Genomic DNA, 57671 nt, shown 5'->3' with positions numbered 1-57671 from the left:
AGCCTTGATCGCCACACCGCTGACTTTGCCGCTGCTGGCCTGGCAGGAGCCGGCGGCACTGCTGCCCATGAGCGCACTCACGGGACTGATCGTCTGGCGCCATCGGGGCAATCTACGCGACCTGTTTGCCGGGCGCGAACGGCATTTTTAAATACCGGGCATGAGCGGCTCATACCGCACATCGTCATAGCGCCGACAATTGCTCCATCGGCCAACGCGCCTGCACGCTGATCGCCAGGCTTTCGTGCTGACCGGCCTGCAAACGCTGGCAGCCGGCAAAGGCAATCATCGCGCCGTTGTCGGTGCAAAACTCCGGACGGGCATAAAAAACATCGCCCTTCATGTCGCCGAGCATCTTCTCCAGTGAAGTACGTAGTGCCTTGTTGGCGCTGACGCCGCCAGCGATCACCAGACGCTTCATACCGGCCTGTTTCAGGGCCCGCTTGCACTTGATGGTCAAAGTCTCCACCACGGCCTGCTGGAACGCCAGCGAGATGTCGCAACGGGCTTGCTCGCTGTCGTCCCCGGCGCTGACGCTCTGCTGCCAGGTGTTCAGGGCGAAGGTTTTCAAGCCACTGAAGCTGAAAGCCAGGCCCGGACGGTCGCACATCGGACGCGGGAAAGTGAAGCGCCCTGCAACCCCTTGCTCCGCCAGCCGAGCGATTTCCGGGCCACCCGGATAATTGAGCCCCATCATCTTCGCGGTCTTGTCAAAAGCTTCACCGGCGGCATCGTCGAGGGTCTCACCCAAGAGCGTGTATTGACCGATCCCGTCAACCTGAACCAGTTGCGTATGACCACCAGACACCAACAAAGCGACGAACGGGAATTCCGGTGGTTGCGACTCCAGCATCGGCGCCAGCAGGTGACCTTCCATGTGGTGCACACCCAGCGCCGGAATACCCCAGGCGAAGGCCAGCGCCTGAGCGCAGGAGGCGCCCACCAGCAAGGCACCGACCAGGCCAGGACCCGCGGTATAAGCGATGGCGTCGATCTCGGTCGGCACACAGTCAGCTTCGGCCAACACCTGACGAATCAAGGGCAGCATGCGTTTGACGTGGTCACGCGAGGCCAGCTCCGGCACGACCCCGCCATAAGCGCGGTGCAGGTCGATCTGGCTGAACAGCGCGTCGGCCAGCAGGCCGCGTTCACTGTCATATAATGCGACACCGGTTTCGTCGCAGGAGGTTTCTAATCCCAGTACTAGCATGGGTTTGCGCCTTGTTTAGGCTGAATTCGAAGGCGCGCATAATAGTCGCCATGGGATGCCCCGACTAGCGGTTTTCGATCAGAGGCTTTGCATTCCGGTCGATGAGGAGTTAACATCCGCAACCCTTAAAAACCGACGTCTTCAAGTGCTCTTTTGCCACGAGGATGTTGACCCCGGTAATGAATGAAGGTAGCTCTGGATGCCAGCCGTCAAAGTAAAAGAGAACGAACCCTTCGACGTAGCTCTGCGTCGTTTCAAGCGCTCCTGCGAAAAAGCCGGTGTACTGGCTGAAGTTCGTAGCCGCGAATTCTACGAGAAGCCTACTTCTGAGCGTAAGCGTAAAGCAGCAGCCGCTGTTAAGCGTCACGCCAAGAAAGTTCAGCGCGAACAGCGCCGCGCGGTTCGTCTGTACTAATACACAGACGTTCGTAGCAAGCTTCTGCCAAGCCCGGCCCTCAGCCGGGCTAATGGCATTTGCGGACAACGCTTGATGCTTCACCGTCGAAGCCGCACACGCGACCGAGACAAATCTGCTTCACAGCGTCAGACCTGGCTCTTTTGCCAGCGGTGCACGTCTTTTCTGACGAGCCTTCCAAGGCTACTGACGAGCACACCCACTGATTCCTCTCACGACGATCAGCCCAAGGCACCTTCTTGCGTGCCAGCTTATGAGCTATCCGAGGCCATCGACTGGCCGCAGCCGGATTCAGCGCAACACTTTCAAATAGTCGAATACTGATTGGTACTAACGTCAGTGGATTTTCGGCAGATACACTTCCCGACAGCGATTACGCAGACGACCCTGGTCGAGCCGCACATTTTGCGCGCCTCAAACAACGACCCGCGCTCAGTTGCTCTTCGTTTCGGATTCATTGCAGCGCAGATGACGAGAACGCCATGGCCGGGCTAATTCCCCAGAGCTTCATTGACGACCTTCTGAACCGCACCGACATCGTCGATGTGGTCAGCTCGCGCCTGCAAATGAAAAAGGCCGGCAAGAATTACACCGCCTGCTGCCCGTTCCACAAAGAGAAAACCCCTTCCTTCAGCGTCAGCCCCGACAAGCAGTTCTATTATTGCTTTGGCTGCGGCGCTGGCGGCAACGCCCTCGGCTTCATGATGGACCACGACAATCTGGATTTCGTCCAGGCTGTCGAAGAACTGGCCAAAGCCGCCGGCATGGAAATCCCCCGCGAAGAAAGCGGACGGCCGCACAAACCGCGGCAGCCGACCGATTCGCCGCTCTACCCGCTACTCACCGCCGCTGCCGACTTTTACCGCCAGGCACTGAAAAGCCATCCATCGCGAAAAGCAGCTGTGGATTACTTGAAAGGTCGCGGACTGACCGGCGAAATCGCCCGAGACTTCGGCCTCGGCTTTGCCCCGCCCGGCTGGGACAATCTGTTCAAGCATTTGAGCAGCGACACCCTGCAACAGAAAGCCATGATCGATGCCGGCCTGCTGATCGAGAACGCCGAAACCGGCAAACGCTATGACCGCTTCCGCGATCGCGTGATGTTCCCGATCCGCGACAGTCGCGGGCGAATCATCGCTTTCGGTGGCCGGGTATTGGGCGACGACAAGCCGAAATACCTGAACTCACCGGAAACCCCGGTATTCCATAAGGGCCAGGAACTCTACGGCCTTTATGAAGCACGCAAGAACAACCGCAACCTCGACGAAATCATCGTCGTCGAAGGCTACATGGATGTTATCGCCCTCGCCCAGCAAGGCCTGCGCAATGCTGTCGCGACCCTGGGCACCGCCACCAGCGAAGAGCACTTGAAGCGCCTGTTTCGCGTCGTGCCCAACGTACTGTTCTGTTTCGACGGCGACCAGGCAGGTCGAAATGCCGCCTGGCGGGCACTGGAGGCAGCACTGCCGAGCCTGCAGGACGGGCGACGCGCACGCTTTCTGTTCCTCCCCGAAGGCGAAGACCCGGACACGCTGGTCCGCTCCGAAGGCACTGATGCTTTCCGCGCACGGATCAACCAGCATGCCCAACCATTGGCGGATTATTTTTTTCAACAGCTGACCGAGGAATCGGACCCGCGCTCGCTCGAAGGCAAAGCCCACATGGCCACCCTCGCCGCGCCGCTGATCGATAAAGTCCCCGGGGCGAACCTGCGCATCCTGATGCGTCAGCGCCTGACCGAAATTACCGGGCTTAGCGGTGAGGCCGTGAGCCAACTGGTGCAAAGCGCACCCCAGGAAGCGCCGCCGGCGTACGACCCGGGCATCGATTACGACGCCATGCCGGATTACAGCGACTACCATCAGCCGCAGGCACAAGAGATGTATGCGCCGCAGCAGGAATGGACGCCGAAGAAACCCGGCGCCGGCGGCAAAAAATGGGACAAAAAACCGTGGGACAAAAACGGCAAACGCAGCGGTGATCACGATCAACCCCGCGCGCCACGGGTGCCCGCCGCTGTAGAGCCGCCGACTCTGGCTGCCTTGCGCACACTATTGCATCACCCGCAATTGGCCGAGAAAGTCGAGGATGCCGGGCACTTTGCTGCCGAGGATCACACCAACACGCAATTACTGGTGGCCCTTCTCGAAGCCGTACAGAAGAATCCCAAGCTAAACTCATTTCAGTTGATTGCACGCTGGCACGGTACGGAGCAAGGACGTTTGCTCAAGGCGCTGGCGGAAAAGGAATGGCTGATTGACGGAGATAACCTTGAACAACAGTTTTTCGACACCATTACTAGCTTGTCAGCCCGCCAACGCGAGCGAAACCTGGAACAACTTCTCAGGAAAGCACGTCAAAGTGAACTGAGTGCCGAAGAGAAAAATCAACTGCGCGACCTATTAAGTCGCAATGTTTCCGCATCAAGCCCGACCTCAACTGGCGCGTGAGGTCATAGCTCAGGTATAATCCTCGGCTTGTTTTTTGCCCGCCAAGACCTTCAGTGGATAGGGTGTTATGTCCGGAAAAGCGCAACAGCAGTCTCGTATCAAAGAGTTGATCACACTTGGTCGTGAGCAGGGCTACCTGACTTACGCGGAGGTCAACGACCACCTGCCGGAGGATATTTCAGATCCGGAACAGGTGGAAGACATCATCCGCATGATCAATGACATGGGGATCAACGTATTCGAGGTTGCGCCAGATAAGGATTCCCTTATGCTGGCCGACGCCGATACCGACGAAGCCGCAGCCGAAGAGGCAGCAGCAGCGTTGGCAGCGGTCGAGACCGACATTGGTCGCACTACCGACCCAGTGCGCATGTACATGCGTGAAATGGGTACGGTAGAGCTCCTCACACGTGAAGGCGAAATTGAAATCGCCAAGCGTATTGAAGAGGGCATCCGCGAAGTGATGGGCGCAATTGCGCACTTCCCTGGCACGGTTGACCACATTCTGTCCGAATACACTCGCGTCACCACCGAAGGTGGCCGCCTGTCCGACGTCCTGAGCGGTTATATCGACCCGGACGACGGCATTGCGCCGCCTGCTGCAGAAGTGCCGCCGCCTGTCGACCCGAAAGCCGCGAAAGCGGACGACGAAACCGACGACGACGAGGCTGAAGCCAGCACCGACGACGAAGAAGAAGCCGAAAGCGGTCCGGATCCGGTCATCGCAGCTCAGCGCTTTGGCGCTGTCTCCGATCAGATGGAAATCACCCGCAAGGCGCTGAAAAAGCACGGTCGTGGCAACAAGCTGGCAATTGCCGAGCTGGTGCTTCTGGCTGAGCTGTTCATGCCGATCAAACTGGTTCCGAAGCAATTCGAAGGCCTGGTCGAGCGTGTTCGCAGTGCCCTGGATCGTCTGCGTCAGCAAGAGCGCGCGATCATGCAACTTTGCGTTCGTGATGCCCGCATGCCGCGTGCCGACTTCCTGCGCCAGTTCCCGGGCAACGAAGTTGACGAAAGCTGGACCGACGCACTGGCCAAAGGCAAAAGCAAATACGCTGAAGCCATTGGTCGCCTGCAACCGGACATCATTCGTTGCCAGCAGAAGCTGACCGCGCTGCAAACCGAAACCGGTTTGACGATCGCCGAGATCAAGGACATCAACCGTCGCATGTCGATCGGTGAGGCCAAGGCCCGCCGCGCGAAGAAAGAGATGGTCGAAGCGAACTTGCGTCTGGTGATCTCCATCGCCAAGAAGTACACCAACCGTGGTCTGCAATTCCTCGATCTGATCCAGGAAGGCAACATCGGCTTGATGAAAGCGGTAGACAAATTCGAATACCGCCGCGGCTACAAGTTCTCGACTTATGCCACCTGGTGGATCCGTCAGGCGATCACTCGCTCGATCGCCGACCAGGCCCGCACCATCCGTATTCCGGTGCACATGATCGAGACGATCAACAAGCTCAACCGCATTTCCCGCCAGATGTTGCAGGAAATGGGTCGCGAACCGACTCCGGAAGAGCTGGGCGAACGCATGGAAATGCCTGAGGACAAGATCCGCAAGGTATTGAAGATCGCTAAAGAGCCGATCTCCATGGAAACCCCGATCGGTGATGACGAAGACTCCCATTTGGGTGACTTCATCGAAGACTCGACCATGCAGTCGCCAATCGATGTCGCCACTGTTGAGAGCCTTAAAGAAGCGACTCGCGAAGTTCTGTCCGGCCTCACTGCACGTGAAGCCAAGGTTCTGCGCATGCGCTTCGGTATCGACATGAATACCGACCACACCCTCGAGGAGGTTGGTAAGCAGTTCGACGTGACCCGTGAACGGATTCGTCAGATCGAAGCCAAGGCGCTGCGCAAGCTGCGCCACCCGACGAGAAGCGAGCATTTGCGCTCCTTCCTCGACGAGTAATAACAAAACCCCCGGCCCAGGCCGGGGGTTTTGCTTTTATACAGATTAAATCCCCCGCACCTCCCCCCCTCCGAATTGCCCGTCTACACTCGAAACATTCCCCGAGCCATAACGAGACCGTTATGCCCAGACTGCCGACCGTGCTTTTTTTGCTGTCGCTGTTGACCTGGACCGCAACGGCTGGCGCGCTGACTCTGACCGACGAAGAACGACGCTGGCTGACGGCTCATCCGGACCTGCGCCTGGGTGTCGATGCGTCATGGCCACCCTTCGAGTTTCGCGACGATCAGGGGCGCTATCAGGGTCTTGCGGCAGACTATATCGACCTGATCCGTCAACGCCTGGCCATCAAGCTCACGCCCATCGAGCCCGTCAGCTGGTCCGTCGTCCTGGAGCAGGCCAAACACGCCAGGCTGGACCTGTTGCCCGGCATCATGTCGACCCCGGAGCGCCAGGCTTACCTGTCATTCACCCGCCCCTATCTGGACTTTCCGATTGTCATCCTGGCCCATGTCGGAGGCCCCCAGCCACGCAAACTCGAAGACTTGTACGGTCTGAAAGTTGCCGTGGTGGAAAACTACGCACCCCACGAGCTGTTGCGCACCCACAACCCCGATCTCAATCTGGTAGCGATGCCCAACGTCAGCTCAGCGCTGCAAGCGCTGGCTACCGATGAAGTGGATGCGGTGGTCGGTGATCTCGCCTCCAGCGTCTGGAGCCTGCGTCAGCTCAAGCTCGACGGGCTCTACGTCAGCGGTGAAACCCCCTATCGTTATCAATTGGCGATGGGCGTGCCTCGGGACAACAAGATACTGGTCGGCATTCTGGATAAAGTCCTGGCGGACATGACCCCGGACGAAATCAATGAGATTCAGGAGCACTGGGTCGGCAACGTCCTCGATCATCGGACATTCTGGAACGATCTGCTGGTTTATGGTCTGCCGGGATTGCTGTTGCTGATCATCGTGCTGGCGATGGTTATCCGGATCAACCGCCGGCTGAGTTCAGAAATTGCCCGCCGGGTCGACCTGGAACAAGAACTGCGCAGCAGCGAATACCATTACCGCGGGTTGGTGGAAAGCCTTTCGGCCATCGCCTGGGAAGCGCGGATCAGCGATTTCACCTACAGCTATGTGTCGCCCCATGCCGAGGATCTGCTTGGTTACCCCTTGTCTCATTGGCTGATTCCGGGCTTCTGGCGCAACATTATCCACCCGGCCGACCTGACCCGCGCCCAGACCTTTTGCGATCACGAAGTACTGGCCGGGCGCGATCACAGCCTCGATTACCGGGTCATCACCGCCGATGGCCGCTGCATTTGGGTGCGCGATATCGTCAGCCTGATCGAGCACGGCCATGAACCGCTGATGCGCGGGCTGATGATCGACATCAGCGACGCCAAGCGCACCGAAGAAGCGTTGCGCCTGTCGGAACAGAAGTTCGCCTCGGTGTTCCAGCAATGCCCGGACATTCTGGTCATCGCGCGTCTCTCCGACGGCTGCCTGCTGGAGGTCAATGAGGCATTCGAAGAACAGATCGGCCTCAAGGCCGAAGACGTCATCGGCCAGACGGCCACCGACCTGAACATCTGGGGCGTACCCGGCGTCGGGCCCGGGTTGCTGCAACGGTTGCAGGCCGGCAGCATCCGTAACCTGGAGATGCCCTTTCGCCGCAACAATGGCCAAGTGTTTACCGGCCTGATCTCCGCTGAGCCATTCGACCTCGATACAACCCCTGCGCTGGTAGTGGTCGTGCGGGACATCAGCCAGCTCAAGGAAACCCAGAAACAGCTGCAAACCTCCGAAGAGAAATTCGCCAAGGCATTCCATGCCTCACCCGACGGCTTGCTATTGTCCCGGCAGAGCGACGGTTTGCTGATTGAGGTCAACGAGGGTTTCAGTCGCATTACCGGTTTCAACAGCGCGATGTCCGTGGATCGCTCCGCCCTCGAGCTGGGAATCTGGGTCAATCTCAACGAACGCAAACAGATGCTCGATCTGCTGCACCGGGACGGTTTCGTCCGCGACTTCAGTTGCCATATACGCCGCAGCGACGGACAGATCCGCCTCTGCGAGGTGTCCAGCCGTCCGCTACCGATAGGCGATGAAGATTGCATGCTGACCATCGCCCGGGACATCACCGAGCGACACCTGATGCAGGAGAAACTGCAACAGGCCGCCACGGTATTCGAGAGCACCGCCGAAGGTGTATTGATCACCGACACTCAACAGCACATCAGCGCGGTCAACCGTGCGTTTACCGAAATCACCGGCTACAGCGAGAGCGAAGCATTGGGTCACACCCCTCGCCTGCTCGCCTCGGGCCTGCACGACAGCGCGTTTTATGCTGCCATGTGGCATCAACTGACTGCCGAAGGCCATTGGCAGGGCGAAATTTCCAACCGGCGCAAGAATGGCGAGCTCTATCCGAGCTGGCTGACCATCAGTGCGGTGCGCAACCGGGACAGATTCGTCACCCACTTTGTCGCGGTGTTCGCGGACATTTCCAGCCTCAAACACGCCCAGGCCAAGCTCGATTACCAGGCGCACCACGATCCGCTGACCGGCCTGCCAAATCGCACGCTGTTCGAGAGCCGATTGCTGACCGCGCTCAACAACCAACAGGAAAACGGCGGCCAGGGCGCGGTGCTGTTCCTGGACCTGGACCGTTTTAAACACATCAACGACAGCCTGGGTCATCCGGTCGGCGACCTGCTGCTCAAGGGCATTGCCGTGCGCCTCAAGGAGCAGTTGCGCGACATCGACACCGTTGCGCGCCTGGGTGGCGACGAATTCATCATCCTGCTACCCGGGCTGCAGCAAGCCAGTGACGCCGACAACATCGCGACCAAATTGCTCAATTGCTTTGGCGCACCGTTCCAGGCTGGCGAGCATGAGTTTTTTATCAGCGCCAGTATCGGCTCCAGCCTGTATCCCAAGGATGGCTGCGACGTCGCCACGCTGGTCAAGAATGCCGATGCCGCGATGTACCGCTCAAAGGCCAAGGGTCGCAATCGGGTCGAAAGCTACACCCGCGACCTCACCGCTCAAGCCAGTGAACGAGTGGCACTGGAACATGAACTGCGACGCGCTATCGAGCGCAACGAATTGCACCTCCATTACCAACCGAAGATCAGCCTGGTCGATCATCGCCTGGTCGGCGCAGAAGCGCTCATTCGCTGGCGTCACCCGACCTTCGGCGATGTGCCGCCGGAGCACTTCATTCCGCTGGCCGAAGAAAACGGCATGATCCTGCAAATCGGCGATTGGGTTCTCGAAACCGCCTGCCGGCAGATGTTCGAGTGGAATCAGGTTTACGAACCCGTCGGCCCGCTGTCGGTCAACCTCGCGGGCGCTCAATTGCGCCAGCCGAACCTGCTCGGCCGGATCGAACAATTGCTCAAAGACAACCGCCTCAAACCCGATTTCCTGCAACTGGAAATCACTGAAAACTTCATCATGAGCCAGGCCGAAGAGGCGCTGGCAGTGCTGCATCAACTCAAACACCTGGGTGTGCAACTGGCGATCGACGACTTCGGCACCGGTTATTCGTCCCTGAGTTACCTCAAACGCCTGCCGTTGGACATTCTCAAAATCGACCAGTCTTTCGTCCGCGGCCTGCCGGACGATCCCCACGACGCAGCCATTGTTCGCGCCATCATTGCCTTGGGCCGCAGCATGCAGTTCACCATCATTGCCGAGGGCGTGGAAACCCTCGCACAGCAGCAATTCCTCGCGGCCGAAGGCTGTGAACAGATCCAGGGCTACATCGTCAGCCTGCCCTTGCCACCGGAAGAATTTGCCGCGACGTTTCTTCGTATAGCCATTTCAGACTTTTCGGATAGCACAGCGGAGAAACCGTCGCTATAATCCGCGGCCTACTGAGGGCCTATAGCTCAGTTGGTTAGAGCAGGGGACTCATAATCCCTTGGTCCACGGTTCAAATCCGTGTGGGCCCACCAAACAAGAAAGCCGCGCAATGCGCGGCTTTTTCGTGTCTGTTGGAATACTCAATCGCGACGAGCGCCTGCCGAAACATTACTCAGTTGGCGAAATTCTCGATCCTGATCTGGCCCTCAGGAAAGGTCGCGATAATTTCCAGTTCGCCGCCCATGGCGCGAATGTAGTTTCGCAAGGTGCTGATATACATGTCTGTGCGCCGCTCCATTCTGGAGATCGCTGCCTGGTTGACGTGCAGCGTCTTGGCCAGCGTTTCCTGACTCAGCTCCTGTGCCTTACGCAGCTCGTGCAGAGGCATTTCTTTCAGGTGCTGCTGGAACAACCGCTCTGCGTTAGCGCGAGACTCCGGTGTCATGCGAGCTTGAAGTTCAGCAAATTTTTTAGCCATCGTTGCGGCCCTCTTTACGCAATGTTTCCAAATGGTCGTCATACAATGTTTCGGCCTGCGGGACATGCTCGTCATACCAACGGTTTCGACCGGTTTTATCCCCTCCGATTAAAAGTAACGCGCATCGACGTGGATCAAACGCATAGCGCACACGATAAGGCCGACCCGCATGCTGGACCCGCAACTCTCGCAGATTGCCCAGTCGTGAGCCTTTAATATCGCTGCTATGCGGGTAACGCAGGCCCGGCCCGAAAAACCCCGGCAGATCGACGCTGGCTGAAACCGAGGCTTGCTCCTTTGCATCCAACCCCTCCCACCAACCTTCAAATTCATCGGTGTATTCAATCTCCCAGCCCATACCAATATGCCACCCAAGGAATATGACCTCAAGGGAATAACTCTAGGCTTTTATGGCCGTGCGACCACCTTGGTTGCCAATGAATTTGTTAACGGTGGTTTCTGGTTGGATCTGGGTGTTCGGGGCTTCCAATCCTCATAAGCGCAGATCACCTTCAACTTTTAGAAGCAACAGTTAACGAAGGAATAGCCTGCACCGGCCGCAGCCGTTCAAGCATCTCCCCCGTCAACACGACCTCATACGTATCCGCCGCCCTACCCCACTGCTCCACCATGACCATGCCGTCGACCAGCACGCGTCCCAATTCGGTAATCGTATCGGCCAATTCCTCTACGATCGTTTGAGTCCGAAACCACACACGATCAGTGATCTCTTTCAGCTCGGCCGTGATGCGGTCAGACGACGGATCCGTATCGGGGTAGGCGATATTGCGCAGCAAGTGCCGTAACTCCCTTATTTTTGCGTAATCCTGTTCCGCCCCAAGCTCTCCTTTGAGGATGGCTGTCGCTTTCGACTTTTCAACGCGTTTATCGGGCGAATGCTTTGAAACTAATGCCTGCCCCATAGCGCCAGCAAAGAGGACCATCATCCGCGCTTCCAAATGTTCCCTCATGGCTTCCATCGACGAAATCGACCGCGCCAAGCTAATGGACGCCCCGCCTTGATGCCTTAAGTCCATGGTCACTGTCAGGGTCACGCCACCCGTTTCAAACCCCAAGGCTCGGGCAATCACGTAATGAGCCATTTCGTGATTGGCAATCTGCGACGCACGTTCCCGCACAGCGGGCGGCATTTTGTTTGTCATTTCCATTGCCTCGCATCCCCCTCGATTTCGCATTCGACTACGACTTACTGTTGGTGTCCATCCTGTCGATCGCGCCTTGTTCAAGCCAAAGAAAAACCCGAGAGGTAGAAAACGGTATGAACGGTACTGAGGCGAGATCAAACATCCGCGATACGAGATGTGCCTGTAACATGCCAACCCATTGATCTGTACCGCTGGAGACGACCTTTGCCTGACACTCGCCCACCCGTTCTTGACGAAATCGACCGTCAATTGATTGCAGCCCTGCAGATCAATGCCCGCGAGAGCGTAGCCATGCTCGCCCGCCAACTGGGCATCGCCCGCACCACCGTCACTTCGCGGCTGGCGCGGCTGGAAAAGGCCAAGGTGATCACCGGTTACGGCGTGCGTTTGGGTCAACGTGTCGTGGATGGCGGCTTGCAGGCGTACGTCGGGATCACGGTACAACCACGCTCGGGCAAGGAAGTGTTGCGACGTCTCAGCGCGATGGCTCAGGTGCAGCAGTTGTGCGCGGTCAGTGGCGAATTTGATTACGTGGCGTGGTTGCGCACCGATTCACCTGAGCAGCTGGATCAGTTGCTGGATCAGATCGGCAGTGTGGATGGGGTGGAGAAGACGACTACGTCGATCATCTTGAGTAGCAAGATTGATCGGGGGCAGCCGGTTTGAGTTTTTGCCGATAGCTCTTTGGTGTCTGGGAGGGCCTCGTCGCGAGCAAGCTCGGCCCTACATTGACGATATGTTGCAATCAATCGTCATTCTGATCAAATAATTAGCAAAACGACGACACATTGCGTCTTATTAACGTGTTCTACGCTCTCTAGAATGGCTGCCATCTTTTCCTATACTCAGACGCGCATGCCGCGTCCGGTCGCCAGCAAGGTCAGCCATGAACAAGAACAATCGCCATCCTGCAGACGGTAAAAAACCAGTCACCATTTTCGGTCCGGACTTTCCCTTCGCCTTCGACGACTGGATCGAGCACCCGGCCGGTTTGGGCAGCATTCCTGCGTACAACCATGGCGCTGAGGTAGCGATTGTCGGTGCCGGCATCGCGGGTCTGGTGGCAGCGTACGAATTAATGAAACTGGGCCTGAAACCGGTCGTCTACGAAGCCTCGAAAATGGGCGGTCGTCTGCGCTCCCAGGCATTCAACGGCGCTGAAGGCATCATCGCCGAGCTCGGCGGCATGCGGTTCCCGGTGTCGTCCACCGCGTTTTATCACTACGTCGACAAGCTCGGCCTTGAAACCAAACCTTTCCCGAACCCGCTGACACCTGCCTCGGGCAGCACGGTGATCGACCTCGAAGGTCAGACTCATTACGCACAGAAACTGGCGGATCTTCCTGCACTGTTCCAGGAAGTCGCCGACGCCTGGGCCGATGCGCTGGAGGCCGGTTCGCAGTTCTCTGACATTCAGCAAGCGATCCGCGACCGTGATGTACCGCGCCTCAAAGAGCTGTGGAACACCCTCGTCCCGCTGTGGGACGACCGCACGTTCTATGACTTCGTGGCCACTTCCGAAGCCTTCGCCAAACTCTCGTTCCATCACCGCGAAGTGTTTGGTCAGGTCGGTTTCGGTACTGGCGGCTGGGACTCGGACTTCCCGAACTCGATGCTGGAAATCTTCCGCGTGGTCATGACCAACTGCGACGATCACCAGCACTTGGTGGTCGGCGGCGTTGAACAAGTGCCGCAGGGCATTTGGCGTCATGTGCCGGAGCGATGCGTACACTGGCCCGAGGGCACCAGCCTTAGTTCGTTGCACAGGGGCGCTCCACGCTCCGGTGTGAAGAAAATCGCCCACGCAGCGAACGGCCGTTTTACGGTCACCGACAACTACGGCGACACCCGCGAATACGCCGCGGTGTTGACCACTTGCCAGAGCTGGCTGCTGACCACCCAGATCGAATGCGACGAAACCCTGTTCTCGCAAAAGATGTGGATGGCCCTCGACCGCACCCGCTACATGCAATCGTCGAAAACCTTCGTGATGGTCGACCGGCCATTCTGGAAGGACAAGGATCCGGAAACCGGCCGCGACCTGATGAGCATGACCCTCACCGATCGCCTGACCCGCGGCACTTACCTGTTCGACAACGGCGACGACAAGCCCGGCGTGATTTGCCTGTCGTACTCGTGGATGAGCGACGCGCTGAAAATGCTCCCGCACCCGGTGGAAAAGCGCGTGAAACTGGCGCTGGATGCATTGAAGAAGATCTACCCGAAAGTCGACATCGCCGCGCGAATCATTGGCGATCCGATCACCGTGTCCTGGGAGGCCGACCCGCACTTCCTCGGTGCTTTCAAAGGCGCCTTGCCCGGCCACTATCGCTACAACCAGCGTATGTACGCGCACTTCATGCAGGCCGACATGCCGGCCGAGCAACGCGGCATCTTCATCGCCGGCGACGATGTTTCGTGGACGCCAGCGTGGGTCGAAGGCGCGGTGCAGACCTCGCTCAATGCGGTGTGGGGCATCATGAAACACTTCGGCGGTGAAACTCACGCCGAGAACCCGGGTCCAGGAGATGTGTTCAACGAGATCGGCCCGATCGCCCTGCCCGAGTAAGAGGAATCCGAAATGCGCGTAGCCCTTTACCAATGTCCACCGCTGCCCCTGGATGTCGCAGGCAATCTGCAACGTCTGCATCAATTGGCGCTGGAAGCCAAGGGCGCGGATTTGCTGGTGCTACCGGAGATGTTTTTGACCGGTTACAACATCGGCCTCGACGCGGTCAGCGTGCTGGCGGAGGTGTACAACGGTGAGTCGGCGCAGCAGATCGCGCGCATCGCCAAGACGGCCGGGATCGCCATTTTGTATGGCTATCCCGAGCGCACCGAAGACGGTCAGATCTACAACGCCGTGCAGTTGATCGACGCCAATGGCGAGCGCCTGTGCAACTACCGCAAGACTCACCTGTTCGGCGACCTCGATCACTCGATGTTCAGCGCCGGGCCGGATGAGTTTCCGCTGGTTGAACTCAATGGCTGGAAGCTCGGTTTCCTGATCTGCTACGACCTGGAGTTCCCGGAAAACGCTCGACGCTTGGCCTTGGCCGGCGCCGAGCTGATTCTGGTGCCGACGGCGAACATGATTCCCTACGACTTCATTGCCGACGTCACCGTCCGCGCCCGGGCTTTCGAAAACCAGTGCTATGTGGCTTACGCCAACTATTGCGGCAACGAAGGCGAGATCCAGTATTGCGGCCAGAGCAGCATTGCCGCACCGGATGGCAATCGCATCGCCCAGGCGGGCCTTGATGAAGCGCTGATAGTCGGCGAGCTGGATCGGCAGTTGATGGTCGATTCCCGCGCCGCCAATCGCTATTTCCTCGATCGCCGTCCCGAACTTTACGACGACCTTAACAAGCGCTGAGGCTCTGTAATCCGCTAGCATTAGCGCTTCTCTGCTCTGGAAGTGCTCATGCCTGCGCTGAATCACCCTCACCTTCACACTGAAACCCTGGCCAACGGTCTGCGGGTGACGCTGCGTCATGTTCCCAATTTGAAGCGCAGTGCTGCGGCGTTGCGCGTCGGGGCGGGCAGCCATGACGTGCCGCTGGCCTGGCCCGGACTGGCGCACTTTCTCGAACACCTGCTGTTTCTCGGTACAGAGCGTTTCCCTGCGAACCAAGCACTGATGGCCTACGTCCAGGGTCATGGCGGTCAGGTGAATGCACGGACCAGCGAACGCACCACGGACTACTTTTTCGAGTTACCGCCTCAAGCGTTTACCGGGGGACTGGAGCGCCTGTCGGACATGCTCGCTCATCCGCGTATGAATCCGGACGATCAGCGGCGGGAACGGGAAGTGCTGCACGCAGAATTTGTCGCATGGTCGCGGGATACGACCGCTCAGCAGCAATTCGCGCTATTCGACGGTCTTTCAGCCGCGCATCCACTGCGGGCGTTTCATGCCGGTAACCGCTACAGCCTGCCGGTACCGCAACCTGAGTTTCAGCAAGCCTTGCAGGGTTTCTATCAGCGGTTTTATCAGACCGGGCAGATGACCTTGAGCCTGACCGGGCCGCAGAGTCTCGATGAGTTGAGGGCGATGGCTCAGCACTTTAGCGCTGCTATTCCCGTAGGGGAAAAGGTCCCGCAACAAGCGCCTACATCGCTAATGGATTCTTCGGACAAAAGTTATCAACAGGCTGGAGAACGTCGACTGGATCTGCTGTTTGCCTTCGACGCGTTGCCCGATTCATCGCCTGAGGCGCTGGCGTTCCTGAGTCATTGGCTGAACGCCGCGAAACCCGGTGGCCTGCTGGCGCAATTGCGCGAGCGCGAGCTAGCTGACAGCCTGAAAGCTGCGCCACTGTATCAATTCGCCGGCCAGGCTTTGTTGCACATCGAGTTCACGTTGCCTGCCAACGCGACGCCCAACGGGATCCGCGAACGGCTACTGGATTGGCTTGGATTCTTTGCCTCACAGCAACCCTGGACCGGGTTGCGCGAAGAATACGCCGCCCTGCTGCAACGTCAGCAGCAAGTCAGCAGCGCCCTGCAACTGGCCCGACTGGACAGTGAACAGCGTGAAGGCGGGTTATCCGAATCGGGCGTTGCAGCCCTCAAGGAGGTCCTGAAACAAATCGGCACTGTGGATAACTTCACCGGCCAATGGCAACTGCCAACACCTAATCCGTTTTTACGCGTCGAGGCTGCGGCCCCGAGCGCCGGACTGATCCGCGGCCAGACGAGCAAACATCGAGGCTTACGGACCTTTGCCCAGGATCGCTCACGCGGTCGTCGTGAACGTTCGCCCATGCAGTTCAGTCAGGCGTTGCCGGATAACAGTGCCGAAGGTGCCGTTTACCTGCGCTGGCGTCTGGACTCGGCACCTCGCAGCAACGTTCAGATGAGCCTGGAAAACCGCCTTCAGCCGTTGCGTGAAGACGCTTGTCAGGCGGGTGTCGATTTTTCCTTCAGCACATCAGGCAATGAATGGCTGCTGAAAATGATCGGGTTACAGGAACCGATGCCGACCATCCTCGAGCACGCGCTGAAAGAACTGACAAACCCTGATGCCGGTTTCTCGCAAGAAGAGCCGCCGAGCATTGCGTTGATGCCGATTCGACAGTTGCTTAAAGCGCTGCCCGATCACTGCATTGAGCGCACCGCTGACTCGGACGATTTGATGCAGCTTTGGTCGAGCGCACGCTGGGATGGTCTGGCGACCGGCCTGTCCACCCAGACACAAGCGGCGATGGGCCTTGCCTTGAGTCGTGTGCCCGGCACTGCGGACAATCAACTGACGCCGCCCACCCCGATAAACGCGCAGCATTCGTGGAGCGCGGTCGATACCGGGTCCAGCGAACACGCCTTGTTGCTCTTCTGCCCGACCGCAACTGCAAACATCGCTGACGAAGCCGCCTGGCGCTTGCTGGCTCACCTCTGCCAGACGCCGTTTTACCAACGCCTGCGGGTAGAACTGCAACTCGGCTATGCGGTATTCAGCGCCCTGCGGCAGGTCCATGGGCAAACAGGATTGTTGTTCGGCGTGCAATCACCCAGCGTCGCCCCGCTGGATCTGCTGGAACACATCGAACATTTCCTGAGCGGATTGGCCGGAATGATCGGCGATATCAATGACCAGACTTTCATCGAGCAGCGCCAGGCACTGACCGATCAATTCGATAGCGCGGCACTGCCCAATGCGCAGGCCGCCGAACTGCTCTGGCAGGGCAAACTGGCCGGCCACTCGTCGGAATATCTGACTCAACTGCCTCAGGCAATTCTGATGATCAACCGCGAAACGTTACTGGCCGCCGCACAACGACTGAATCAGGCCGAAGGCGGTTGGCGCTGTCTGGCCAGCGCACCTTGCCCGGGCTCGCCTTGGCAAGCGGCAAAATGATCATTACCGGTACTGCAATTAGCTTTCTCAAAGTTTCCCGGCCAATCGTCCTGTAATTTTGAGTAACATAGCCACCTAACTATCTGAACATCTCCGGCTGGAGGTGGACTATATGTATAGATCTCAACTGTCCCATCACCTGAAGGAGCGTTCCTATGTCCTGGTCCAAACCTGCTTACACCGACCTGCGTATCGGCTTTGAAGTCACCATGTACTTCGCCAGCCGCTAATCTTTTTGTAGCGCAGTGCAACGCCTCGGCTCGCCGAGGCGTTTTTATTTTCAGTTTTCGTATGATGGAGCGGCCATGTTTGTCCAGATTCTAGGTTCCGCCGCTGGCGGTGGTTTCCCCCAGTGGAACTGCAACTGCGTGAACTGCGCCGGTTTTCGCGATGGCAGCCTGAACGCCCAGGCACGGACCCAGTCGTCCATCGCAATTTCCGATAACGGCGTGAACTGGGTGTTATGCAACGCATCGCCGGACATCCGCGCCCAGCTCCAGAGCTTCGCCCCGATGCAACCGGGCCGCGCCCTGCGCGATACCGGCATCAACGCGATCATCCTGATGGACAGCCAGATCGACCACACCACCGGCCTGCTCAGCCTGCGCGAAGGTTGCCCGCACCAGGTCTGGTGCACCGACATGGTCCACGAAGACCTGAGCACCGGTTTCCCACTGTTCACCATGCTGAACCACTGGAACGGCGGGCTGACCTGGAACCAGATTGAGCTCGACCGCAGCTTCACCATCCCGGACTGCCCGAACCTGCGCTTCACCCCTCTGCCCTTGCGCAGCGCTGCTCCGCCGTATTCACCGCACCGTTTCGACCCGCATCCGGGCGACAACATCGGCTTGATCGTTGAAGACCTCAACACCGGCGGCAAACTGTTCTACGCACCGGGCCTGGGCAAGGTCGACGCACCGCTGCTGGAGATTATGGCCGGCAGCGATTGCCTGCTGGTGGACGGTACGATGTGGGATGACGACGAAATGCAGCGCCGTGGCGTCGGCACCCGCACCGGTCGGGAAATGGGCCACCTGGCGCAGAACGGCCCCGGCGGCATGCTGGAAGTGCTGGAACAGTTGCCCAACCAGCGCAAAGTACTTATCCACATCAACAACACCAACCCGATTCTCGATGAGGATTCGCCAGAGCGTGCAGAACTGGCTCGGCGTGATGTTGAAGTGGCGTATGACGGCATGAGTATTGTGCTGTAGCGGATGGCCCCATCGCGAGCAAGCTCAGCTCCTACAGGGCACGCTTTTGTAGGAGCCGAGCTTGCTCGCGATGACGTCCGAATAAACACCAAAGAATTCAACAGTTGTTCGCGGAGAACCGAAATGACTGACACAGCAATGTCCCCCGCCGAGTTCGAAGCAGCCCTGCGCGCCAAGGGCGCCTATTACCACATCTATCACCCGTATCACGTGGCGATGTATGAAGGCCGGGCAACGCGCGAGCAGATCCAGGGCTGGGTCGCCAACCGCTTCTATTATCAGGTGAACATTCCGCTCAAGGACGCCGCGATCCTCGCCAACTGCCCGGACCGCGAGATTCGTCGTGAGTGGATTCAGCGCCTGCTCGACCATGATGGCGCCCCCGGCGAAGACGGCGGCATCGAAGCCTGGTTGCGCCTGGGCCAGGCCGTCGGCCTCGACCCGGATCAGCTGCGCTCGCAGGAATTGGTACTGCCCGGTGTACGTTTTGCCGTCGATGCCTACGTCAACTTCGCCCGCCGTGCCAGTTGGCAGGAAGCCGCCAGCAGCTCGCTGACCGAACTGTTTGCGCCGCAGATTCACCAGTCGCGCCTGGACAGTTGGCCGCAGCATTACCCGTGGATCGATCCGGCTGGTTACGAGTATTTCCGCACCCGCCTGGGTCAGGCACGTCGCGACGTGGAACACGGCTTGGCGATCACTTTGCAGCACTACACGACGCGGGTCGGCCAAGAGCGCATGCTGGAAATTCTCCAGTTCAAACTGGACATTCTTTGGAGCATGCTCGATGCCATGAGCATGGCCTATGAACTGAAACGCCCGCCGTATCGCAGCGTGACCGAGCAACGGGTCTGGCATAAAGGAATCACCTTATGAGTTTTGATCGCAGCAAGACCCCGACCTGGCGTACCGGCTACCGCTTCCAGTACGAACCGGCGCAGAAAGGTCATGTGCTGCTCTACCCGGAAGGCATGATCAAACTCAACGAAAGCGCCGCACTGATCGGTGGTTTGATCGACGGCGAGCGTGACGTCGCGGCAATCATCGCCGAACTGGACACGCAGTTCCCCGGCGTGCCCGAACTCGGTGACGACATCGAGCAATTCATGGAGGTCGCCCGTGCTCAGCACTGGATCGAACTTGCCTGATTGCGCGTCAGACAAGTTACCGCCCAAGCCCGAAATCGGCCTGCCGCTGTGGCTGCTGGCCGAGCTGACCTATCGCTGCCCGCTGCAATGTCCGTATTGCTCCAATCCGCTGGACTTCGCCGAGCAAGGCAAAGAACTCAGCACTGAGCAGTGGATCAAGGTGTTCCGCGAAGCACGGGAGATGGGCGCGGCGCAATTGGGCTTTTCCGGCGGTGAACCGCTGGTGCGCCAGGACCTCGCCGAGCTGATCACCGAGGCGCGCAAGCTGGGTTACTACACCAACCTGATCACCTCCGGTATCGGCCTGACCGAGCAGAAAATCAGCGACTTCAAGAAGGCCGGCCTGGACCACATTCAGATCAGCTTCCAGGCCAGCGACGAGCAAGTGAACAACTTGCTGGCCGGCTCGAAAAAGGCCTTTGCGCAGAAGCTGGAAATGGCCCGCGCAGTGAAAGCCCACGGCTATCCGATGGTGCTGAACTTCGTGACCCATCGGCACAACATCGACAAGATCGACCGGATCATCGAGCTGTGCATCGCCCTTGAGGCGGACTTTGTGGAGCTCGCCACGTGCCAGTTCTACGGTTGGGCGCAGCTCAACCGGGTCGGTCTGTTGCCGACCAAGGAACAACTGGTCCGCGCCGAGCGCATCACCAACGAATACCGCGCCAAACTCGAAGCCGAAGGGCATCCGTGCAAGCTGATTTTCGTCACCCCGGATTATTACGAAGAGCGCCCGAAAGCCTGCATGAATGGCTGGGGCAGTATTTTTCTGACCGTCACACCGGACGGAACCGCCCTGCCTTGTCACGGCGCCCGACAGATGCCGGTACAGTTTCCCAACGTGCGCGACCACAGCATGCAGCACATCTGGTACGACTCGTTCGGCTTCAACCGCTTTCGCGGTTACGACTGGATGCCCGAGCCGTGCCGTTCCTGCGACGAGAAAGAAAAAGACTTCGGCGGCTGTCGCTGCCAGGCATTCATGCTCACGGGGGACGCGAGCAACGCCGACCCGGTGTGCAGCAAGTCCGAACATCACGGCGTGATCCTCAAGGCTCGCGAAGAAGCCGAACACGCGACCCAGACCATCGAACAACTGGCCTTTCGCAATGAACGAAATTCACGACTCATCGCTAAAAGCTGAACCCTTCAGCGCTGCCAGGGCTGTTGCGGCCGGCATCGACTTCGCCGAGTTGCAGGTCGGCCCACATGGCTTGTTCTGGAACGAGTACCGCCCCGAGGACGCCGCCTGCCGAATCTGGCATTGGCGTGACGGCCTGGCGCACTGCCTGACGCCAGCGGGTTTCAGTGTGCGCAGCCGGGTATACGAATACGGCGGCGGCGCGTTCTGTCTGACCGATGACGGGATAGTCTTCGTCAACGAGGCGGACCAACAGCTGTATCGGCAATCGCTGGCCGGCGAGACACCAGAGTTGCTGAGCTCAGGCGAATGCCGATACGGCGATCTGCAGTTCGCTGACGGGCAAGTATTGGCGGTTGAAGAAAACCGCGACCGGCATCGTCTGGTGGCTATCGATTTGGCTGACGGAATACGTCATCTGCTGGCCGAAGGCGCCGACTTCTATGCCGCGCCGACCTTGAGTCCCGACGCGCAACGACTGGCGTGGATCGAGTGGAGCCGCCCGGATCAGCCATGGACCGCGACTCGCCTGATGGTTGCCGAACGCCAGAACAATGGCCGTTTTGCTCCGCCGCGTTGCCTGGCAGGCGAAGACGCTGAGGAATCCCTGCAACAACCGAGATTCGATACCAGCGGTCGTCTGTTTTGCCTGACTGATCGCGGCGGCTACTGGCAGCCTTGGGTGGAATCGGCAGACGGCTTGAGCCCGCTGCCGAGTGCCGCAGCGGATCATGGGCCAGCGCCGTGGCAGCTGGGTGGCTGCACCTGGTTGCCGCTGAGCGAAGTCCGCTATCTGGCGAGCTGGACCGAAGACGGGTTTGGCAGACTGGGGCTTTGCGGTAGCACCCGTGAAGATTTCACCGGTAATTACAGCCGCTTCCGCTCTCTCGCACTGGATGAGCAGTTCATTTACTGCATCGCCGCTTCGCCAGTCAGTTCATCGGCAGTCATTGCCATCGACCGCCAGACCCGGCAGGTCAAAACACTGGCTGGCGGTATCGCACCGTTGCCTGCCGAGCAGATCAGCGTCCCGCAAACCCTGCGCTACCCGAGCGGTTCGGGCGAGGCACACGGCTTCTTCTATCCAGCGATGACCGGTGTTGCGAAACCGCCTCTGGTGGTGTTTATCCACGGTGGCCCGACGTCGGCCTGCTACCCGATGCTCGATCCGCGTATCCAGTACTGGGCGCAACGCGGTTTCGCCGTGGCCGACCTCAACTACCGCGGTAGCAGTGGCTATGGTCGGGCTTATCGACAAGCGCTGCATTTGAGCTGGGGCGAAGTGGACGTGAAGGATGCCTGCGCTGTCGTCGCTCATCTTGCCGAACGCGGACTGATCGACAGCGACAAGGCGTTTATTCGCGGCGGCAGTGCTGGCGGCTACACCACACTGTGCGCGCTGGCCTTCCACACAGTCTTCCGCGCCGGCGCCAGCCTGTATGGCGTCAGTGATCCTGTGGCGCTAGGCCGGACGACTCACAAGTTCGAGGGGGATTATCTGGATTGGCTGATCGGCGACCCGGTGCAGGATGCCGAACGCTACGCCGCTCGAACGCCGTTGCTGCACGCAGGCAACATCCGTGTACCGGTGATTTTCTTTCAGGGTGAACTGGACGCTGTGGTGGTGCCACAACAGACCCGCGACATGGTCACGGCGCTACAACACAACGGCATTCTGGTTGAAGCGCATTACTACGCCGACGAACGCCATGGCTTTCGCAAGGCCGGCAATCAGGCCCATGCGCTGGAGCAGGAGTGGTTGTTTTATCGGCGGGTGATGGAATTGGCGGGCTGAAGTCTGCGGCTCGTGCAGGAATTGTGTCGCCCATTCGCGAGCAGGCTCGCTCCCACAGGAATTTCTGTACACCACAGATCCATTGTGGGAGCGACGGTGCGACGATTCGACCTGCTCGCGAAAGCCATCTAACGGGCGCCGCGAAACTCAGCGTTTGGCGATGATATACACCGCATGCACGATCCCGGGGATGTAACCGCACAGCGTCAGCAGAATATTCAGCCAGAACGCCCCGGCGAAACCGACTTGCAGAAACACACCCAGTGGCGGCAACAGAATGGCGATGATGATGCGAATAAAGTCCATGGGGTCAGCTCCTGATTAAAGTTGGCTCGTGCGAGCCTACAGCTAATCGACCTTTACCGCTCGTCAGGGTTCAGTGCGGTTCTTCAGGCCAGTATCTCAAGGCCGTGTTTCTGAACGATGCTCAGCAACTTCAACGCCATGCCGCTGGGGTGCTTGTCTCCCGCTTCCCATTGTTTAACCGTCGAGGCGCTGGTGTTCAGATAACGCGCAAACACTGGATGAAAATGAGCTGAGCACTTTTCTGCAGACAAAAGAAAACCCCGCCGAAGCGGGGCTTTGCAGACTGTTTCCCTGACATCCATTTCACTCCGCCGTCCTGGCAGAATCCTACGTGTCCGTGTTGTTGCTTTGCGCTTCCTGCGCGACGTCCATGTGAAGTAGATTAGCTGTGGATCCAATCTTCATCTATGGGAGAAGAGCAGCACGTCATGTAAGAGAATACTTACATGACGTTACAATGTCAGAACTGGCCTGCATCCAGCAGGAACAATGACTCACTACCAGCCTTCACCGACGCGCTCAACGAGTGAATACGCGGCAGCAGGCGTGCGAAATAGAACCGCGCCGTGCCCAATTTGCTCGCGTAGAAATCGTCCTGCGCCTCTTTGCCAAAAGCGGCCTTGGCCATCAGTGCCCACATGTACGCATACGACACGTAACCGAATGCCTGCAAATACTCGACCGAGGCAGCCCCGATTTCGTTCGGGTTGCTTTTCGCCCGATCGAGCAGCCAGATGGTCAGTTCGTCGAGGGTGGTCACGGCATCGTTCAGCGGCTTGGTGAACTCGGCCAGATCAGCGCTGGCGGTCGCGGTGAAATGACGGATCTCGTCGGCAAACAGGTTGTAGAACGCCCCGCCAGTACCGACGATCTTGCGTCCGACCAGGTCCAGCGCCTGAATGCCGTTGGTGCCTTCGTAGATCTGGGTGATGCGCACGTCGCGCACCAGTTGCTCCTGGCCCCACTCCCGGATGTAACCGTGACCGCCGAAAACCTGCTGGCCGTGAATCGTTGTTTCCAACCCGAGGTCGGTGAGGAACGCCTTGGCCACCGGGGTCAGCAAGGCCACCAAATCTTCCGCGCGCTTGCGGGTGATGGCGTCTTCGCTGAACTTGGCGGTGTCGAGTTGCATGGCCACGTACGTCGAGAAGGCACGACCGCCTTCGTTCGAGGCTTTCATGGTCAACAACATGCGACGCACGTCCGGGTGGACGATGATCGGGTCAGCGACCTTGTCCTTGTTCTGCGCGCCAGTCGGCGAACGGCTTTGCAGACGGTCGCGGGCGTATTCGACGGCGTTCTGGTACGAGCGCTCACCAGAGGCCAGGCCCTGGATGCCGACGCCCAGACGCTCGTAGTTCATCATGGTGAACATCGCCGCCAAGCCTTTGTTCGGCTCACCGACCAGGTAACCGACGGCCTCGTCGAAGTTCATCACACAGGTCGCGGACGCCTGGATGCCCATCTTGTGTTCGATCGAACCGCAAGTCGCCGGGTTTCGTGCGCCGAGGCTGCCATCGGCATTGACCATGACCTTGGGCACCAGGAACAACGAAATACCTTTCGGACCCGCCGGTGCGTCCGGCAGTTTGGCCAGTACCAAATGAATGATGTTCTCGGTCAGGTCGTGCTCACCGCCGGTGATGAAGATCTTGGTGCCGCTGACTTTGTAGGACCCGTCGGCCTGAGGGTCTGCCTTGGTGCGAATGATCCCGAGGTCAGTACCGGCGTGAGGCTCGGTCAGGCACATGGAGCCGGCCCAGACGCCAGCGTACATGTTCGGCAGGTACGCGGCTTTCAGCTCTTCGCTGGCGTGGGCGTTGATCGACAGACAGGCGCCCGCGGTCAGCATCGGGTACAGACCGAACGACAGGCTGGCGGAGTTGACCATTTCTTCGACCTGAGCCGAAACAGCCTTGGGCATGCCCATGCCGCCGTAGGTCGGATCGCCACCGACACCGACCCAACCGCCTTCCGCGTAAGTCTGATAAGCCTGTGGGAAACCTGCCGGCGTGGTGACGGCACCGTCCGCCCAATGGCAACCTTCTTCGTCAGCCGAACGGCTCAGGGGCGCGATGCTTTTGCTGGTGACCTTGCCGGCTTCTTCGAGAATGGCTTCGACCGTTTCAGCATCGACAGTCTCGGCCAGCGCAGGTAGCTCGACCCAGAGTTTGGCGACCTCGAACACTTCATTGAGGACGAAGCGCATATCGCGCAGGGGCGCTTTGTAGTCAGCCATGGCAAACCTCGCAAGATCTAAACAGGTGATTCGTAGGAGTGGTGCTTTCGTTGGGTTCGAGTGTAACCCAACAACTTTTACGACACATAGGGTCAGCTCATGACCGTTTTGTTATTTTTAGTCACTGAAAAGCGAACCATTAAAGAAGCCCGCAACCAGGCGGGCTCTTTTACGTCGGCTTGAAACACTATAGTGCGAATAACTCCGCAGGCAGGTTCATGAGACAATCGCTGCCCGCCTCGATGGCCGCCCGATGAGCCGCCGTGCGTGGCAGCAAACGCTTGAAGTAAAACTCGCTGGTTGCCAGTTTTGCCTGGCAATAATCGGCATCGCCGCTGCCCGAATCGAGCTGCGCCTGAGCGACCAGTGCCATGCGCAGCCACAAATAGCCAAGGATGATGTAACCGCTGTACATCAGGTAATCCACCGAAGCCGCGCCGACTTCATCCGGATTTTTCATCGCGGCCATGCCGACCTTGGCGGTCACCTCCCCCCACTGCTGATTCAGGTCGTTGAGTTGCGCCACGTAGCTGGCAAGTTGCGGATGTCCGGCGTTTGCCGCACAGAACTTGTGAACGATTTTGGTGAACCCGCGCAGCAATTTCCCTTGGCTGCCGAGGACTTTTCTACCAAGCAAGTCCAGCGCCTGAATGCCGTTGGTGCCTTCGTAGATCGGAGCGATGCGGCAGTCGCGTACCAACTGCTCCATGCCCCACTCGCGGATAAAACCGTGACCACCGAACACCTGCATGCCGTGGTTGGTCACTTCCAGTCCCGTATCGGTCATGAAGGCTTTGCAGATTGGCGTGAGGAACGCCAGCAGGTCTTCGGCATCCTGACGCGTCGTTTCATCCGAGCTCAGATGTGCCACGTCCAGCAACTGCGCAGTGAAATAAGTCAGCGCCCGATTGCCTTCGTTGAAGGCTTTCATCGTCAGCAACATCCTGCGCACGTCAGGATGAACGATGATCGGATCGGCTGGTTTTTCCGGCGCTTTCGGGCCGGTCAGCGCGCGCATCTGCAGTCGGTCGTTGGCGTATTTGATTGCGCCTTGAAAGCTCGCCTCACCCAGACACAAGCCCTGCATGCCGGTGCCCAGCCGTGCATGGTTCATCATGGTGAACATGCAATTCAGGCCCTTGTTCGGCTCACCGATCAAGAAACCCTTGGCGTCGTCGAAGTTCAACACGCAGGTAGCCGAGGCCTTGATGCCCATTTTGTGTTCGATCGAGCCACAGGAAACGCCGTTGCGCTCGCCCGCCTCACCTTCGTCGTTGGGCAGGAATTTAGGAACGATGAACAGGGAAATGCCCTTGGTCCCGGCTGGCGCGTCTGGCAGTTTCGCCAGCACCAGGTGAATGATGTTTTCACTCATGTCGTGCTCGCCGGCAGAGATGAAAATCTTGCTGCCGGAGATCGCATAGCTGCCGTCAGCCGCAGGCACGGCGCGGGTCTTGATGATGCCCAGGTCAGTGCCGCAATGGGCCTCGGTCAGGCACATGGTGCCGGTCCATTGGCCTGCGGTGAGTTTGCTCAGGTAAGTCTGTTTCTGTTTTTCAGTGCCATGGGCGTGGATCGCCGACATTGCACCGTGAGTCAGGCCGGGGTACATGCCCCAGGAGGTGTTGCTGGAGCCGACCATTTCGCTGATCACCAGCCCCAGTGAGCTCGGCAAACCTTGACCACCGTAAACCGGATCAGCCGCCAGACCATGCCAGCCACCTTCAACGTATTGTGCGAAGGCCTGCTTGAAGCCTGTAGGTGTAGTCACCACGCCATTGTCGAAATGGCAGCCTTCTTCGTCGCCGCTGCGGTTCAGCGGTGCGAGAACGTTCTCACAGAACTTTGCACCTTCTTCGAGGATCGCATTGATCATGTCCGGGCTGGCATCGGTGGCGCCCAGCGCGGCGTAATTGCTGTGAAAATCGAAGACGTGGTCGATCAGAAAGCGCATGTCGCGCAGGGGAGCTTTGTACTCAGGCATGGTCATTTCTCCGGCAGCAGATTCCCCAAACCTACTGCCGCGCCCCCGGCCTCACAATCACAGTCCAGACGCTGAATGCGCCATCATCACTCAATCATTAGCGGCGTCCATGCGCACCGCGCCACGACGGCTTTGACCGAAAGCCACCACACAGTTTCGCCCGGCACCTTTGGCACTGTAGAGCGCCTCGTCCGCGGACTTGAGCACTTTTTCGGGAGTGCGCTGCTCCAGTCGTTCGGCCACGCCGATGCTGACGGTGACCGACACACTTGTGGCGCCCGAGCCTGCGCGACGCTGACGACCTTGCTGGTCGTCCTGAGGACGGCTGTCCTGATTGCGCAGTTGAATGTTGTAGGTGGCGATGGACTCGCGGATGACTTCCAGGTGCGGCATGCACTCTTCGAGGGTCTTGCCTGCGAACACCAGGGCGAATTCTTCACCGCCGTAGCGATACGCCCTACCGCCTCCGCCGATTTTCGACAGCTTGCTGGCGACAAGTCGCAATACCTGATCGCCGACATCGTGACCGTGGGTGTCGTTGAATTTCTTGAAGTGATCGACGTCGCTCATCGCCAGCACGTAATTGCGCCCCAACCGCTGCATCCGCTCATTCAAGGCGCGGCGCCCCGGCAGGCCGGTAAGCTCGTCGCGGAAAGCCATTTGATAGGCCTCATGGGCGACCGCTGCGGCAATCATCAACATCACCTGACTGCACATGATGTTCAGGGTGAACGGCAGGATGAAGGTTTTCGGCAACATCCAGAACAACCCGAGCAAGCCCACCAATTGGGCGGCATGCAAGGGTCTCGGGTTGCGCCAGTATTGCCAGGCCAGTAACACAAACGAGGCGATGAACACGGGATAAGACAACTGGATCAGGCTCATCCAGGCGCCATGCAACGCTGGCCAGCGGATCTCCGACAGCCACATCAACAGCGCCTGTGGGTAACTTTGTTCCAGCCCCAACGCCACGCTACCGAAGGCCAGCAACACTGCGAACCGCGCCACCATGTCTTGAAACAAATGAGTGCGTTCCTGCCACGCGGCGAAGATGCCGAACAGCAGCGGCAACAGCAGGCAACACAAATGGAACACCACAGCGGCGTCTTCACGAACCTTGCCGTTGTCGCGGTAATAGTCGGTCTGGGTGTCGAGCAGGAAGTAGGCGATGTAAACCGTGACCATCAGGAACAGCTCGCGCTGTCGCCGATAAACCGCACAGTACGACCCGCCAAGCAGCAGGACCAAGGTCGGCAGGACGTTGAACAATGACGTGAAGAATACGTTGAGATCTTTGACGTAGGCCGCGGCAAGCCCCGCCAGTAACAGGACCAGCGACGGCAGGAAATGGTTGATATGAACAGCAGAAGAACGCGGCAAGGGGTTGAGCTCCGGCCCGGGCAAATCAAAGATGGCATTGCGCCTTCACTTGGCGCAGTTAAGCACTCGCAATGTGATCTGCATCACACCGCACCCTCTATAACGGCAGGAATTCGGTTTTTCTGAGCGATTTGCCAGGTATTTCAGAAAAAAGTGGCTGATAGCCAGCAGATCGATCAACCATGGCTTTTTTACAGATGTTGGATCGCCGGAGCAGGAAAGCCTTCAGAGCTTGGTGCTTGGCAACACCACGCCTTACGCAACATGCGCGCCATTTGCAACTGTCAGTTCTGTCAGTATCGGCCGGTGTTTTAACGGCGTTTAATTCCCTGTACCACTCACTGGAGCCCGACCATCACTTTCGGGATAGGAGAGTGTCGTCCAAACCTCACAGGAGTGACACATATGGAAGACTTAATTATCGAGGCAGTCAGCACCACTTCACCTGCTCCGATTGGTGATGCGATACCCAGGCTGCGACCGCTGAGCGTGGTGGAAGCCATACCCAATTCCGGCGGCTTGATTCCCCTGGCCGCGACGGCACGTGACCTGCGTATTGGCATCCCGGCATTGCCACAACCCGGTCCCGCCGGGTCGCGCCCCATTATCCGGATATGCGTAGAGTTACCGTCTCCGGGTGAGTATGAAATCATTGCCTACCATCAAATGGCAGCGTATCCCGCCGGGGATTTCGAGGTGCTTGTACCGCGCCGTAACGTAGGCAGTGAAGGCGAGTACCGGCTCACGTACGTTCTGGATGACGGCGACAATTTACTGAGCGCCACCGCCAGCACCCGCTTGCTGATTCAGAAGACTGCACCTTTTGGCCACCTGACCATCACACCGCCACCCCCGCGGCTACCGGAAAACCTCGACACTGCGCTGATCACCGAGGCTTATCTGCTCGCCAACGACCCCGTCATGTTCCGGATGCCACCGCACCCCGAAATCGATAACCAGATTGGCCTGCGCTACGTGCCCTACTACGGAAACACTAATAGTCACAGGGAGGTTTCTTATGCCGTTCCGCCGGTTGTTACTTTGCCCGATTCTCCGGCCGATCGATTTATCGCCGTCCCGGCGGAAATTTTTCGTACCCGCGGCACTGGCGAGCTGATCTACCGCCTTATGGACCGAGCAGGCAATCGCGCTCGAGACTCATTGATCCTTGAAGTCAGGGTCGCGGTTCAAATAACGCCTTCAAATATTCCCGTGCCGCGGGTGACGCAAGCTATTGCGCCAGACAACACGGTGACCCTGGCTGACATCACCCCAGCCGGGATGGAGGTGTGGCTGGACAGTGTCGACGGTTTGCAGATTGGCAACTCCATCACGGTGCTCATCGGTACGCTGGCGACGGTGGCTGTTGTGTATGCCGGGCAGCCGTTGCCGATGCGGTTGGTGGTCCCTGTGGCACGCGTGCAAACCGCTGTTCAGGGAGCCCCCAATGATACGCCGGCCTCCGTCAGGTTCAGGATCACCAGTGGCGGGGTAAACTTCGACGGGCTGGTCGCCAGGAATCTGATCTTCAATCTGTCGACCTTCATGCAGTTGCTGCCGCCAGTGGTGAGAAACCTGAACAACGGCAATCTCACCTGCAACTCCCCGCAACCCAGCGACCTGCCCTATTCCAACCGTTTCATTGAGGTATTTATCCCGCCCTCGGTGCTCTTGCAGGCCAATGCGACGGTTACTGTGAACTGTTCACTCAGTCGACAGGACGATGGCTCGACGCTGATCAATCCGCCAGTCACCGTCTCTGCCCTGCTGTCAGCCGACGCTGCGACGCTGGGTCAGACCTTGAACGTGCCGTATCCATTGACCATGGGCCTGATCGGCAGAGGGGTAATGTACGTCTTCTATACGACGCTCAATGCGCAGGGGCAAGCGATTCGGTCAGCCCCGGTGGCCGTACCGGTCAGGGGTGTTTTGCCGGGGAACTTCTATTGCGATGGCACGCCTTTTATCCCGACGCCTTGATGGACGCTGCAGCGTTGCGCGTCTGGCGCGCACAAAAAAGCCGCTGCTCCCGAGGAAGCAGCGGCTTTATGAAGCGACAGCGTGAGGCTTAGTAACCCAGCGCGAAGTCTTCTTCTTTCATGTCCATCAGGTTGTTAGCGCCCGACAGCATGGTGACAACGTGAGTGCGGGTACGCGGCAGGATGCGCTGGAAGTAGAAGCGCGCAGTCTGCAGCTTGGCGGTGTAGAACGCCGTTTCGGTGGTGCCGGCAGCCAGTTTCTCGGCAGCCAGACGCGCCATGTCCGCCCAGAAGTAAGCCAGGCAGGCGTAACCGGAGTACATCAGGTAATCCACCGACGCCGCGCCGACCTCTTCGCGATCCTTCATGGCCGCCATACCGACCTTCATGGTCAGCTCGCCCCACTCTTTGTTCAGCGCAGCCAATGGCTCGACGAACTCTTTGACCGCGTCGTTGCCTTCGTTGGTCTGGCAGAACTTGTGGACGATCTTGGTGAAGCTTTTCAGGGCTTCGCCTTGAGTCATCAGCACTTTACGGCCCAGCAGATCGAGTGCCTGGATACCGGTGGTGCCTTCGTACAGCATCGAAATGCGGCTGTCGCGAACGTTCTGCTCCATGCCCCACTCGGCGATGAAGCCGTGGCCGCCGTAGATTTGCACGCCGTGGTTAGCGGATTCGAAACCGACTTCAGTCATGAAGGCTTTGGCGATCGGCGTCATGAAGGCCAGCAGTGCGTCGGCTTTCTTCTTCTCTTCTTCGTCCACGCCGTATTTAACGATGTCGACTTGCTTGGCGGTGAAGTAAACCATCGCGCGGTTGCCTTCGGCGAAAGCCTTCATGGTCAACAGCATGCGACGTACGTCAGGGTGAACGATGATCGGGTCAGCAGCTTTTTCCGGCGCTTTCGGGCCAGTCAGGGAGCGCATTTGCAGGCGATCACGAGCGTATTTCAGACCACCCTGGAAGCCGATCTCGGCGTGGGCCAGACCTTGCAGCGCGGTGCCCAGACGTGCGGTGTTCATAAAGGTGAACATGCAGTTCAAGCCTTTGTTCGCCGGGCCGATCAGGAAACCGGTGGCCGCGTCGAAGTTCATCACGCAGGTGGCGTTACCGTGGATGCCCATCTTGTGTTCCAGGGAACCACAGGTCACAGCGTTGCGTGCGCCGACCGAACCGTCTTCGTTCGGCATGAACTTGGGAACGATGAACAGCGAAATGCCTTTGGTGCCAGCCGGTGCATCCGGCAGACGTGCCAGCACGATGTGGACGATGTTGTCGGCCATGTCGTGTTCACCGGCCGAGATGAAGATCTTGGTGCCAGAGACTTTGTAGGAACCGTCGGCCTGAGGTTCAGCCTTGGTGCGCAGCATGCCCAGGTCGGTGCCGCAGTGCGGTTCGGTCAGGCACATGGTGCCGGTCCATTCGCCGGAAACCAGCTTGGTCAGGTAAGCCTCTTGCTGCTCAGGCGTGCCGTGCTCGGAAATCGTGTTCATCGCGCCATGGGACAGGCCTGGGTACATGCCCCACGACCAGTTGGCTTCGCCAACCATTTCGCTGACGGCCAGACCCAGAGATTCCGGCAGGCCTTGGCCGCCGTGCTCTACGTCATGGGCCAGACTTGGCCAGCCGCCTTCGACGAATTGTTTGTAGGCTTCTTTGAAGCCAGTCGGGGTTTTAACGCCGGACTCGCTCCAGGTGCAGCCTTCGGTGTCACCCACGCGGTTCAGCGGAGCCAGCACCTGCTCACAAAACTTGGCGCCTTCTTCGAGAATGGCGTCAACCATGTCTGGAGTTGCGTCCTGGCAAGCCGGAAGGCTCTGATAGTGCGCTTCGTAGCCGAGCAGTTCGTCACGAACGAAGCGAATATCACGCAAGGGGGCCTTGTAGTCAGGCATAGCGATAAACCTCTGCTGATGTAACCGGGAATGAACGACCGCTTTGATTTGTTGTGGCGGTCAAACAGTTGTTTGAAACATACGTTTACGCCTAAATCTTGTCAAGCGCCGATCTTTTGCCGTTCGTCATCACGCGACGCAAATACCAGACCCACAGCCACGCAACACCGTCGCCTGAGCAATACGCTGTGCAGAAGAGATTAGTTGAGCGAGAAGGACTTACGCAGAAAAACGCCGCGAATAGTCGCGGCGTTGATGGGGCGAATTCAGCGAGGGCTCAAGCGTAGGTATCAATCAGCGTACCGAGCATTTCGTCGGATGCCTTGGCGACTTTGACACCCAGTTCAACTTGAAATTTGCCTTGGGACATCTCGACCATATTGCTGGCCAGGTCCGACTGCTGACTGCGATCCACTGAGCGCAGACGATCAACCTGAGCCTCGGAAGACTGGCTGGTGACCGAACGTTCGATCGTCGTATTGGCGATCTGGCCAGAGGCCTGATCGACACGGTTCTGCCCTGTCTGAATAGTGCTCAGACCGGCATAAAAAGCGGTGTTTCCTGAGATTTCCATGGGAGAACTCGTCCTACAAAGGATCAACAGCGGCCATTGAAGCAGACCCACTGACAAAAGGCCCGACAAAAACTCTAATGGCACAGTGCCTTGTCATAGCTAAAACCCTAGTCCAGTAAGTCCAGTTGCAGATGCTCCGCCACCGCTTCAGCCGTCACCACCTTGAGTTTCGGCACTCGCCCAAGGCACGGTGCCGGGATCCGCTCAGCGAGTGTCGCAAGGTTTTCTTCCAGACGCGAAGTCTTTGGATCGATGATATTGGCCACCCACCCCGCCAACTGCAAACCGTCCTGAGCAATCGCCTCGGCCGTCAGCAGCGCATGGTTGATACAACCCAGGCGCACGCCCACCACCAGGATCACCGGCAGACCCAGCGCCATCGCCAGGTCCGACAGATTATCCTGATCCGCCAACGGCACCCGCCAGCCGCCAGCACCTTCGATCAAGGTGAAATCCGCCTGCATATCGAGAATCTCCCGCATCGGCGTCAACAGTGATTGCACCGTCAATGCCACGCCGGCCTCCCGTGCTGCCAAGTGCGGCGCGATCGGCGGTTCGAACGCCATTGGGTTGACCTGCGCATAAGTCAAAGGCACTGAGCACTGCGCCAACAGCGCCAATGCATCAGCGTTGCGCAAGCCCTTGGGCGTCACATCGCAACCGGAGGCGACCGGTTTGCCCGCCGCCGTGCTCAAACCGGCCGAGCGCGCAGCGTGCAACAAACCCGCTGCAATGGTGGTCTTGCCGACATCGGTGTCAGTGCCGGTGATGAAATAGGCTGCGCTCATAGGGGTTTCTCCAACACGGCGTAGACCACTTGATAAGTCGCCGGCAATCCTTCGGCCTGACGAAACCGCTCATAAGCCTCGATCAAACCGAGGATCCGCGCCCTGCCGGTCAAACCACCCGGCCGACCGGGGTTCAGATTGTGTGCACCCAACGCCTTCAGCTCATGGGTCAGGCTGCGCACATCCGGGTAATGCAACACGTGCGGTCGGGTTTCCAGACTCGCGACGCTTAACCCACTGTCCGCGCAAAGCTGTTGATAAACCCCGAACTCGCGGAAGCGGTTGACGTGCACCATGCCATCCACCTGACGCCAGCTGTCACGCAGCTCGAACAGTGTGCCTACGCACAGACTAGCAAACGCAAAAATTCCGCCAGGTTTCAATACGCGATTGGCTTCACTGAGCACCGAAGCGAAGTCCGCGCACCACTGCACCGCCAGGCTGGAGAAGATCAGATCGCAGGTCGAATCCTGCAACGGCAACTGTTCGGCATCGCCAGCGATGAAATGCGTTGCGCCACCCAGCGGCCGGGCGTGATTGAGCATGCCTTCGGCGATGTCCAGGGCCAGGCCGTGACTGGCAGGAAATCGCTCGCCCAATGCACGACTGAAATGCCCGGTGCCGCAGCCCATATCCAGCCAGACACCCGGCACAAAGTCCTCCGGCAAAAGACTCGACAATTCACTGCCAACATCGCGCTGAAATTCGGCCACGCTGTCGTAGCTTGCCGCCGCACGGGAAAAAGATGCCGCCACCTGGCGTTTGTCGGGCAAGCCGTCGGGCAGGTTGGGAAGGGATAAATCAGTCATCACCGGACTCATGCAAAAAGGCCTGAATCGCCCCCGCCACACCGTGAGGGTCTTCCAGAAGAAACGCGTGACTGGCCTGCTCGATCAGGCCAATTTCAACATCCGGCAGCAATGTCAGCAGGTCACCCGCCGCTTCGGCTGGAACCAGTCCATCGAGGCCGGCGAACAAGTGCAATTGCGGACCGCGGAACGCCTGCAAAGCCTGGCGGGTATCCAGTTGTGCGAGCAACTCCAGGCCGCTCATCAGCACCTCTGCCGAAGTGTGTGGCGCGCCACCGAGCAACAGCCGAGACAGCCCGCGCGGGTCTTCGGCACCCTGAGCGCAGAGCAGCGAAAAACGCTTCAACGTCATGCGCGGATCAGCCTTGCAACCGGCCAGAAACGCATCGAAGGTTTCGGCAGGCATCGCGCTCGGCCATTGCTCATGGGCGACAAACGAAGGATTGCTCGCCAGTGTCAGCAAGCCGCAGCAACGATCGCCGCGCCGGGCCGCCAACTCGGAAGCGAGCATGCCGCCGAGCGACCAGCCGCCGAGCCAGGCATCCTGAGGCAGCGTCGAGTCCAGCTCATCGAGCCACTCCTCAAGATCACTCGATTCGAGTTCCGGCAATGGCTCGATCTCGACCCGCAAGTGTTCATCCAGTCCTTGTAACGCTGCCGCCAAGGGCTCCAGGGGAGAAATTCCGAGACCCCAGCCGGGCAGCAGAATCAGACGATCACGCATGGCTTGGCTCCGGTCCCAGTTGTTGAAAACAATCGGCCAGTCCATTTAACAATAGCTGTACCTGCGCCTCGCTGTGCGCGGCGGTCAGGGTCACTCGCAGTCGGGCGCTGCCGGCGGGCACGGTCGGCGGACGGATCGCAGTGACCATCAGGCCGCGCTCACGCAGCATCTGCGACAGTCGAACCGCACGCCCGGCATCGCCGATCATGATCGGCTGGATGGGTGTGAAGCTGTCCATCAACTCCAGGCCTATCTGCTCGGCACCGTGGCGGAACTGGGCAATGAGCGTCTTAAGATGCTCACGACGCCAGTGTTCAGTGCGCAGCAATTCGAGGCTCTTCAGCGTCGCGCAGGCCAGCGCCGGCGGCTGGCTGGTGGTGTAAATGTAGGGACGGGCGAACTGGATCAGGCTCTCGATCAGCTCTTCGCTGCCCGCCACAAAAGCGCCGGCGGTCCCGAACGCCTTGCCGAGGGTGCCGACCAGAACCGGCACATCTTCCTGGCTCAGGCCGAAGTGCTCGACGATCCCGCCACCAGTGGCGCCCAGCGGACCAAAGCCGTGAGCGTCATCCACCATCAACCATGCACCTTTAGCCTTGGCTTCCCGAGCCAGCGCCGGCAGGTCGGCGATGTCGCCGTCCATGCTGAACACGCCGTCGGTAACCACCAGGGTATTGCCGGTCGCCTTCTCGAGACGCTTGGCCAGACTCGCCGCGTCGTTGTGCAGATAGCGATTGAAGCGCGCCCCAGACAACAGACCCGCATCCAGCAGGGACGCGTGATTGAGCCGGTCTTCCAGCACCGTATCGCCCTGCCCGACCAGCGCGGTGACCGCGCCGAGGTTGGCCATATAACCGGTGGTGAACAACAGCGCGCGCGGGCGACCGGTGAAATCGGCCAAGGCTTCTTCCAGTGCGTGATGTGGGCCGCTGTGGCCGATCACCAAATGCGACGCCCCGCCGCCGACGCCCCAACGCGCCGCACCAGCGCGCCAGGCTTCGATTACTTGCGGATGATTGGCCAGGCCCAGGTAGTCGTTGTTACAGAACGCCAGCAACGGCTGACCATCGACCACCACTTCCGGGCCTTGAGGGCTTTCGAGCAATGGGCGTTGGCGGTAGAGATTTTCGGCACGACGGGCAGCAAGGCGCGCGCTGAGATCGAAAGACATGCAGACCTCGCGAGTGGGAAGGAGATACAGCTCTGTAGGAGCAAAGCTTGCTCGCGATTAAGGCACCTCGGTCTATCTGAATGACCGAGGCGATCCCTTCGCGAGCAAGCTTTGCTCCTACTGGTTCGGCGGAGAATTAAACAGCAGCGTTATAGAACTGCTCACTGCTCTTCTGCTCAACCAGCGCTTGTTCGATCGCGGCCTGATGCACTTCGTCCGCGTGCTCTTCGCGCGCTTCCGGCAGGATGCCCAGACGCGAGAACAGTTGCATGTCCTTGTCGGCCTGCGGGTTGGCGGTAGTCAGCAGTTTGTCGCCGTAGAAAATCGAGTTGGCACCGGCGAAGAACGCCAGGGCCTGCATCTGCTCGTTCATCGCTTCGCGGCCGGCGGACAGGCGCACGTGGGATTGCGGCATCAGGATGCGTGCGACGGCGAGCATGCGGATGAAGTCGAACGGGTCGATATCGTCAGCATTTTCCAGCGGCGTACCGGCGACTTTCACCAGCATGTTGATCGGCACCGATTCCGGGTGTTCCGGCAGGTTGGCCAGCTGGATCAGCAGATTGGCGCGGTCGTCGAGGGACTCGCCCATGCCGAGGATGCCGCCGGAGCAGATCTTCATCCCCGATTCACGCACGTAAGCCAGGGTTTGCAGGCGCTCGCTGTAGGTGCGGGTGGTGATGATGCTGCCGTAGAATTCCGGCGAGGTATCGAGGTTGTGGTTGTAGTAGTCGAGGCCGGCGTCGGCCAGCGCCACGGTCTGGTCCTGATCGAGACGACCGAGGGTCATGCAGGTTTCCAGGCCCATGGCTTTCACGCCTTTGACCATTTCCAGCACATAAGGCATGTCTTTGGCCGACGGATGTTTCCACGCCGCGCCCATGCAGAAACGGGTCGAACCGATGGCCTTGGCGCGAGCGGCCTCTTCGAGGACCTTCTGCACTTCCATCAGCTTTTCTTTTTCCAGGCCGGTGTTGTAGTGACCGGACTGCGGACAATATTTGCAATCTTCCGGGCAGGCACCGGTCTTGATCGACAGCAGCGTCGACACCTGGACCCGATTGGCGTCGAAATGCGCGCGGTGCACCGTCTGCGCCTGAAACAACAGGTCATTGAATGGCTGAACGAAGAGTGCTTTGACTTCGGCCAAAGACCAGTCATGACGCAGGGTTGCAGTGGTGCTGGCGCTCATGGGTGTTTCCTTTGTTTTATGCTTGGCAAGCGGCTGGGGAATGGAATACCCACAGACGCGACACGGATGTTCGGCATATTTAAGGAAGACTCATGCGCTGTCAACCACGATACGAAGGACCAGTTTACATCTGGTTAAAAAATGAACAATTCTGTTTGCTTTGTTCAGAAGCCACCGATGAATGCACACCCCTCTGCATGGCCTGTGAAACGGAGTTGCCCTGGCTGGGCGATCAATGCCAAACCTGCGCTCTGCCGTTGCCCACCGCTGGCCTGACCTGCGGCCAATGTTTGAAACAGCCGCCAGCCTTTGAACGGGTCGCTACGCCCTGGACTTACAGCTTTCCGGTGGACACTTTGATCACACGCTTCAAACACTCTGCGAAGTGGCCGTATGGTCGCCTGCTCGCCGAACTTCTCGCTCAGTTCCTGCAACATCGCTTCGATGAAGACCTGAATCGACCCGACGCGCTCATCCCGGTTCCGCTGGCCACCAAACGCCTGCGTCAACGAGGTTTCAACCAGGCTGCGATGCTCGCCCGCTGGCTCGGCACCCGCCTCGAGATTCCGTGCGATGAAACGCTGTTGCTGAGGATTCAGGACACCAGCGCCCAACAGGACCTGAATGCCGAGGCCCGCAAAAAGAACCTGCGCAACGCTTTCGCCCTGACGCCCGATGCGTGCATCAAGGGTCGTCATTTGGCATTGGTGGACGATGTGTTGACCACCGGCGCCACGGCCCAAGCCTTGGCTCGTCTGTTGATGGACGCCGGCGCCGCTCGGGTGGACGTCTATTGTCTGGCCCGCACACCCAAACCCGGCGATGCGCCCTGACTTGACTCCCGGGCCCCAAGCCGCCAACGTCCTTCCCATCGCCACAGCCCAAAGCGTCTTGCCATGTCCTTGCCTACGTTGTTGTCCCAGCACATTGTCCGTCGTCCGCAGCGCATCGCGTTGCTGCAACACATCGCCGAACAGGGCTCGATCACCCGCGCCGCGAAAAGCGCGGGGCTGAGTTACAAAGCGGCTTGGGACGCCATCGACGAGCTGAACAACCTCGCGCAAAAACCGTTGGTGGAGCGCAGTGTCGGCGGCAAGGGCGGTGGTGGCGCCAGACTCTCCAGCGAAGGCGAGCGCGTATTGCGCCTGTATCAAAAGCTGCAAGCCTTGCAGGCTCAGGTGCTGGAAGCCGCCGAAGATGCCAGCGATCTCGACCTGCTCGGCCGACTGATGCTCAGAACCAGCGCACGCAATCAACTGCATGGCAAGGTCGTGGCGATTGATAACCAAGGGCACAACGACCGGATTCGCCTTGAACTGGCCGAAGGCTTGAGCATCGATGTGCAGATCACCCACGACAGCACCCTGCGTCTGGAACTGGAAACCGGCACCGAAGTGGTCGCACTGATCAAGGCCGGTTGGCTGGAGTTGCTGGGCATCGATCAAGGGGCAACACCCGGCAATAATTGCCTGAAGGGCATCATCGAGGAAATTCTCGACGCCGAGGACGGCCCCAGCGAAGTGCGTATCGGCCTGCCCAATGGTCAGACACTCTGCGCACTGGCCGAACCGTTGCACTTGAGAACCCTCGGCCTCGCCGCTGATAAACCGGTGTGGGTGCAGTTCGCGCCATCCAACGTTTTACTCGGTACACCGCTTTGAAACACAAGTGTCATTAACGCTCATTAAGGTGACTGCAAAAACCCGCAGGGAGCCTGATGTGAGCCTATTAGAAGACAACCAATCCACCGACCTCGAGAAAATGGTCGGCCTCAGCCGCCGAGGCTTCATCAGCGCCGGCGCCCTTTGCGGTGCCGCGATGTTCCTGGGCGGCAACCTGCTGAGCCGCAGCGTGCTGGCCGCCAGCGTCAGCGCCGGCTCCAGCAAACTGCTGGGTTTTGACAGTATTCCCGCCGCCACCAGCGACGCCATCACCCTGCCGCCAGGTTACAAATCTTCGGTATTGATCAGTTGGGGCCAACCCCTGCAGAAGAACGGCCCGGCATTCGACCCGAGTGGCAACGGCACGGCCGAGCATCAGGAAGTCCAGTTCGGCGACAACAACGACGGCATGAGCCTGTTCGAGTTTCCCGGTGACAACAACCGGGCGCTGATGGCGATCAACAACGAATACACCAACTATCGCTACCTCTATCCACACGGCGGCATGCCGCAGTCGGCTGCTGACGTGCGCAAGGCACTGGCCTGCGAAGGCGTGTCGGTGATCGAAGTGCAGCGCAAGAACGGCCAGTGGCATTTCGTCCAGGGCTCGCGCTACAACCGGCGCATTCACGGCAACGCGCCGATCAGCCTGAGCGGCCCGGCCGCCGGCCACGCGCTGGTGAAAACCAGTGCCGACCCGCACGGCAAAAATGTTCTCGGCACCTTCCAGAACTGCGCCAACGGCAAGACGCCGTGGGGCACTTATTTGACCTGCGAAGAAAACTTCACCGACTGCTTCGGCAGCAGCAATGCCGAACAAAAGTTCGACGCCGCGCAGAAACGCTACGGCGCAGTAGCGGCCAGTAAAGAAATCAACTGGCACCCGCACGATGAGCGTTTCGACCTGGCGAAAAACCCCAACGAACTCAACCGTCACGGTTGGGTCGTGGAAATCGACCCGTTCGATCCGCAATCGACCCCGGTCAAGCGCACGGCCCTGGGCCGCTTCAAACATGAAAACGCCGCCCTTGCCGAAACCAGTGACGGTCACGCCGTGGTGTACATGGGCGACGATGAGCGCGGCGAGTTCATCTACAAATTTGTCAGCCGCGACAAGATCAACCACAAAAATCCCAAGGCCAACCGCGACCTGCTAGACCACGGCACCTTGTACGTGGCGCGTTTCGACGCGGGCGATGGCAACGCCGATCACCCGAAAGGCCAAGGCGAATGGATCGAACTGACCCACGGTAAGAACGGCATCGACGCCAGCAGCGGTTTCGCCGATCAGGCCGAAGTGCTGATTAACGTCCGCCTCGCCGCCAGCGTGGTGAAAGCCACGCGCATGGACCGCCCGGAATGGATCGTCGTCAGCCCCGAGGATGGCCAGGTCTATTGCACGCTGACCAACAACGCCAAACGTGGCGAGGACGGGCAACCGGTGGGCGGGCCGAACCCGCGCGAGAAGAACGTCTACGGACAGATTCTGCGCTGGCGCACTGACCGTGACGATCACGGGGCCAAAAGCTTTTCCTGGGACCTGTTTGTAGTCGCGGGCAACCCCGGTGTTCATGCCGGTACGCCGAAGGGCGGTTCGTCGAACATCACGCCGCAGAACATGTTCAACAGCCCGGACGGTTTGGGTTTTGACAAGGCTGGGCGGTTGTGGATTCTCACCGATGGCGATTCGAGCAACGCCGGTGATTTCGCGGGCATGGGCAACAATCAGATGCTCTGCGCTGATCCGGTCACCGGGGAGATCCGTCGCTTCATGGTCGGGCCAGTGGGCTGCGAGGTGACGGGGATCAGCTTCTCGCCGGATCAGAAGACTTTGTTTGTCGGCATTCAGCATCCGGGGGAGAACGGTGGATCGACGTTCCCTGAGCATCTGCCCAATGGCAAGCCGCGGTCTTCGGTGATGGCGATTTCCCGGGAAGATGGCGGAATCGTCGGCGCCTGACAGGGCCCTATCGCGAGCAGGCTCGCTCCCACACTGGATCTGTGGCATACCGCAAATCCCCTGTAGGAGTGAGCCTGCTCGCGATTGCAACACCACCCATCTCAACCCCAACCCCTAAAGAAGCCCCGTCTGCGCTACCATGCTTGGCCGGACGCGGCAGCCTGCTGCGCGCAGGAGTCAGCATGGCCCACCCGTTTGCAACCCTCACCCCAGACCTCGTGCTCGATGCCGTCGAAAGCATCGGCTTTCTCAGCGACGCGCGCATTCTGGCGCTCAACAGCTACGAGAACCGTGTCTATCAGGTCGGTATCGAAGACTCCGAGCCGCTGATCGCCAAGTTCTACCGTCCGCAGCGCTGGACCAACGAAGCGATTCTCGAAGAGCACCAATTCACCTTCGAACTCGCCGAATGCGACGTACCGGTGGTCGCGCCGATGATTCACAACGGTGCCAGCCTGCATGAACACAACGGCTTCCGTTTCACCCTGTTCCCCCGCCGTGGCGGCCGAGCGCCGGAGCCGGGCAATCTCGATCAGCTGTATCGCCTGGGGCAACTGCTCGGTCGCCTGCACGCCGTCGGCACTACAAAACCGTTCGAGCACCGTGAAGCGCTGGGTGTGAAGAACTTCGGTCATGACTCGCTGACGACATTGCTCGAAGGCAATTTCGTACCCAAAAGTCTTCTGCCGGCCTACGAGTCCGTGGCCCGCGACCTGCTCAAACGGGTGGAAGAGGTCTACAAAGCCACGCCGCACAAGAACATCCGCATGCACGGCGACTGCCACCCCGGCAACATGATGTGCCGCGACGAGATGTTCCACATCGTCGACCTCGACGACTGCCGCATGGGCCCGGCGGTGCAGGACATCTGGATGATGCTGGCGGGTGATCGTCAGGAGTGTCTCGGTCAGTTGTCGGAATTGATGGACGGCTACAGTGAGTTCCACGACTTCGATCCGCGGGAACTGGCGTTGATCGAACCGCTGCGCGCCTTGCGTCTGATGCACTACAGCGCCTGGCTGGCCCGCCGCTGGGACGACCCGGCGTTCCCGCACAGTTTTCCGTGGTTTGGCAGTGAACGGTATTGGGGGGACCAAGTGTTGGCGTTGCGTGAGCAACTGGCTGCCCTGAATGAAGAACCATTGAAACTCTTCTAAACACCGCAATCCCCGTAGGAGCATGGCTTGCCCGCGATGAACGATAACGCGGTCCGTCAGACGGACCGCATCGATCCCATCGCGGGCAAGTCGGATCGCCGCATCGCATGCTCCTACAAAAAAAAAGCGACGCGACACGTCTATACAACCTCCTTACAATCCCTTCTTTGTTAGCTGCCTAAGCAAGGATTCTGCATGCAAGCCGCCAACCCGCGTCGCGGGTACATCCTGGGTCTGAGTGCCTACATCATCTGGGGACTTTTCCCGCTCTACTTCAAAGCCATCGCCAACGTGCCCGCCGTGGAGATCATCATCCACCGAGTGCTCTGGTCCGCGCTGTTCGGCGCCTTGCTGCTGATGGTGTGGAAACATCCAGGCTGGTGGCGCGAGTTGCGTGACAACCCGAAACGCCTGGCGATCCTGGCCCTGAGCGGCACGCTGATCGCGGCCAACTGGCTGACCTACGTCTGGTCGGTGAACAACGGGCGCATGCTCGAAGCCAGTCTCGGTTACTACATCAACCCACTGGTGAATGTGCTGCTGGGCATGCTGATCCTTGGCGAACGACTGCGGCGCATGCAATGGCTGGCGGTTGGCCTTGCGGCGATCGGCGTCGCGCAACAGGTCTGGCAAGTCGGCAGTCTGCCGTGGGTGTCGTTGGTGCTGGCGCTGACGTTCGGTTTCTACGGACTGATCCGCAAGCAGGCACCGGTCAAGGCGCTGCCGGGTCTGGTGGTGGAAACCTGGATGTTGGTGCCGATTGCCATTGCCTGGCTGCTTTTCAATCAGACAGCCACAAGCGCTCAGCCCGAGTTCTGGACCACATCCGAAGCCTGGTGGCTGGTGGCCGCCGGTCCGGTAACGCTGGTACCGCTGGTGTGTTTCAACGCCGCTGCACGGCATTTGCCCTACACGACGCTGGGATTCCTCCAGTACCTGGCGCCGACGCTGGTGCTGTTGCAGGCCGTTCTGCTGTTTGGCGAACATTTGTCTTCGAGCACACTGGTAGCGTTCATCTTTATCTGGGCGGGCCTGGCGGTTTACAGCGTCGACGCGTGGATAAGTCTGCGCCGCCGCCGCTGATCAAAAAACACCCAAAACTCTGCAAGCCACAGCTCCCGTGGCTTGCAACGATTTTTCCCAAGGTTATCCACAACGTGATCCCCGGCGTTTGTGCGCAAGTCCCTGAAACTGCTGGTTTTTTGATCAGATCCTGAAACGCCCCGGCCGACGTGGCCTGGCGGGCTATCTCTACAGGTTATCCACAGGCAGGTGCACGTATTACTTGGATAACCTTTTCAGGGTTCACTGCGCAGCACCAATTCGACCATCAAATCATCCGCCAGGGTTTCCAGGCGCGATTGCAGCACGTCCAGGGACAACGTCAACGGCACGGCGAGAATCGCTTCAGCGTGGAACAAAGGCTCGCTGCTCATCGGCGCCGGACGTACTTCGGTCACCAGACTCTCCAGGTTCACCCCCTGTTCACTCAGCAGGCGCGTGATGTCACGTACGATCCCCGGGCGGTCATTGCCCACCAACTCCATGGCTATCGGTTTCCAGGTGCAGGATTGCTCGATGCCGCTTTCGGCAATCAGCACGCGAATGCCATGGGCGGACAACGCCTGTAGGGCATCTACCAATTCATCGTAGGCCTCGGCCGGCACGCCCACACGAAGAATCCCGGCGAACTGCCCGGCCATGCGCGACATGCGGCTCTCCAGCCAATTGCCACCGTGCTCGGCGATGCATTGGGCAATGCGCTCGACCTGCCCAGGCTTGTCCGGAGCGAAAACAGTGAGTACGAGGTGGTCCATGGCGCAGCCCTCTTGTCATGACTTTTGTTATAGAAGACCAAGTATAGGCAAGGGCCGGGAATCGGCTCGGCGTCTCAGAAAACCAAAGCCCCATAGCAGCGCAATGAAGATTATGTGTACAAGTTTTTATATTTAACTGGAACAATCCAATAGTTTTTTGAGAACATCCCGTTCCCCGACGTGACCGCAATGCGTCATAGCGTCGCAGAACGACGTAATTAGTCTAATTTTCACAAGCGCAATTCATCATGTAGTATGCCGCAGCGCGCACTACATAATTCTGGATCGATGTCTGCCGCAGGTGCAGCCACAACCCTGAAAGCCCCGTCAGCAAGGCCTCAACGCCGTTGATTGGTCATAACCCAGCCGCCCGCAATGGCATGTACTGGTCGACAGGTTTGTGGTTTAAATGCGAGAGGCTTCATTGTTAAATTGAAGAGCTGAAAAGCGAAATAGCTGAGCAGAGTGAGGCAAGCAATGACTGAACACGTTCAAGTCGGTGGCCTGCAGGTCGCCAAAGTCCTGTTCGACTTCGTGAACAACGAAGCCATTCCCGGTACCGGCCTCACCGCCGATAAGTTCTGGGCCGGTGCCGACAAGGTCATTCATGACCTGGCGCCGAAGAACAAAGCCCTACTCGCCAAACGCGATGATTTCCAGGCTCGTATCGATGGCTGGCACCAAGCGCGTGCCGGCCAGGCGCACGACGCCGTGGCTTATAAAGCCTTCTTGCAAGACATCGGTTATCTGCTGCCAGAAGCAGCCGATTTCCAGGCAACGACGCAAAACGTCGATGACGAAATCGCCCGCATGGCCGGTCCACAGCTTGTGGTTCCGGTGATGAACGCCCGTTTCGCGCTCAATGCCTCGAACGCCCGTTGGGGTTCGCTGTATGACGCGCTCTACGGCACCGATGCCATCAGCGAAGCTGACGGCGCGGAAAAAGGCAAAAGCTACAACAAGGTTCGCGGCGATAAGGTCATCGCCTTCGCCCGTGCCTTCCTCGACGAAGCGGCGCCATTGGCTGCCGGCACTCACGTCGATTCCACCGGCTACAAGATCGTTGACGGCAAACTGGTGGTGGCCCTTAAAGGCGGCAGCAATACGGGCCTGCGCAACCATGCACAGTTGATCGGTTTCCACGGCGATACAGCCGCACCGACTGCGATCCTGCTGAAAAACAACGGCCTTCACTTCGAAGTACAGGTCGACGCCAGCACCCCGGTCGGCCAGACCGACGCTGCCGGCCTCAAAGACATCCTGATGGAAGCCGCGCTGACCACCATCATGGACTGCGAAGACTCGGTCGCCGCCGTCGATGCCGATGACAAAGTGGTGATCTACCGCAACTGGCTCGGCCTGATGAAGGGTGATCTGTCGGAAGAAGTCTCCAAGGGCGGTCAGACCTTTACCCGCACCATGAACGCCGACCGCACTTATACCGGTGTCGATGGTAAAGAACTGAGCCTGCACGGTCGTTCGCTGCTGTTCGTGCGCAACGTCGGTCACCTGATGACCATCGACGCGATCCTCGATAAGGATGGCAACGAAGTGCCGGAAGGCATCCTCGACGGTCTGGTCACCAGCCTTGCGGCGATCCACAGCCTCAACGGCAACAATTCGCGCAAGAACAGCCGCACTGGCTCGGTCTACATCGTGAAGCCGAAGATGCACGGCCCGGAAGAAGCGGCGTTCACCAACGAGCTGTTCGGTCGCATCGAAGAAGTACTTGGTCTGCCACGCAACACGCTGAAAGTCGGGATCATGGACGAGGAACGTCGTACCACGGTCAACCTCAAGGCCTGCATCAAGGCGGCCAGCGAGCGTGTAGTGTTCATCAACACCGGTTTCCTAGACCGTACGGGCGATGAAATCCACACCTCCATGGAAGCCGGCCCGATGGTGCGCAAGGCGGACATGAAGGCTGAGAAGTGGATCGGCGCCTACGAGAACTGGAACGTCGATATCGGTTTGAGCACCGGCCTGCAAGGTCGCGCCCAGATCGGTAAAGGCATGTGGGCGATGCCGGACTTGATGGCAGCGATGCTCGAACAGAAAATCGCTCACCCGATGGCCGGTGCCAATACTGCCTGGGTTCCATCGCCGACCGCTGCTGCGCTGCATGCGCTGCACTACCACAAGGTCGATGTATTCGCCCGTCAGGCCGAACTGGCCAAACGTGCTCGCGCTTCGGTGGATGACATCCTGACCATTCCATTGGCGGTGAACCCGCAGTGGACTGCAGAACAGATCAAGAACGAACTGGACAACAACGCCCAGGGCATTCTCGGTTATGTGGTGCGCTGGATCGACCAGGGCGTCGGTTGCTCGAAAGTGCCGGACATCAACGACATCGGCCTGATGGAAGACCGTGCGACGCTGCGAATTTCCAGCCAGCACATCGCCAACTGGCTGCGTCATGGCATCGTCACTGAAGATCAGGTCATGGAAAGCCTCAAGCGCATGGCGCCAGTGGTTGACCGTCAAAACGCTAATGACCCGCTGTATCGTCCGCTGGCACCTGACTTCGACAGCAACATCGCCTTCCAGGCAGCGGTCGAACTGGTGGTCGAAGGCACGAAGCAGCCGAACGGCTACACCGAGCCGGTCCTGCACCGTCGTCGTCGCGAGTTCAAGGCTGCCAATGGCCTGTAACTAAGCGCTGACGCCGGACAAAAAAAGCCCTGATCGAAAAGTCAGGGCTTTTTTATTTGGGAACGATCAACCTACACATCCATTCCCAACTCATGCTTGACCAGCGCCAACAGCTTGCCGGTATCGACAGGCTTGAGCAGGAAGTCGACCACGCTCAAGTGCATCGCAGCGATCGCATCTTTCACGTCGGCGTCACCGGAAACGATGATGATCGGCATTGCCGCCCGAACGGATTCACGGACCTGACGGATCAGGTCCAGACCATCGACATTTCCCATCCGCAGATCGGTAATCACCAGGCCAATCGATGGCATCGTCTCCAACATCTTGAGTGCCGTTTCGCCACTGGCGGCAGTCATGCAGCGCACCCCGTCCAGCGCCAGAATCTCAGACAGCAACTCGCGCGCATCTTTATCGTCGTCGACGATCAGCACCCGCTGCGGCGGCAGGTCAGGTTCCAGCATGACGTCGCTCAGCGCCTTACGCTCGGCGTCACTCAAAATATCGTGGTCGGACATGGCTTACTCTACGTTTTCATTTCTATTCCCTAGCTCATCCGTCAGACATCGCTAAGCAGGCCTTCAATGTGCACTTCGTCGGAAAAGTTTCCTATAGCCAATGTAGGAGGTTTTTCCCACAGTTGTGTCAGACATTTCCCAAATACCGACAGGTTCACTGCCTACCTAGACTTACGTCCAATGGGCACCCTGCGCACAGGGGCCGACCATGGCTAAGTCATCCGACAACAACAATTCAAAAAAGACTGCGGTAATGGTTATGAGTAAAGCGGACGCCTTCACACAGGCAGGGAAAACCGCGGTGTTGCAGAATATTCAGGGCACTTTGCAATTCCTTCAGCGCTTCCCGCCCTTCAATCAAATGGAACACGCCCACCTGGCGTATCTGGTCGAGCAGTGTCAGCTGCGTTTTTATGCGCCCGGCGAGAGTATCCTCAAGCCCGCCGACGGCCCGGTTGAGCATTTCTACATCGTCAAGCAAGGCCGGGTCGTGGGTGAACGTCCCCATACGGCCAAGGGCGGCACCGAAACCACCTTCGAAATCACCACCGGCGAGTGTTTCCCCCTCGCCGCGCTGCTGGGTGAGCGCGCGACTCGTACCGAGCATCTGGCCTCCGAAGACACCTTTTGCCTACAGCTGAACAAGCTGGCGTTCATCAAACTGTTCGCACTTTCCAACACGTTTCGCGACTTTTCCCTACGCGGCGTGAGCAGCCTGCTGGATCAGGTCAACCAGCAAGTCCAGCAAAAAGCCGTGGAAACCCTCGGCACCCAGTACTCGCTCAATACCCGACTGGGCGAATTGGCCATGCGCCACCCGGTGACCTGCAGCCCGGCCACACCACTGCGTGAAGCCGTGACCCTGATGCATGAACAGCAGGTCGGCAGCATTGTGGTGGTCGACGAACATAAAGCGCCGTTGGGGATTTTTACCCTGCGCGACCTGCGCCATGTGGTGGCCGACGGCACTAACGATTTCAACGAAGCTATCGAACGCCACATGACCCGGGCGCCGTTTTACCTGTCACCGGACCACAGCGCCTTCGATGCGGCGATTGCCATGACCGAGCGGCACATCGCCCACGTCTGTCTGGTGAAGGATCATCGCCTGTGCGGCGTGGTCTCGGAACGTGATCTGTTTTCCCTGCAACGGGTCGACCTGGTGCATCTGGCGCGGACTATCCGCAGCGCCCAGAAGGTGGAAAATCTGGTCGCGATGCGCGGCGAGATCGGCCAACTGGTGGAACGCATGCTGGCCCACGGCGCCTCTTCAACCCAGATCACGCACATCATCACTTTGCTCAACGACCACACCGTGTGCCGGGTGATCGAACTGACCCTCGCCGAGAAAGGCGATCCCGGCATTCCGTTCAGTTGGCTGTGCTTCGGTAGCGAAGGCCGCCGCGAACAGACGCTGCACACCGATCAGGACAACGGCATTCTGTTCGAAGCCCGGGACGCGGCCCACGCCGCCGAGATTCGCGGCAAATTGCTGCCCATCGCCCAACAGATCAACCAGAGCCTGGCGCTCTGCGGTTTCACCCTGTGCAAAGGCAACATCATGGCCGGCAACCCCGAGCTGTGTCTGTCCCGGGCCGAATGGTCGCGACGTTTTGCGGCGTTTATCCGCGAGGCAACGCCGGAAAACCTACTGGGTTCGAGCATTTATTTCGACTTGCGGGTGGTCTGGGGCGACGAGCAAGGCTGCGAGCAGCTGCGTAAGGGCATTCTCGATCAGGTGAATGACAACCGACTGTTCCAACGGATGATGGCCGAGAACGCCCTGCGCAACCGTCCGCCCGTAGGACGTTTCCGTGAGTTCGTACTGGCTCGCAAGAATGGCGAGAAAGCCACCCTGGATTTGAAAATCCAGGGGCTGACGCCGTTTGTCGACGGTGCCCGACTGCTTGCGTTGGCCCATGGGATCGAGGCGAACAACACACTGGAGCGCTTTCGCCAACTGGTGGACAAAGAAGTCATCGAACGGCTGGACGGTGCGGCGTACGAAGAGGCCTATCACTTCATCCAGCAAGCCCGCATGCAGCAACATCAGCTACAGACTCGGGAGAACTTGCCCTACTCCAACCGGGTCGATCCCGACAGCCTCAATCACCTTGATCGACGGATCCTGCGTGAATCCCTGCGCCAGGCACAACGCCTGCAAAGCAGCCTGGCCCTGCGGTATCAGCTATGAGCCTGTTTTCATGGCTGCGCCCGGCAGGTCCGAGCCTTCCCGGCGAACTCCAACAACGTCTGCAACGCTTGCCTTCGGCGGCAGAGCTGGGCGAATGCAGCCTGCGCGAACAGCGCTGGGTGGTGCTCGACCTGGAAACCACCGGGCTGAACCTGAACAAGGATCGGGTGTTGTCCATCGGCGCGGTGGTGATCGAGGACGGGGCCATCGACTTCAGCCAGCAGTTCGAACGCACGTTGCAATGTGCCGATATGAAGTTGGCTCCCAGCGTGCTGATCCATGGCCTGGGGCCGAGTGCGATTGCCGCTGGCAGCGATCCGGCGCAGGCCTTGGTCGAATTCATGGAGTTTGTTGGCGACAGCCCGGTGCTGGCGTTTCATGCGCCGTTCGATCAGCACATGCTCGGGCGCGCCTTGAAAGACCATCTGGGCTACAAGTTGCAGCATCCGTTTCTGGATGTGGCTGATATCGCACCGCTGCTTTGCCCTCAGGCGCACATTCGCGACGCCGGGCTGGATCAGTGGATCGACTGGTTCAAACTGGAAGTGTTCGAGCGCCACAATGCCAGTGCCGATGCGTTGGCCACCGCTGAACTGGCGTTGATTTTGTTCAGCCGGGCGCGGCAGATGCAGATTCATAGTCCGTTGAATTTGCAGCAGCGGATGAATCAGTGGAAACGCAGACAGCGAGCGCCTTCGTTTTGAAGTAGTGGCAAATTCAAGAGCCACCCCTCACCCCAGCCCTCTCCCCAGAGGGGAGAGGGGAAAGGGAGCCGATCTTCATGCATTTCAAAACTTGAGTTCATCTCGATATCTCAAGTCGCAAATTTTCTAAAGAAACCCACAGTCTGTCCCCTCGCCCCTTTGGGGCGGTCCGACGTTTCGGGAGGGCTAGGGTGAGGGGGCGATTTCGAGCCATGCCCTCACCACCAACCCGACCAGCGCCAATTGCTTACCTCCCCCGCCTCTGCCACAATCGCGAACAATTCTCGTTAGTTAATACTTCCCAATCGGTGATGCTACGTGTCGTCAGTCCAAAGCCCTCAAAGTGAGCTCGTTGGTGCGTTGTATCGCGACCATCGCGGTTGGCTATTGGCCTGGCTGCGACGCAATGTGGCCTGTCCGCAACGGGCCGAAGACCTGAGTCAGGACACTTTCGTGCGTTTGCTGGGCCGTGAAGAACTGAAGGAACCGCGCGAGCCGCGCGCATTTCTGGTGGCGATTGCCAAGGGTCTGCTGTTCGACTATTTCCGCCGCGCCGCACTGGAACAGGCCTACCTCACCGAACTGATGCTGATCCCCGCAGGTGAACAACCGTCGGTGGAGGAACAGCAACTGATCCTCGAAGACCTCAAAGCCATCGACCGCCTGCTCGGCAAGCTTTCAAGCAAAGCCCGTGCGGCGTTTCTCTATAACCGTCTCGACGGCCTCGGCCACGCCGAAATCGCCGAGCGCCTGGGCGTGTCGGTGCCGCGGGTGCGTCAGTATCTGGCCCAAGGCATTCGTCAGTGCTACATCGCGCTGTACGGTGAGCCGGTGTGAGTCCTATCAACTCCAAACCCGTCTCGGCACAGGTGCTGGATGCCGCGATTGCCTGGCAATTGTCCCTGGACTCCGGCAACCCGGTGGAGCGCGAAGAGTTCGCCAAATGGCACGCCGCCCACGAAGAACATGCCCGGGCCTGGCGCCAACTGGGCATGCTCGACCAGCGCTTCAGCGTTGCCAGCGGCCCGGCACGCACCGCGTTACTGCAATCGCGCGAAAGCATTCGCCGGCGTGTGCGCAAACTCGGCAGCGGCGTGGCCAGCATCGTCGCGGTGATCGGGTTGGCGCTGTTCGCCGGTGATCGTTATCTGCCGATCGACTATTGGCTGGCCGACCAGCGCACCGCCACCGGTGAGCAACGCACCCTGCGCCTGACCGACGGTACGCTGATCAACCTCAACACCCACAGTGCCGTGGATGTGCGTTTCGATGAAAAACAACGGCTGATCATTCTCCAGGAAGGGGAAATCCTCGTCGAAACCGGCCATGGCGACGCCCGGCCGTTTATCGTCGAAACCCGCGAAGGCAGCATGCGCGCGTTGGGGACAAGGTTCCTGGTCAAGCGCGAAGAAGAAGGAACGCGCCTGAGCGTGCTGAAATCGGCGGTGGCGGCCCATCCCGAGTCGAGTCCTGAAGAGCAGATTCTGCGTGAAGGCCAGCAAGTCCTGATGCGCAGCAATGGCCTCGGGCCGATCGTCGCGCTCAACCTCGGCGCCGACGCCTGGACCCGCGGCATGCTGGTGGTGGACAACACGCGGCTGGAGGACCTGGTCCATGAACTCGGTCGTTATCGCCGCGGGCATCTTGGCGTTACGCCAGAAATCGCCGACCTGCGAATCACCGGCAGCTTCCCGCTGCATGACACCGATCTGGCCCTGAGCGCCCTGCTGCCGACCCTGCCGGTGCAGATCGAACAGCACACGCCGTGGTGGGTGACGGTGACGAAGGCTGAAGCCAAGTGATGTTGAGCCAGGTAAGACGCCTTCGCGAGCAGGCTCGCTCCCACATTTGAAATGCGTTCCCTTGTGGGAGCGAGCCTGCTCGCGAAGGGGTCATCAGCTTCACCACAAACCTGATGACATCTGACAATCCATAACCACTTGTTTACTGAATCGAAATTATTTTCAATCAGCCCTATCACTTTTGAATTCTCGTTCGGCACCTAGGCAATTGAGAAATATTTCCATTCAGGAGCCGCTGTATGTCCCGTTCGCTCGACACCTTGTTGCGCCCCAGTTTGCTGGCGATTGCCATTGCCTTTTGTGCCCCTCTGGCCAGCAGTCAGCTGATGGCCGCTGAACAGGCGTCCAGCGTTCGCGCCTACAACCTGCCGGCCGCGCCATTGGCCAGCACCCTGAACCAGATCGCCAGCCAGGCTGGTCTGGCGCTGTCGTTGAATCCTGCGCTGGCGGCAGGCAAGACCTCGGCGCCGGTCAAAGGCCAGTTCGACGCAGCCGGCGCCCTGCGCGAAGCCTTGCGTGGCACTGGTCTGCAACTGGAACAAAGCAGCACTGGCACTTATAGCCTGGTGGCCGTGCCCGAGGGCGTGATGGCCCTGCCGGAAACCGCCGTCATTGGCGTGGAAAACACCGAAAGTGCCTGGGGACCTGTGCAAGGTTACCTGGCGACTCGCACCGCCGCCGGCACCAAGACCGATACCGCGCTGGTCGAAGCACCGCGCTCGATTTCGATCGCCACCCGCGAGCAAATGGACGACCGCAATGTGCATAGCCTCGATGACGCGGTGCGCTACATGCCCGGCATCACCGCCAGCAGCTACGGCAGCGACACCCGTGCCGATTGGTTGCGTGTGCGCGGTTTCGAACCGACGCAATTCCTCGACGGCCTGCCACTGCCAAAAGGCGTGTACGCCAACCCGAAACAGGAAACCTGGAACCTCGACCGCCTCGCCCTGCTGCGCGGCCCGGCCTCGTCGGTTTACGGCCAGACCCCGCCAGGCGGTTTGCTGGATATGGTCAGCCGTCGTCCCAGCGCCGAGTCGAGCAGCGAAATCCAAGTGCAATACGGCAGCGACAACCATCGCCAGATCAACTTCGCCAGCACCGGCAAGATCGATGACGAAGGCCAGTTTCTCTACGGTTTGAGCGGTGTGGTGCGCGACAGCGGCACGCAGATCGACCACGTCGACAACAAGCGCTACAACATCGCGCCGAGCCTGACCTGGAACATCGACGAAGACACAAAATTCACCCTGCTGACGCAATTCACCCGCGACGATACCGGGATCACCAGCCAGTTCTTGCCGGTGCAAGGCACCAGGATCCACTCGCCGCTCGGCAAGATTTCCCATCACAAGAACCTCGGCGACCCGGACTGGGAATTCTACGACCGCACCTACTACGCACTGGGCTACGCCTTTGAACATCGTTTGAACGATGTCTGGCAGTTCAAGCAGAACCTGCGCTACACCAAATCGGACCTGTCCTTCCAGGCCCTCACCCCCGGCGCCTACCCGTTCACCCAGGTCGATGCCGAAGGCAACGTTGGCCGCTCGAGCACCAGCGTCGACGAGGACATCAGCCAGTTCGCCGTGGACAACAACTTCCAGGGCGACTTCGCGACCGGCGACATCCGTCACACCCTGTTGATCGGCCTCGATCACCAGCGCACCAACACCAACTACACCTCGATCTTCGGTGACGGTCTGACCACCAACGTCAACAACCCGATCTATGGCCAGCCCATCGTTCGTCCGCCACGTTCGGCGGCGTTTTACGACTACAACCAGAAGACCTACCAGACCGGCCTGTACATCCAGGACCAAATGGCCCTCGACCAATGGCGCCTGACGTTGGGTGGTCGTGAAGACTGGGTCCACACTGGCACCCAATTCATCAACAAGGGCGACGCCACCAACACCGAGCGCGACAAGAACTTCAGCGGCAACGCGGCGATCAGCTACGTGTTCGACAACGGCATCGTGCCGTACCTGTCGTACGCCGAGTCGTTCCAGCCGACCAGCAACGCCACGGCATCGCCGACCGATTCGTTCAAGCCGACCGAAGGCAAACAGTGGGAACTGGGCATCAAGTACCAACCGCCTGGCAGCAGCACCCTGCTGACCGCTGCGGTCTACGACCTGACCCAGAAAAACGTCTCCGTCACCACGACCAACTCGGACAACGTTCCGGTCACCAGCCAGACCGGTGAAGTGAAAGTCAAAGGCCTGGAACTGGAAGCCGTTTCCGATGTGACCGAGAACCTCAAGGTCATCGCCGCTTACACCCTGGCCAAATCCGAAGTGCAGAAAGGCGATTTCAAAGGCAATCGCCTGCAACTGATGCCTAACCAGCAGGCTTCGCTGTGGGCCGATTACACCTGGCACAACGGCGTGCTGGACGGTTTCGGCATCGGCGCCGGCGCTCGCTACACCGGCAATACTTATGGCGACCAGGGCAACACCTGGCTGGGCAAGGCTGATGCCTACACGGTGTTCGACGCGGCGGTTCATTACGACTTGGGTCGTCTGGATAACAGTCTGAAAGGTGCATCACTGGCACTGAACGCCACCAACCTGTTCGACAAGGACTATATCTCCACGTGCGACAGCTTCTACTGCTACTACGGCGACCAACGCAGCGTCGTCGCCAGTGCCACTTACAAGTGGTAATGGCCTGACCTGACACGCCCAAGACCCGAGCCGTCCGACATGGACGGCTTTGGTATTTCTGAAGGCTATGAAATGAAAAGCAAAACAATTCGCCGCTGGTCCTTCGTCCACACCTGGACCAGCCTGATCTGCACCGTGTTCCTGCTGATGCTCGCGCTGACCGGCCTGCCATTGATCTTCCATCACGAGATCGACCACCTGCTGGGCGATGCCGCTGAATTGAAGGCGATGCCGGCGGACACCCCGCATCTGAATTTGCAGCAATTGGTGCAGGCGGCTGAAAGGCATCGTCCCGGCGAGGTCATGCAGTATTTCGGCTTCGACGAAGACGAGCCCAACGCCGCGATCACGATCATGGCGGCCACCGCCGGCACTGAACCGAATTCGTCTCACACCTTCATGCTCGACGCCCGTACCGGCGAAGCGCTGGAGATGCCGTCGGCCAATGGCGGTTTCATGATGATCATGTTGCGCCTGCACGTGGACATGTTCGCCGGACTGCCGGGCAAGTTGCTGCTGGCGTTCATGGGCATTCTGTTCGTGGTGGCGATCGTGTCCGGGACGGTGCTGTACCTGCCGTTCATGCGGCGTTTGAAATTCGCCACCGTGCGCCAGGACAAATCCACGCGCCTGCGCTGGCTCGATCTGCATAACCTGATCGGCGTAGTGACACTGACCTGGGCCTTGGTGGTCGGCGTCACCGGCGTCATCAGCGCCTGCGCCGACCTGCTGATCGCCGCGTGGCGCAACGACAGCCTGAGCGCGATGGTCGCGCCGTACCGCGACGCGCCGCCACTGACACAACTGGCGCCCGCGACCCGCTTGCTCGACATCGCCAAGGAAGTCGCACCGGGCATGCAGCCGGACTTCATTGCCTTCCCCGGCACACGCTTCTCCAGCGAACACCATTACGCGGTGTTCATGAAAGGCAGCACCCACCTGACCTCGCACCTGCTGACACCGGTGCTGATCGACGCCAGTACCCTGCAAGTCACCGCCGTGGCCGAACGCCCGTGGTACATGGACGCCATGGGCATGTCTCAACCGTTGCACTTCGGTGATTACGGCGGCATGCCGATGAAGATCCTCTGGGCGACGCTGGACGGGCTGACCATCATCGTCCTCGGGAGCGGGGTTTACCTGTGGGTGGTGCGGCGCAAGGCGGCGAAACCGGCGCTCGAGAACGCGGAGAGTCCTGCATGAGGCCGCGGCAGTCGAGTTTCTGGAAGGTCTTTTCCACCCCCACCGTTATCGCCCTGCTCAGCGCCGCGGGGTTGTTTGCCGCGCTGCTGGGGGATGGCGTGTGGGACGCCTTGAGCTGGCTTGGCCTGGGCGTTCCCGCAATCCTCGCCCTGCGCGGCCTGCTGCAACGCCGCTAACAACCCCGAACCTGTAGGAGCAAAGCTTGCTCGCGATGGGATCACCGCGATCTGACTGAATGACCGAGTCGGTCCCATCGCGAGCAAGCTTTGCTCCTACAGGTTGCGTGATCCACGCGCTATGCTGCCCAGCACTGCCCCACTCCGAGACGCTGCCATGTCCGCCCCCAGCATGACCCTGTTCCACAACCCGTTGTCGCCCTTCGTTCGCAAAGTCATGGTGCTGCTGCACGAAACCGGTCAACAGGACCGCGTGGCGCTGCAAGACTGCGTGCTCGCGCCGGTCAGCCCGGACTTGATACTCAACGAAGACAATCCGCTGGGTAAAATCCCGGCCTTGCGCCTGGCCGATGGCAACGTCATCCATGACAGCCGGGTGATCCTCGATTACCTCGACCACCAGCACGTCGGCAACCCGCTGATACCGCGCGATGGCTCGGCCCGCTGGCGGCGCTTGACCCTGGCCTCCCTGGCCGACGGGATCATGGACGCTGCGGTGCTGATTCGTTATGAAGTCGCCCTGCGTGCCCCGGAAAAACACTGGGACGCGTGGCTCGATGGCCAGCGCGAGAAGATTCGTCGCGGCCTGGCATTGCTGGAAGTGGACGCGATTGCCGAGCTGACCAGTCATTTCGATGTGGCGGCGATCAGTGTTGCCTGTGCGTTGGGCTACCTCGATTTGCGCCATCCGGATCTGGAATGGCGCACGGTGAATCCGAAGCTGGCGAACTGGTACTTTGAGGTGAGTCAGCGGGCTTCGATGCTGGCGACTATGCCGAAGGTCTAGGTTTCCGCTGACTGTACGGGCCTCATCGCGAGCAGGCTCGCTCCCACAGTTGATCTTTGGTGTGCACAAACTTAATGTTCACTGGAGATCCTATGTGGGAGCGAGCCTGCTCGCGATGGCACCACACCGGATCTAACGCAAACAACCCGTAAATCAGCGTCGCCAACACCTCTCCCTCCCGCTGATCCTCACGCAACCCCAACGACCGGCTCATTCCACCGCCCCCATATCAAACACCAACGGCTTGGCCGACTTCTGCCCAATCCCATACCAGTCCAGCTTGCGGGTCAGCACCATAAACACGCCCAGCAACCCGAACAACAGCAGCGAACCCATCAACAACGCGTAATCCTCTGCACTGAGCAAGCCATAGAGCAAGCCATACAACGCCGCCAATCCCGCCGAAAAACTCAAGCCGTGACGCACGCTGCGCAGCACATGGCAGACATAAAAACCGATCAACAACACACAGCCGCCCGCCGACAACAGATACGCCAGGGCAAAGCCGATGTGCTCGGACAGCGACAGCAACAGAAGATAGAAAAACGCCAGGGCCACGCCCACCAGTGCATATTGCACCGGGTGTACCGCCAGGCTTTTCAGCACTTCGAAGAGGAAGAAACCGGCGAAGGTCAGGACGATAAACAGCAATGCATATTT

At 59.3% G+C, this 57671-nt stretch carries 48 protein-coding genes, 1 tRNA gene and 1 pseudogene (2 of these 50 running past the window's edge); 31 read left to right on the top strand and 19 right to left on the bottom strand.

The window, feature by feature from the left end:
• On the top strand, window positions 1–151 hold the 3' end of the coding sequence (plsY, locus tag ACYZUA_RS05140; protein WP_461962309.1) for a glycerol-3-phosphate 1-O-acyltransferase PlsY. The gene continues 419 nt to the left of window position 1, outside the view; 151 of the gene's 570 nt are visible here — the last part of the coding sequence; its start codon lies beyond the left edge, outside the window; its stop codon occupies window positions 149–151.
• Between the two features lie 33 nt (window positions 152–184).
• Here the strand turns inward: plsY and tsaD are convergent, their stop codons facing one another.
• The gene (tsaD, locus tag ACYZUA_RS05135) at window positions 185–1210 is read right to left on the bottom strand and encodes a tRNA (adenosine(37)-N6)-threonylcarbamoyltransferase complex transferase subunit TsaD (RefSeq protein WP_046045367.1); all 1026 of its coding nucleotides are present in this window, start codon (window positions 1208–1210) and stop codon (window positions 185–187) included.
• Between the two features lie 199 nt (window positions 1211–1409).
• Between tsaD and rpsU the strand changes: the two genes are divergently transcribed.
• The 5 genes from rpsU to ACYZUA_RS05110 all read left to right on the top strand — a co-directional run bounded on the left by rpsU (window position 1410) and on the right by ACYZUA_RS05110 (window position 9954).
• On the top strand, window positions 1410–1625 hold the full coding sequence (gene rpsU, locus ACYZUA_RS05130; RefSeq protein WP_002551877.1) for a 30S ribosomal protein S21: 216 nt from the start codon (window positions 1410–1412) through the stop codon (window positions 1623–1625).
• A gap of 482 nt (window positions 1626–2107) precedes the next feature.
• On the top strand, window positions 2108–4075 hold the full coding sequence (dnaG, locus tag ACYZUA_RS05125) for a DNA primase (RefSeq protein ID WP_461962308.1): 1968 nt from the start codon (window positions 2108–2110) through the stop codon (window positions 4073–4075).
• 67 nt (window positions 4076–4142) lie between these two features.
• Window positions 4143–5993, top strand: coding sequence for an RNA polymerase sigma factor RpoD (rpoD, locus tag ACYZUA_RS05120; protein ID WP_461962307.1), 1851 nt, complete (start codon window positions 4143–4145; stop codon window positions 5991–5993).
• Window positions 5994–6115: 122 nt separating this feature from the next.
• Window positions 6116–9862: an EAL domain-containing protein gene (locus ACYZUA_RS05115; protein WP_461962306.1), complete on the top strand. Its 3747-nt coding sequence runs from the start codon at window positions 6116–6118 to the stop codon at window positions 9860–9862.
• Between the two features lie 15 nt (window positions 9863–9877).
• A tRNA-Ile gene (locus ACYZUA_RS05110) sits at window positions 9878–9954 on the top strand.
• A gap of 80 nt (window positions 9955–10034) precedes the next feature.
• Here ACYZUA_RS05110 and ACYZUA_RS05105 read toward each other — a convergent pair.
• From ACYZUA_RS05105 to ACYZUA_RS05095, 3 genes are all read right to left on the bottom strand, one after another.
• Window positions 10035–10340, bottom strand: a complete 306-nt coding sequence (locus tag ACYZUA_RS05105) for a helix-turn-helix domain-containing protein (protein WP_046052376.1) — start codon at window positions 10338–10340, stop codon at window positions 10035–10037.
• Complete coding sequence (locus ACYZUA_RS05100; protein WP_461962305.1) at window positions 10333–10698, bottom strand: type II toxin-antitoxin system RelE/ParE family toxin; 366 nt, start codon at window positions 10696–10698, stop codon at window positions 10333–10335. Before ACYZUA_RS05100 ends, ACYZUA_RS05105 begins: the two co-directional genes overlap by 8 nt.
• A 154-nt stretch (window positions 10699–10852) precedes the next feature.
• Window positions 10853–11503, bottom strand: coding sequence for a peptidase M41 (locus tag ACYZUA_RS05095; protein WP_461963882.1), 651 nt, complete (start codon window positions 11501–11503; stop codon window positions 10853–10855).
• A gap of 207 nt (window positions 11504–11710) precedes the next feature.
• On the opposite strand from ACYZUA_RS05095, the gene ACYZUA_RS05090 reads away from it, so the two are divergent.
• The 10 genes from ACYZUA_RS05090 to ACYZUA_RS05045 all read left to right on the top strand — a co-directional run bounded on the left by ACYZUA_RS05090 (window position 11711) and on the right by ACYZUA_RS05045 (window position 22667).
• Entirely contained in the window at window positions 11711–12172 is a 462-nt protein-coding gene (locus ACYZUA_RS05090) for an Lrp/AsnC family transcriptional regulator (protein WP_007980298.1), read from the top strand.
• Window positions 12173–12392: 220 nt separating this feature from the next.
• Window positions 12393–14075 (top strand): flavin monoamine oxidase family protein, encoded by a 1683-nt coding sequence (locus ACYZUA_RS05085; protein WP_461962304.1) that lies wholly within the window; start codon window positions 12393–12395, stop codon window positions 14073–14075.
• A gap of 12 nt (window positions 14076–14087) precedes the next feature.
• Window positions 14088–14882, top strand: coding sequence for a carbon-nitrogen hydrolase family protein (locus tag ACYZUA_RS05080; protein WP_461962303.1), 795 nt, complete (start codon window positions 14088–14090; stop codon window positions 14880–14882).
• A gap of 48 nt (window positions 14883–14930) precedes the next feature.
• The gene (pqqF, locus tag ACYZUA_RS05075; RefSeq protein ID WP_461962302.1) at window positions 14931–17363 is read left to right on the top strand and encodes a pyrroloquinoline quinone biosynthesis protein PqqF; all 2433 of its coding nucleotides are present in this window, start codon (window positions 14931–14933) and stop codon (window positions 17361–17363) included.
• Window positions 17364–17518: 155 nt separating this feature from the next.
• Window positions 17519–17593 (top strand): pyrroloquinoline quinone precursor peptide PqqA, encoded by a 75-nt coding sequence (pqqA, locus tag ACYZUA_RS05070; RefSeq protein ID WP_009045898.1) that lies wholly within the window; start codon window positions 17519–17521, stop codon window positions 17591–17593.
• 75 nt (window positions 17594–17668) lie between these two features.
• Window positions 17669–18580, top strand: coding sequence for a pyrroloquinoline quinone biosynthesis protein PqqB (pqqB, locus tag ACYZUA_RS05065; protein ID WP_461962301.1), 912 nt, complete (start codon window positions 17669–17671; stop codon window positions 18578–18580).
• Between the two features lie 123 nt (window positions 18581–18703).
• Window positions 18704–19456, top strand: coding sequence for a pyrroloquinoline-quinone synthase PqqC (gene pqqC / locus ACYZUA_RS05060; RefSeq protein ID WP_461962300.1), 753 nt, complete (start codon window positions 18704–18706; stop codon window positions 19454–19456).
• Window positions 19453–19728 carry a pyrroloquinoline quinone biosynthesis peptide chaperone PqqD gene (gene pqqD, locus ACYZUA_RS05055; RefSeq protein WP_461962299.1) on the top strand — a complete coding sequence of 92 codons (276 nt, stop codon included), beginning with the start codon at window positions 19453–19455 and terminating at the stop codon, window positions 19726–19728. The genes pqqC and pqqD overlap by 4 nt, the downstream gene beginning before the upstream one ends.
• Entirely contained in the window at window positions 19721–20875 is a 1155-nt protein-coding gene (gene pqqE, locus ACYZUA_RS05050; protein WP_461963880.1) for a pyrroloquinoline quinone biosynthesis protein PqqE, read from the top strand. The genes pqqD and pqqE overlap by 8 nt, the downstream gene beginning before the upstream one ends.
• The gene (locus ACYZUA_RS05045) at window positions 20841–22667 is read left to right on the top strand and encodes a S9 family peptidase (protein WP_461962298.1); all 1827 of its coding nucleotides are present in this window, start codon (window positions 20841–20843) and stop codon (window positions 22665–22667) included. Before pqqE ends, ACYZUA_RS05045 begins: the two co-directional genes overlap by 35 nt.
• Before the next feature lie 147 nt (window positions 22668–22814).
• On the opposite strand, the gene ACYZUA_RS05040 is transcribed toward ACYZUA_RS05045, so the two are convergent.
• From ACYZUA_RS05040 to ACYZUA_RS05020, 5 genes and pseudogenes are all read right to left on the bottom strand, one after another.
• Window positions 22815–22973, bottom strand: coding sequence for a YqaE/Pmp3 family membrane protein (locus ACYZUA_RS05040; protein WP_007904205.1), 159 nt, complete (start codon window positions 22971–22973; stop codon window positions 22815–22817).
• Window positions 22974–23056: 83 nt separating this feature from the next.
• Window positions 23057–23191: pseudogene (locus ACYZUA_RS05035) on the bottom strand (helix-turn-helix domain-containing protein); the annotation flags it as partial.
• A gap of 242 nt (window positions 23192–23433) precedes the next feature.
• Window positions 23434–25212 carry an acyl-CoA dehydrogenase C-terminal domain-containing protein gene (locus ACYZUA_RS05030; RefSeq protein ID WP_461962297.1) on the bottom strand — a complete coding sequence of 593 codons (1779 nt, stop codon included), beginning with the start codon at window positions 25210–25212 and terminating at the stop codon, window positions 23434–23436.
• A gap of 187 nt (window positions 25213–25399) precedes the next feature.
• Entirely contained in the window at window positions 25400–27196 is a 1797-nt protein-coding gene (locus ACYZUA_RS05025; RefSeq protein ID WP_461962296.1) for an acyl-CoA dehydrogenase C-terminal domain-containing protein, read from the bottom strand.
• 90 nt (window positions 27197–27286) lie between these two features.
• Window positions 27287–28576 (bottom strand): GGDEF domain-containing protein, encoded by a 1290-nt coding sequence (locus tag ACYZUA_RS05020; RefSeq protein WP_461962295.1) that lies wholly within the window; start codon window positions 28574–28576, stop codon window positions 27287–27289.
• Between the two features lie 405 nt (window positions 28577–28981).
• Between ACYZUA_RS05020 and ACYZUA_RS05015 the strand changes: the two genes are divergently transcribed.
• Window positions 28982–30556: a hypothetical protein gene (locus ACYZUA_RS05015; protein WP_461962294.1), complete on the top strand. Its 1575-nt coding sequence runs from the start codon at window positions 28982–28984 to the stop codon at window positions 30554–30556.
• Window positions 30557–30644: 88 nt separating this feature from the next.
• Here ACYZUA_RS05015 and ACYZUA_RS05010 read toward each other — a convergent pair whose 3' ends face one another.
• The 7 genes from ACYZUA_RS05010 to bioB form a co-directional block, all read right to left on the bottom strand.
• A complete protein-coding gene (locus tag ACYZUA_RS05010; protein ID WP_461962293.1) occupies window positions 30645–32450 on the bottom strand; it encodes a phenylacyl-CoA dehydrogenase in 1806 nt (601 codons plus the stop codon).
• Window positions 32451–32727: 277 nt separating this feature from the next.
• Complete coding sequence (locus tag ACYZUA_RS05005; RefSeq protein WP_046045346.1) at window positions 32728–33024, bottom strand: hypothetical protein; 297 nt, start codon at window positions 33022–33024, stop codon at window positions 32728–32730.
• A 107-nt stretch (window positions 33025–33131) separates the two neighbouring features.
• The gene (gene bioD / locus ACYZUA_RS05000; RefSeq protein WP_461962292.1) at window positions 33132–33812 is read right to left on the bottom strand and encodes a dethiobiotin synthase; all 681 of its coding nucleotides are present in this window, start codon (window positions 33810–33812) and stop codon (window positions 33132–33134) included.
• The gene (gene bioC, locus ACYZUA_RS04995; RefSeq protein ID WP_461962291.1) at window positions 33809–34621 is read right to left on the bottom strand and encodes a malonyl-ACP O-methyltransferase BioC; all 813 of its coding nucleotides are present in this window, start codon (window positions 34619–34621) and stop codon (window positions 33809–33811) included. The genes bioD and bioC overlap by 4 nt, the downstream gene beginning before the upstream one ends.
• A complete protein-coding gene (locus ACYZUA_RS04990) occupies window positions 34614–35345 on the bottom strand; it encodes an alpha/beta fold hydrolase (RefSeq protein WP_046052400.1) in 732 nt (243 codons plus the stop codon). Before ACYZUA_RS04990 ends, bioC begins: the two co-directional genes overlap by 8 nt.
• Window positions 35338–36516, bottom strand: a complete 1179-nt coding sequence (gene bioF / locus ACYZUA_RS04985; protein ID WP_461962290.1) for an 8-amino-7-oxononanoate synthase — start codon at window positions 36514–36516, stop codon at window positions 35338–35340. The genes ACYZUA_RS04990 and bioF overlap by 8 nt, the downstream gene beginning before the upstream one ends.
• A 136-nt stretch (window positions 36517–36652) precedes the next feature.
• Window positions 36653–37708 carry a biotin synthase BioB gene (gene bioB / locus ACYZUA_RS04980; protein ID WP_059407420.1) on the bottom strand — a complete coding sequence of 352 codons (1056 nt, stop codon included), beginning with the start codon at window positions 37706–37708 and terminating at the stop codon, window positions 36653–36655.
• A 92-nt stretch (window positions 37709–37800) separates the two neighbouring features.
• Here bioB and ACYZUA_RS04975 point away from each other — a divergent pair, with 92 nt between their 5' ends.
• The 5 genes from ACYZUA_RS04975 (at window position 37801) to rarD (ending at window position 43569) form a co-directional block, all read left to right on the top strand.
• Window positions 37801–38541, top strand: a complete 741-nt coding sequence (locus tag ACYZUA_RS04975) for a phosphoribosyltransferase family protein (protein WP_461962289.1) — start codon at window positions 37801–37803, stop codon at window positions 38539–38541.
• 63 nt (window positions 38542–38604) lie between these two features.
• Window positions 38605–39369 carry a TOBE domain-containing protein gene (locus ACYZUA_RS04970; protein WP_461962288.1) on the top strand — a complete coding sequence of 255 codons (765 nt, stop codon included), beginning with the start codon at window positions 38605–38607 and terminating at the stop codon, window positions 39367–39369.
• 58 nt (window positions 39370–39427) lie between these two features.
• Window positions 39428–41329, top strand: a complete 1902-nt coding sequence (locus tag ACYZUA_RS04965) for a PhoX family protein (RefSeq protein ID WP_461962287.1) — start codon at window positions 39428–39430, stop codon at window positions 41327–41329.
• Window positions 41330–41511: 182 nt separating this feature from the next.
• Window positions 41512–42486, top strand: coding sequence for a serine/threonine protein kinase (locus tag ACYZUA_RS04960; protein ID WP_008147144.1), 975 nt, complete (start codon window positions 41512–41514; stop codon window positions 42484–42486).
• Window positions 42487–42681: 195 nt separating this feature from the next.
• On the top strand, window positions 42682–43569 hold the full coding sequence (gene rarD / locus ACYZUA_RS04955) for an EamA family transporter RarD (RefSeq protein ID WP_461962286.1): 888 nt from the start codon (window positions 42682–42684) through the stop codon (window positions 43567–43569).
• A 215-nt stretch (window positions 43570–43784) separates the two neighbouring features.
• On the opposite strand, the gene ACYZUA_RS04950 is transcribed toward rarD, so the two are convergent.
• Window positions 43785–44303, bottom strand: a complete 519-nt coding sequence (locus ACYZUA_RS04950) for a glycine cleavage system transcriptional repressor (protein ID WP_095127182.1) — start codon at window positions 44301–44303, stop codon at window positions 43785–43787.
• A 477-nt stretch (window positions 44304–44780) separates the two neighbouring features.
• On the opposite strand from ACYZUA_RS04950, the gene ACYZUA_RS04945 reads away from it, so the two are divergent.
• Complete coding sequence (locus ACYZUA_RS04945) at window positions 44781–46958, top strand: malate synthase G (RefSeq protein WP_461962285.1); 2178 nt, start codon at window positions 44781–44783, stop codon at window positions 46956–46958.
• A 71-nt stretch (window positions 46959–47029) separates the two neighbouring features.
• Here the strand turns inward: ACYZUA_RS04945 and ACYZUA_RS04940 are convergent, their stop codons facing one another.
• Entirely contained in the window at window positions 47030–47476 is a 447-nt protein-coding gene (locus ACYZUA_RS04940) for a response regulator (protein WP_309677698.1), read from the bottom strand.
• A gap of 253 nt (window positions 47477–47729) precedes the next feature.
• Here ACYZUA_RS04940 and ACYZUA_RS04935 point away from each other — a divergent pair, with 253 nt between their 5' ends.
• The 8 genes from ACYZUA_RS04935 to ACYZUA_RS04900 all read left to right on the top strand — a co-directional run bounded on the left by ACYZUA_RS04935 (window position 47730) and on the right by ACYZUA_RS04900 (window position 57011).
• Window positions 47730–49670 carry a putative nucleotidyltransferase substrate binding domain-containing protein gene (locus tag ACYZUA_RS04935; protein WP_461963878.1) on the top strand — a complete coding sequence of 647 codons (1941 nt, stop codon included), beginning with the start codon at window positions 47730–47732 and terminating at the stop codon, window positions 49668–49670.
• Window positions 49667–50374, top strand: a complete 708-nt coding sequence (locus ACYZUA_RS04930; protein ID WP_149630005.1) for a 3'-5' exonuclease — start codon at window positions 49667–49669, stop codon at window positions 50372–50374. The genes ACYZUA_RS04935 and ACYZUA_RS04930 overlap by 4 nt, the downstream gene beginning before the upstream one ends.
• Window positions 50375–50692: 318 nt before the next feature.
• Window positions 50693–51211 (top strand): RNA polymerase sigma factor, encoded by a 519-nt coding sequence (locus ACYZUA_RS04925; protein ID WP_046052410.1) that lies wholly within the window; start codon window positions 50693–50695, stop codon window positions 51209–51211.
• Window positions 51208–52176: a FecR domain-containing protein gene (locus ACYZUA_RS04920; protein WP_461962284.1), complete on the top strand. Its 969-nt coding sequence runs from the start codon at window positions 51208–51210 to the stop codon at window positions 52174–52176. The genes ACYZUA_RS04925 and ACYZUA_RS04920 overlap by 4 nt, the downstream gene beginning before the upstream one ends.
• Before the next feature lie 239 nt (window positions 52177–52415).
• Window positions 52416–54845 carry a TonB-dependent siderophore receptor gene (locus ACYZUA_RS04915; protein WP_461962283.1) on the top strand — a complete coding sequence of 810 codons (2430 nt, stop codon included), beginning with the start codon at window positions 52416–52418 and terminating at the stop codon, window positions 54843–54845.
• A gap of 72 nt (window positions 54846–54917) precedes the next feature.
• Complete coding sequence (locus ACYZUA_RS04910) at window positions 54918–56048, top strand: PepSY-associated TM helix domain-containing protein (protein ID WP_461962282.1); 1131 nt, start codon at window positions 54918–54920, stop codon at window positions 56046–56048.
• Window positions 56045–56224: a hypothetical protein gene (locus ACYZUA_RS04905; RefSeq protein WP_461962281.1), complete on the top strand. Its 180-nt coding sequence runs from the start codon at window positions 56045–56047 to the stop codon at window positions 56222–56224. The genes ACYZUA_RS04910 and ACYZUA_RS04905 overlap by 4 nt, the downstream gene beginning before the upstream one ends.
• A gap of 157 nt (window positions 56225–56381) precedes the next feature.
• On the top strand, window positions 56382–57011 hold the full coding sequence (locus tag ACYZUA_RS04900; RefSeq protein WP_461962280.1) for a glutathione S-transferase: 630 nt from the start codon (window positions 56382–56384) through the stop codon (window positions 57009–57011).
• A 210-nt stretch (window positions 57012–57221) separates the two neighbouring features.
• Here the strand turns inward: ACYZUA_RS04900 and creD are convergent, their stop codons facing one another.
• Window positions 57222–57671, bottom strand: the final stretch of a protein-coding gene (gene creD, locus ACYZUA_RS04895; RefSeq protein WP_461962279.1) for a cell envelope integrity protein CreD. It continues 921 nt past the right edge of the window; the window shows 450 of its 1371 coding nt (coding positions 922–1371); the start codon falls outside the window, past its right edge — the gene reads right to left on this strand; it ends in the stop codon at window positions 57222–57224.

The organism is Pseudomonas sp. LS2P72, from assembly GCF_054897865.1.
This window is presented reverse-complemented; position numbering and strand designations above follow the sequence as displayed.

What these genes read in the sequence shown, in the direction of transcription:
- ACYZUA_RS05005 (WP_046045346.1), bottom strand. Translation starts at nt 33,024, where the DNA reads ATGGAAATCTCAGGAAACACCGCTTTTTATGCCGGTCTGAGCACTATT.
- pqqB (WP_461962301.1), top strand. Translation starts at nt 17,669, where the DNA reads ATGTTTGTCCAGATTCTAGGTTCCGCCGCTGGCGGTGGTTTCCCCCAG.
- rarD (WP_461962286.1), top strand. Translation starts at nt 42,682, where the DNA reads ATGCAAGCCGCCAACCCGCGTCGCGGGTACATCCTGGGTCTGAGTGCC.
- tsaD (WP_046045367.1), bottom strand. Translation starts at nt 1,210, where the DNA reads ATGCTAGTACTGGGATTAGAAACCTCCTGCGACGAAACCGGTGTCGCA.
- ACYZUA_RS04990 (WP_046052400.1), bottom strand. Translation starts at nt 35,345, where the DNA reads ATGCGTGATCGTCTGATTCTGCTGCCCGGCTGGGGTCTCGGAATTTCT.
- ACYZUA_RS05115 (WP_461962306.1), top strand. Translation starts at nt 6,116, where the DNA reads ATGCCCAGACTGCCGACCGTGCTTTTTTTGCTGTCGCTGTTGACCTGG.
- ACYZUA_RS05085 (WP_461962304.1), top strand. Translation starts at nt 12,393, where the DNA reads ATGAACAAGAACAATCGCCATCCTGCAGACGGTAAAAAACCAGTCACC.
- ACYZUA_RS05095 (WP_461963882.1), bottom strand. Translation starts at nt 11,503, where the DNA reads ATGACAAACAAAATGCCGCCCGCTGTGCGGGAACGTGCGTCGCAGATT.
- ACYZUA_RS05105 (WP_046052376.1), bottom strand. Translation starts at nt 10,340, where the DNA reads ATGGCTAAAAAATTTGCTGAACTTCAAGCTCGCATGACACCGGAGTCT.
- ACYZUA_RS04915 (WP_461962283.1), top strand. Translation starts at nt 52,416, where the DNA reads ATGTCCCGTTCGCTCGACACCTTGTTGCGCCCCAGTTTGCTGGCGATT.
- pqqC (WP_461962300.1), top strand. Translation starts at nt 18,704, where the DNA reads ATGACTGACACAGCAATGTCCCCCGCCGAGTTCGAAGCAGCCCTGCGC.
- bioF (WP_461962290.1), bottom strand. Translation starts at nt 36,516, where the DNA reads ATGTCTTTCGATCTCAGCGCGCGCCTTGCTGCCCGTCGTGCCGAAAAT.
- pqqD (WP_461962299.1), top strand. Translation starts at nt 19,453, where the DNA reads ATGAGTTTTGATCGCAGCAAGACCCCGACCTGGCGTACCGGCTACCGC.
- rpoD (WP_461962307.1), top strand. Translation starts at nt 4,143, where the DNA reads ATGTCCGGAAAAGCGCAACAGCAGTCTCGTATCAAAGAGTTGATCACA.
- ACYZUA_RS05010 (WP_461962293.1), bottom strand. Translation starts at nt 32,450, where the DNA reads ATGCCTGACTACAAGGCCCCCTTGCGTGATATTCGCTTCGTTCGTGAC.
- ACYZUA_RS04900 (WP_461962280.1), top strand. Translation starts at nt 56,382, where the DNA reads ATGTCCGCCCCCAGCATGACCCTGTTCCACAACCCGTTGTCGCCCTTC.
- ACYZUA_RS05025 (WP_461962296.1), bottom strand. Translation starts at nt 27,196, where the DNA reads ATGCCTGAGTACAAAGCTCCCCTGCGCGACATGCGCTTTCTGATCGAC.
- ACYZUA_RS04950 (WP_095127182.1), bottom strand. Translation starts at nt 44,303, where the DNA reads ATGGACCACCTCGTACTCACTGTTTTCGCTCCGGACAAGCCTGGGCAG.
- ACYZUA_RS04910 (WP_461962282.1), top strand. Translation starts at nt 54,918, where the DNA reads ATGAAAAGCAAAACAATTCGCCGCTGGTCCTTCGTCCACACCTGGACC.
- ACYZUA_RS05040 (WP_007904205.1), bottom strand. Translation starts at nt 22,973, where the DNA reads ATGGACTTTATTCGCATCATCATCGCCATTCTGTTGCCGCCACTGGGT.
- dnaG (WP_461962308.1), top strand. Translation starts at nt 2,108, where the DNA reads ATGGCCGGGCTAATTCCCCAGAGCTTCATTGACGACCTTCTGAACCGC.
- bioD (WP_461962292.1), bottom strand. Translation starts at nt 33,812, where the DNA reads ATGAGCGCAGCCTATTTCATCACCGGCACTGACACCGATGTCGGCAAG.
- bioC (WP_461962291.1), bottom strand. Translation starts at nt 34,621, where the DNA reads ATGACTGATTTATCCCTTCCCAACCTGCCCGACGGCTTGCCCGACAAA.
- ACYZUA_RS04935 (WP_461963878.1), top strand. Translation starts at nt 47,730, where the DNA reads ATGGTTATGAGTAAAGCGGACGCCTTCACACAGGCAGGGAAAACCGCG.
- bioB (WP_059407420.1), bottom strand. Translation starts at nt 37,708, where the DNA reads ATGAGCGCCAGCACCACTGCAACCCTGCGTCATGACTGGTCTTTGGCC.
- ACYZUA_RS05080 (WP_461962303.1), top strand. Translation starts at nt 14,088, where the DNA reads ATGCGCGTAGCCCTTTACCAATGTCCACCGCTGCCCCTGGATGTCGCA.
- ACYZUA_RS04975 (WP_461962289.1), top strand. Translation starts at nt 37,801, where the DNA reads ATGCGCTGTCAACCACGATACGAAGGACCAGTTTACATCTGGTTAAAA.
- ACYZUA_RS05015 (WP_461962294.1), top strand. Translation starts at nt 28,982, where the DNA reads ATGGAAGACTTAATTATCGAGGCAGTCAGCACCACTTCACCTGCTCCG.
- ACYZUA_RS05100 (WP_461962305.1), bottom strand. Translation starts at nt 10,698, where the DNA reads ATGGGCTGGGAGATTGAATACACCGATGAATTTGAAGGTTGGTGGGAG.
- ACYZUA_RS04930 (WP_149630005.1), top strand. Translation starts at nt 49,667, where the DNA reads ATGAGCCTGTTTTCATGGCTGCGCCCGGCAGGTCCGAGCCTTCCCGGC.
- ACYZUA_RS04970 (WP_461962288.1), top strand. Translation starts at nt 38,605, where the DNA reads ATGTCCTTGCCTACGTTGTTGTCCCAGCACATTGTCCGTCGTCCGCAG.
- ACYZUA_RS04945 (WP_461962285.1), top strand. Translation starts at nt 44,781, where the DNA reads ATGACTGAACACGTTCAAGTCGGTGGCCTGCAGGTCGCCAAAGTCCTG.
- ACYZUA_RS05030 (WP_461962297.1), bottom strand. Translation starts at nt 25,212, where the DNA reads ATGGCTGACTACAAAGCGCCCCTGCGCGATATGCGCTTCGTCCTCAAT.
- ACYZUA_RS04940 (WP_309677698.1), bottom strand. Translation starts at nt 47,476, where the DNA reads ATGTCCGACCACGATATTTTGAGTGACGCCGAGCGTAAGGCGCTGAGC.
- pqqF (WP_461962302.1), top strand. Translation starts at nt 14,931, where the DNA reads ATGCCTGCGCTGAATCACCCTCACCTTCACACTGAAACCCTGGCCAAC.
- rpsU (WP_002551877.1), top strand. Translation starts at nt 1,410, where the DNA reads ATGCCAGCCGTCAAAGTAAAAGAGAACGAACCCTTCGACGTAGCTCTG.
- ACYZUA_RS04905 (WP_461962281.1), top strand. Translation starts at nt 56,045, where the DNA reads ATGAGGCCGCGGCAGTCGAGTTTCTGGAAGGTCTTTTCCACCCCCACC.
- ACYZUA_RS04960 (WP_008147144.1), top strand. Translation starts at nt 41,512, where the DNA reads ATGGCCCACCCGTTTGCAACCCTCACCCCAGACCTCGTGCTCGATGCC.
- ACYZUA_RS05045 (WP_461962298.1), top strand. Translation starts at nt 20,841, where the DNA reads ATGAACGAAATTCACGACTCATCGCTAAAAGCTGAACCCTTCAGCGCT.